The organism is Bacteroides faecis MAJ27 (genome assembly GCF_900106755.1).
Lineage (GTDB): Bacteria > Bacteroidota > Bacteroidia > Bacteroidales > Bacteroidaceae > Bacteroides > Bacteroides faecis.
Map to the genome: position 1 here is coordinate 1 of NZ_FNNN01000008.1, position 57,671 is coordinate 57,671.

Sequence of the window (57,671 nt, forward strand, 5' to 3'; positions counted from 1 at the left end):
CGAACCGAAAGTTAATTAGTCATACTATCAAAGAACTCTTTGGCTGGCAGCGTAAAGCCGCTTAGCCGTTATCTCAAATTTTAACGAACCATTGTTAAAACTAGTTATATTACAACTAATTTGAAGGTGTGTTCTCAGTATTATTCCATTCACTAGTAGAACCTTCATTGTCAGTACCCCATCCATTCTCATCAACACTTGGAGATACTGTAATTTCTTCAGCACCAGATGGCAAAGTCAATGTATAAAGAATACTCTGACCAATTCCCCAACTACCACTTAGAACAACTTCTTTCGTACCAGTAAAGTATGTTTTACTATCCTTAGTCGTAGAGTATGCAACAAGGACCTTAACTGCAGCTACATTAGTGTTAGGCATCAATATCAACGCATTACCGTCTTTGGCTATTACAACAGTTCCTGTTCCTGTAACACTGGTTGGATTTGTAAATACATAAGAATACTCTGCTGCTCCTTTCAAATCACTCCAAGCTCCTGTACTACTAGAATAAGTATAAGTACCTTCATTGGCTACATTTGTCAATTTTATACCCGTTACTGAATATGTAAAACCAGCATCTTTACCCACTAATTTGAAATTAATCTGAGTTAGTATATGTTTAAATATCAAATTTACAGAACCCATGGAAGTTACACCAGTCTTACACTTATCAGCTACAGCTACAGCTAACAAATCTTCTTGTGTTGCCTCTGCTTGAACAGTATAAGAAAAACTAGGATACTTCCCTGTAGCATTCCAACTATCAGATCCAATATTAGCAGTAGTTGGAGAATATGCGAAAAAATGTATCTTTTCATTTAATGGCCAATAATAACCACCAGTCTTAAGTTTCCAAGTAGAATTTTCGTACTTTCCTTCATCATTAATAAATGCTTCTCCAAGGCTTGTTGCATCAGCTATATTCTTATCACCAGTGTTATAAGCATATAATTTATAACCATTATCTTGTAGAGTCTCAGTAACTGCTACTGTAGCCCTCGTGGCTTTTCCTACTACCGAAGTAAAATTAATCTCATTACTTTGTGCCGGATTCTCAAACTCTTCATTCTGTGAGCAGCTAGTAATCGTTGCAACTGCTGCAATTGCCAATAAAACCTTCTTCATAATCGTATTTTTTAAGTTTATAATATTGTTATATTTTGTTTATGCTCAAATTTAATTTACGGGTAAAATCACTTCTTCATCATCTCCCCAGCCATCAACATTTCCATCGAAACCACCATCTCCGCCACCACTAGAATCCGGTTTATCAACCTTCACCTCGTCCTCAACCGGTAACTCTATTTCTTTGAAAGGCTCATCACCGTCATCATCACCACCGCTGCCACCACTTTCCGAATTAGCAATCACCTCCGTTATATCAACTTCCATCTTTTGCACTTTATTATCTGTTTTGACAAATGCCAGCGTCAACTTTATTGCGTTACCTGCCCGGCTTATTACACCTTCCGATGTTCCAAAAACAGTAAAACTACCCGTCACTTCGCCTGCACTTCCTCTAGCTGCAAAATAGATGGGTGAATCACCTGCTTTTCCACATCCCAACCCCAAATCGTAGCAACTTGACATACCCTCTATACTTCCAACGATTGAAGAAACATATTCGAGTCCTTGTACCTTCAATTTAAAAGAATAGGTCTTTACCACTAATTTTGGTTTCCAGTTCAATTGAAGCTCCTCTTCACTGTTTTCTATCTTTAAGTCATCTATCCGCACAACATACAACGGATCAGGTCCCCAGACCAGTTGCTCCGTTCCTGCAATGCCTAACCCATTGCAATGTCCCGTAAAGGCTTCAATCGTCTCATAGGCTTCTTCTCCCCGGATTTGTACCGTTTCAGTATCATAGTTGTAAACCACTACCGAGTAACGTCCCGGCGGCACTTTTACTTTTCCTCCTTTTACTGAAAGGTAGGTATCAATCTTTCTGCCTTCCGCATTCTTCGGATAAAAGATCACCCGAACCCCTTCCGGCAATTTATTGGTAACACCGTTCCAATCCAGCGAAATTTCAACCCCACTTACGGGATAATCATCCAATATATCGCGACGGCTACATCCGGTTAGCATCAGCAGTGAGGACAGAAGCACAAGAAGCATATCTCTTGTATCTCGCATAACGGTCCTACCTCCTTCTCTTTGTTATCAGCCATACCAGAGAAACTTTCGCCTTGGTAGGACCTATAAAATTGTAACGTCCACTATTTGCCCATATTATATCTCCTTCGTATGGAGTATATTTCTTATATTCCGTTGTCAAATATCCGATGCCGAGACTAAACTCAATCGAAAAGTGTCGTGCCAGTTGCCGTGCATATCCGTAAACCACTCCCGCAGCTCCATAATATTTGCCCTGATAGCCATCGCTCTGCAACTGAAAGTCATATATTCCGCCTTCGGCATAAAGCCCGACAAAATGACCAGTCAATCGCTTGTGTTTCCGCCGGTCACCCAGCCAGCAACGTCCTTCCACACCTCCCGAAAGAAGCTGATAGCAGAAATTATGCTTACTGTTCAGCCACCACGGACATTTGTATTCAGTATTCAAAGACCATCTCCTGCCCATCGGAATTTCCACCTCTATATTCGGTGCTAACGCCAAATCATACAGCAGGTTATTCTTCACCGCCAGTATCGTTTCATTTTTTGCCGGTCCCCCTGCCTCCGATATCGTTACCTCATAGACCTGTTTTTTCTTACTTTCTCCCACAGGCTTATCCGGTCGATGATTCGGAAGCGCCTCTTCCTGTTCTGAAACAAACAACCCGGAGGCAGAAGATACCGGCTCAAAACTCTCCCTATCTATTTCCGGAATTTCCCGGACGATTGTGATTACCGATCTCCTTAACTGAGGAAGCACATTGCGAAGCATATACTGGTATGCCATTCCCTTATTGAGTTTACGCAACAATTGCTTTCTCTTCCCAATATCATTCCGATGATAGTCCATCAACATCATTACCTCTTCACGTTCCGGAAAGTCCGAATCTTCTTCCACTACCTTACGAAATTCAGACCAATCTTCTCCTCCTGAGAAAAGTTGAATCTTTTTCATATCAACAGCCGGATAACGTTGTTGTAAGAACTCTCTCACCGAATTGTTTCTCCTGGCAGATAAAACAGTATTATAAACCGAATCACCATCGGGCGAAACAAAAGTAATGACATTGACCGCTGTGATATATCGGATATTCTCTTTATTGCCGAGCAAAGAATCCAACACGTTAATATACTGATTATTATTCTTATAACTAAGATCAACTGTAGTATCCTCTCTATCAAAATATACCACGACTTGTCTGGTCGTATCTTGCGTTACTGTGAAAGACGAAACCATCGCATATCCACTTTTCAATGAGGCAGAAAATGCCATGAAAATAGCTAATATATAGATTCCATACTTCATAGTTGTTCGTTTCTATGAACAAATATAGAAGTTAATATGCAAACAAAATCATACTTATGAAACAAAAAACAGGGCATGAAAGGTTATGTGAAACGATTGGAACGAATTTGCAAGTTTGAAGTTCAATAATCACGAAATTCCTAATAGACTAAGACGCCAACTACTGAAAAAATGCACAGAAAATCGAGGTTCATCGATCATCTGTGCATTTACTACTACTCTTATGAGACAAGCATCACACTAGAGATTTATACTGTAGAGTCCGGTACCGGTACCTCCTCTCCATCGTCTTTACCACCATCTCCGCCGGTAGCGGGCTTTCCACTGCCACCTCCATTCGTATAATCTGTTTCCAGTTCTGTATGGCGAGTGATGCTCATATCGACCAACCCGCTGACGAACAAATCTACCACTTTACGATGAACTCCGCAAAGGTGGCTTACCTTACCACACATCTTGGAAGAACTTACTCTGCCGGAACAAACCGACTTTGCTACATACTTTTCGTTTTTGTCCTTGTCAAAACCGAACACTCCTTTTGTTACTACATACTCTAAAGCCATAATTGTTAAGGTTTAAATGGTTAAAAAAATAAAGGTTATTTGTTTGCCATTCTCTTTGTCTCTGAATGACTCTGCAAAGATATCACAGGGCACAAAGCATCCAGTCCTCTCTTGTCTCCTTTGTGTCCCCTTTCAGTTGCTTTAGAGTGGTTGATATCTACAGATAGTACATTAATCTATAAAAAGTTATACACATTAATCTTTTTTCTTCATAAACGCGTTAATAATAAAAACGTTCGCGGTCATTTAAGCTGATCTTATATCCGCTATATAGAAGGTCTTTCGTGAATACCCTAAATATTCAGAGGTATCATATTGAGGGGTTATACCTGGCGATATAAAGAGAATGCCCATTAGCTCTTCAATGATTTCTTGTATAAAACGGATACGTCATATCGTGTACAATCTAATTACTAAATAAAAAGAAATATCGTGCTGATATAAAAAACAAATGATTGATTAACTCTCTTCCTGGAGCAAATCTTCTATCGTTTGGGTATAGTCTTCTCCCATACTTTTACGATATTCAATAATGAAAGCCGAATATATTTTGGAAAGATTCTCAAAGTCATTCATCTTTTTATAGCATCTGACACTATACATCAACGCTCTCTCATTCAACGGATCTCTATTCAGAATAATGAAACAGATGCGCAACACATAACGATACTCATTATGCTGATAATAAACCGGCAAATCCTTAGGAAGCAATGAAAGAATGGTGTCTTCCGAACGTTGCTTATACTTATCGAACAATGAATGCTCGATATTCTCCAGCAACTTTCCTCTTTCCCATATTGGCAGGAAGTATTCACACGACTGAGGGTGCGTAGCTAAATGTATATGCAAATTGAAATAATCGCAAAAACAAAGAGTATCTTCTATTTCTATTTTAAAAATACCTTTGTCATAGACCAATCTAATACCATCGAGTTCCAATAGTGTCTTACGCAAATTACTGATAGTAACTCCCTTCAGATTTTTGGCTTTATCTTCTTCCTTGTCCGGCCAGAATATCTCATTCAAAGAGGATGAACTTACCCCCTCCCTTTCTTTAATACTATTCAACAGAATATATAGAAAGATATACTTCAGCTTCTTACTGAATAAATGAGTTACATCACGCCCGTCCCGGTTATAAACAGTAAACATACCATATATATAGATCCGGTTGGCTTCTTTTTTATCATTCGTACGAATCTTCGTTTCCAAAGTGAGTAGTGAGTTCATAGGGCCCGTTGCAGAATAACCACCGGACGAAAATGTGACAGGACGACTTTGAACAACTTCCTTTTGAGTCTTCTTCCTCTTACGAAAGCCAAAAATCCAAATACTCAATGCCGCTATACACAGAACTGCAAATAGCAATATCAATTTTGACCATCCAATGCTTTTCTCACCCGAAACATAATATTCCATCTCTGCCTTACTCACAGGAGGTGCAGATAAAGTATAAATGGTAGCTCTTACCTGTTTAGCCTGCTCATTGCATTCTTGCGCTACACAATAGTACTCTTTCAATGTCGGATTATAATATAAAGATACGGTAGAAATAATCGATCCGGAAACAAACGGAATAGAATCTCCCAATGCTTCCATACTGCCATCCTCTATGGATATTCTGTACAACTGCAAACTAGACGTTTTTATGTACTCTGCATAGCGAATCACATAAAGATACTTTCCGTCTTCGGATAAAACCATCTGCTCGGAAGGTACACGCTTCTCTTCCACAGGATGGCTCCAGTACCGTTTTATGGTACGACGTTCCAAATCAATACCATACAAATCATTATAATAATTATGCCCAATGCTCTGGTCGCCGGATTCATTGCCTACCCCTCCATATATATACAAATAGTTACCTTGTGCAGAAGAGGTCATTGAAGAGAAAAAGCGGGGAGTTATATTGTCTCCTTTAAATTGCAAAGTATCCCACCGGTCTACTCCTTCATTGTAGACCAAAAACTTATTACTATATAATCTATTTCCGAATCCTCCAAATACTATATAACGATGATTCTTATTGTCCCAAAAACCATTATGATGATGTAACTGGACTTTAGAATATGCTCTTCCTATAGGCTCCCATTGCAGCGTGGACAAATCCAGAGACGATATGGTGATACTGTCAACAGGCAGGTTGTTTATCTCATAAGCATACATTCGATTTGCCGATTCATTAATAAAATTAGTTCCCAAGAGCATTTTTACCGGCATCCTACTCGCATATGGTCTTCGCAGCATTCGCTTTTTTGCAGTCTGATAGGTAAATAACGAATCGGGACTGATAAATTGTATTTCCTGCTCTTTACAGTTAAACTTTGATCCCACACATTGAGAAACAATGAAAGAGATATCTTTCCTCCAATGATAAGAATCTCCTATTAACCAATAAGGGTTCTCTACCCATCCCAGTATTTTACCGTCACTACTGTGCACCTCATGTCCTTGGCTCTCATTCAAATCAAAAGAATAGTTCTGCCTTTCACCGGATACTTTCAGATTACGGATAGCAAATGCCGGCAAATCCACCAGATGTTCCCTACGTCCGAAAATAAGTACAGGAGACGTTTGATTGGACGGGGTAACAGAATTTGCTCCATATTCTCTCTTGCCGGCAATCATCAACAGACTTTCACCCTTCAGAAGATCAATTCTTAATTTTACAGGCAACCATTGTGAGATAACAGAGTCATTAGGCACAGTGACTGAAATATGATTGACCTTTCCTTCGGTATTAAATTTAAAAACACTATTCTTTTCACTTACATAGGTATATGTCAAACTGTATGCCTCATCACTTATCGGATTGAGCATATGAAACAGATACCCGAAAGTTTCACTCTGAGATATTCTTAGTTCAAACTCTATATCAATAAAATTAGAGAAAACCGGAGTTTGTTTTTTCGAGAAAATAGTATAGGAAGTCCGTTGTTCAATCGGTACTTTATTTCCAAAAAACTGCAGACCTTGAGCGCTTAAATGAGGTGTTGCAATTAGTATAGCTATCAATTCGATAATTAGATATTTATATTTTGCACTATCAATCATACTATTAAGACTTACGTTCACGGTGGTAAAGATACTGCTTAAAATCATAATGCCATCGTTTTGCCACCAGAAATAAATAGTAGGATTAAAAAAAAGGTCCGGTTAATTAACCCGATTTTAATTCTGCAATTAATAATGCTTTATTTAATTTGCATGCAATTAATCTTAAAAGATAAAATACCTCATGAAGACCAACAATCGTATAAAATGGATGATTAGTTTATCCTTCATTTTATTTATCCCAAGTACAAACATTGCTCAAAATGCCGGGCAAGCCCCCCAAACGAACTATGCTCAAATGGTTGATACACGCATAGGAAGCAAAGGAAATGGATTAAGCTGCGGATTTACCTATATTGGTGCCAGCTATCCGTTTGGAATGATGCAATTCACACCTTCTTTCTTTTCACCGCAAAAAGGCATCGTAGTCAATCAGATGTCCGGTTCCGGATGTCCGCATATGGGCAATTTTCCGGTACTGCCCATCAGTGGGAAAGTGACAAAGTCTCCTAAAAATATGGAAGATTTTCCGACCTATAAAGGAATAAGAGAAGCAACAGCCGGATGTTTATCTCTACAAATGAAAGATGATGTTATCTGCGACGTTACTGTTTCAAAACGTAGCGGAATTGCCCGGTTCATATTTCCTGTTGATAAAAAAGAAGGTACCATATTGATTGGTGCAGGAGTCAGTTCCACAACCCTTTCTAACGCCTATATCAAAATAACTTCACCTTCTTCCTGTGAAGGATATGCGGAAGGCGGAGATTTCTGCGGTTATAAAACTGATTACCGGATATTTTTTGCCGCTGAGTTTAATCACAAGGCAAAAGAATATGGAACCTGGAAAGGAAATAGCATCAGAGAAGACAGAAAACAAATCGGAGGAGTCCAGTCCGGTGGATATTTTACCTTTGATACGGAACAGAGTGCTTCGGTTGAATATAAAATCGCCATATCGTACGTTTCGGTTGAGAATGCCAAAGAAAATCTGCGGATGGATAACGAGAACCGTAATTACCAACAAGTACTTTCGGATACACGACACGAGTGGAACAAGCAACTGGGAAAAATAGAAGTTCATTCGGATAATCCTGATAAGCTAACCCAATTCTACACTCACTGGTATCATACACTCATCCATCCCAATATATTCAATGATATAAATGGAGAATATATAGGAGCCGATTTTGCTGTTCATAAGGTGACATTCGGAAGAGAATACTATACTACTTTCAGCGGATGGGATACGTATCGTACCCAATGTCAGCTGTTGGCCATGTTCTATCCTCAAGAAGCCTCCGACATGATGCAATCTGCCATAGATTTTGCCGAGCAAGCCGGAGGCTATGGACGATGGATCGCCGCTAATATAGAAACCGGCGTAATGCATGGCGACCCGATGCCTATCATCATTGCCAATACGTATGCATTTGGCGCACAGAACTTCGATATTCAAACGGCTTATAAGCACATGAAACGTGGCGCCTGTACTCCAGGGACTTACTCACAGAATGTAGAAGTACGTCCCGGACTATCTAATTATATAGAAAAGGGGATAGAGAACGCCTCCTTATGTCTTGAATATGTATCCTCAGACTATGCTATAGGGCAGTTTGCTCTTCAAGCCATGAAAAATAAAAAGGAGGCTTCTTTCTTTATGAAACGCTCATTAAATTGGAAGAATTTATATGATCCGTCCACCAGATGGCTACGCTCACGCCACAATCATGACTTAAACTGGAAACATCCCGATCATGACTGGCGCGAAGCAACCAAAGAAAACTATTTTTGGATGGTACCCCATAACCTGGAAACACTGATTGATACCATCGGAGGTAAAAAAGCTGCATCTAATCGACTGGACAGTCTGTTTGTACGTCTGGATGCCGGCTACGATGATCATTACTTTGCTGCAGGTAATGAGCCTGACTTCCAGGTTCCTTGGATATATAACTGGACAGACCGCCCTTATAAAACATCGGAAACAGTACACCGGATATTAAATGAGATGTACACTTCCAAAGCAGATGGTATGCCGGGAAATGATGATTGCGGTTCAATGGGATCATGGTATGTATTTGCTTCCATCGGGTTGTATCCTATGATTCCCGGAATAGCCGGATTTAGCGTTAGTCTGCCATATTTTAATGACATCACTTTACACTTTCCTAAAGGAAAGCTGAAAATAAAAGGAGGAGATTTTTCCAAATCTTATATCAATGGTATGAAAATAAACGAAGTAAAAAGCAATAAAACATGGATTGACTGGGCAGAAATAGTTAATGGTGGCTTTATTGAATATAAAGCGGATAATAAAGCTAATAAAAAATGGGGACTATAATTAATCACTTGTTATATAAACAATTAACATTTAATGAAAAGTAAAATAGATACATGATAATATCAGTAATTAATAAATTTATCCGATTAATTAACCCCAATTTAATTATCCAATTAAGACTAACTAGTTTATTTTGCTCAAAATAATATTTAGAATATGAAAAAGCACAGTAAATCTCCACCAACTCTTAGAAGTGGTATCTTATAATTATTATATAGATACAATCAGTTGAACCAGTATTAATCTCAATCATAATTTATAAATCTAAGAACCATGAAAAATTTAAAAATCAAAAGTCGTAAGACGAGGCTAGTATTTCCGCTATGCGTTGTGCTACTATCGCTTCTTACTATTTGTTGTAATGATGATCTAAAGGTCGATAAAGAGACTTTTTTTCCTCCTAAAGCAGATAAAGAATCCAGATTTGATATTTTTTATCCTGATAGTGGTGGCTTCGGTACGAAACTGATATTGAAAGGCTACAACTTTGGCACAGATACTAATTATATCAAAGTAACAGTCAACGATAAAAAAGCTAAGGTAATCAGAGCGAACGATAATATTATTTATGCGATAGTTCCTTCAAGAGCAGATACCGGCTATGTTCGCTTATATCTTAAAAAAGGAGAAGAATTCGAAGAATTTACTTCTGAAACAGAATTCAGGTATCTATTCAAAAGTAATGTGAGCACTTTATTTGGTGTACCGGGAAAGGCTGCAGAAGATAATCGCCTAGACGGTCCATATGCAGAAGCTTTATTACGCCGACCATGGCAAATTGTTACTGATAATGATGGTACCATTTATTTTGTAGACGAAGGACGGGGTCAAAGCAAAAATGGTGCGCTCAGAAAAGCTTCCAATGGGAATGTGGAAACACTAGTTTATGATAATAACGGAGTATTCCAGTCACCTAACGGAGTTGTTTTCAGTTTAAATGAGGATACCCTCTTTATACCCAACCGCTGGACAGGTAGTGATGTAAAGACTGATGTAAATATAGTATTCTCTACACGTGATGCTAATTTTGTGAATACCAAAGCATTGGTTACTATCCCTAAAGCTGGAACCAATTCAGTCGCTGTACATCCTAAAACCGGAGAGGTCTTTTTTGACCACAATTCAGAAGGAGCCGTTTATCGTCATACCGGGAATGGTAATTATGAGAAAATGTTAGTTGTCCGTGAAGGTTATAACGATATGGAAATGCGCTTGCTTTTCAATAAGACAGGTGATATTCTTTATATTATAGCCCGTAAAAAGCACTGTATATATAAAGTTGCTTATAATGCGGCAACACATACATTTGGTATTCCGGAGCTATTTGCCGGTGATTACGGAGAATCAGGATATGCTTCCGGTAAAGGAACAGGTGCGCGTTTTAACCAGCCAAGTACTCCTTGCCTGGATCCAGAAGGTAACCTGCTTATTCCCGATAAAATGAATCACTGTATTCGGAAAATAACACCGGAAGGTGAAGTAACCCTATACGCCGGACAACCTCAAACATCAGGTCATACAGACGGACTGCCCGATAAAGCTAAATTCTATGAACCTGAAGCCGTAACATTCTCAGGTAACGCTTTAATCGTTGCGGACAGAGGAAATCATTGTGTCAGAAATGTAGTTATCGAATAACATATAAATCTATAAATTATCCATGAATAACATGAAACGAATATTCATTCTGCTCCTTATCACAACACTATGGGGAGTACAAGATAATATCTCCGCACAGCAATTACGAAAAGAGAATAATACACCAGAAGTGCAGGGAATCATAAAAGATATAACAGGTAATCCAATTATCGGAGCAACAGTTATAGCTAAAAACCAGCCGGGACTCGGTGTTACTTCAGATATGGACGGAAAGTTTAAAATCAAAGTAGGGGAATACGACATATTGGTTATTTCTTATATTGGATATACTACTCAGGAAATTCCTGTTATAAGAATTAAAAATAAAAAGGAAGCAATAGTCACCCTGCAAGAAGATAATCAGACTATCGATGAAGTAGTCGTAACAGCCAGTGGACATCAGCAAAAGAAGACTCTGACAGGAGCTTATACTACAGTAGATATAGCCCAATTAACAGCACCAAGTTCCAATATCACCAACTCTCTGGCGGGAGTAGTACCGGGAATCATCGCAGTACAAAGTTCTGGCGAACCGGGTGAAGATATGTCCGAGTTCTGGATTCGTGGAATCAGCACATTCGGCGCAAATCAGGGAGCATTAGTTTTAGTAGACGGAGTAGAAAGAAGCTTTAATGAAATTCCAATTGAAGATATTGAAAGCTTTTCTGTACTGAAAGATGCTTCTGCGACAGCCATCTACGGGCAACGTGGTGCAAATGGTGTGGTATTGGTAACCACCAAACAGGGAGTTGCCGGAAAAGTAAAAATTAATGCAAAAGTATTAGCAGGATTAGACGCCAGAGGCCCGATGCCCGAATATGCTAATGCTTTTACTTATGCCAGCTTGGCAAATGAAGCCCGTATAGGCAGATACGAATCTCCTCGCTATACTCGTGAAGAGTTAGATATTATACAGAATAATCTCGATCCGGATTTATTCCCAAATGTAAATTGGCGTGATCTGATGCTGAAAAAAGTATCTCCCAAATACATAGCAAACATTAACCTAAGTGGAGGTGGAACAAATGTAACATACTATGTTTCATTAGGATATAACAGTCAGGCAGGTATTTATAAGAGTAAGAGTGTCGAAAATAAATACAATACCAACACAACTTACGAACGATTCAATTATCGTGCCAACGTAAATATGAATGTCACTAAAACAACACTTGTTAAAGTGGGAATCGGCGGCTACCTAATTAATCGCACTCAACCGGGTAGCAGCACAAATGATATCTGGGGATCTTTCTCCAGATTGACTCCACTGAGTATTCCCCGTAAATACTCGACCGGTGAAGAACCATCCGTAGATGGAGTGAAAACACCAGAATATTATATGACCAAAACAGGCTATAAGACTATCTGGCAGAATAAAATGGAAACTAATATCAGACTGGAACAAGACTTGGATTTCATTACTCAAGGATTGAAATTTGTAGGAACATTTGCATTTGATACATATAATGAGAATGAAATTAAACGAATTAAAACTCCTGAATTATGGGAAGCAGAAAAATATCGTGATCCGGACGGAAATCTTATTTTAAAACGAGTGCAGACAGCACAGTTAATGGGACAGGAATCGACTACGAAAGGAGATAAACGATATTATACGGAAGCCTCTCTCAGCTATTCCAGGCTATTTAATCAAAAGCACCGTTTTGGCGCATTTGCTATGGTCTATTTACAAGAAAAATCTGATACTAATTTAGGCACAGACATTATCGAATCTATTCCGAAGCGGAATCTGGCGTATTCAGGCCGATTCACTTACGCATACAAAGATCGTTATCTTGTAGAAACGAACTGGGGATACACCGGTTCGGAAAACTTTGAAAAAGGGAAGCAATTTGGCTTCTTTCCAGCTTTCTCTGCCGGTTGGGTTATTTCTGAGGAACCGTTTATGAAGAAGATTGCTCCATGGGTAGAAATGCTTAAAATCCGGGCTTCTTATGGTGAGGTAGGAAATGATATTATCGGTGGACGTCGTTTTCCATACATTGGATTGGTAAATTCGCATCCGGATGGTGACTACTCATTTGGTGAATTTGGAACAAACAAAATACAAGGTTACAGAAATGGTACTATTGGCACTCCTAATCTGACTTGGGAGGTTGCTAAAAAATATAACTTGGGATTTGACTTAAGTTTATTCCACGGTAAATTCACAGGAGTCGCTGATATTTTCCTGGATAAACGAGATGATATTTTTATGACGCGCAGTCATATGCCTGAAACAACAGGACTGGCAGATAAAGCTCCAATGGCTAATGTAGGTAAAATGAAGAGTTACGGATTCGACTGGAATGCAGCATATTCCGATCAAATTGGACAAGTAAAATTCACTATTCGTGCAAATATGACTTATCAGAACACTGAAATTCTGGATAAAGATGAGGCAGCCAACGAATTATGGTACAAAATGGAAAAAGGATTCCGAATGAATCAGACACGTGGCTTAATAGCTATGGGGTTATTCAAAGATGAGGAAGATGTTCGCAGTAGTCCAAGACAAGACTTCGGCGGGAAAGAAGTACTCCCCGGAGATATCAAATATAAAGACGTAAACGGTGATGGAGTGGTCAACAATGATGATATCGTTCCAATAGGCTATAGAACTGTTCCGGGAGTCCAGTATGGCATGGGATTAAGTACAAGCTGGAAGAATTTTGAATTCAATATCCTGTTCCAAGGTTCAGGAAAATGTGACTTCTTCATCGGTGGAAATGGGCCACACGCATTCCGAAATGGACAAACCGGTAATATTCTGCAGACTATGGTGGATGACAACCGATGGATCCCAAGTGAAATCTCCGGAGATATTTCTACCGAAAATCCGAATGCTAACTGGCCGCGTTTAACCTGGGGGAATAATGACAACAACAATCAGAAATCAACTTTCTGGTTAAGGGACGGACGCTATATTCGCCTTAAAAACATTGAACTACGCTATAATGTTCCTACAACTTTTACTCGTAAGTTCTTTGTTAGCAATATGCAAATCGGATTTATTGGCGAAAATCTACATACTTGGAGCCCATTCAAACTATGGGATCCTGAGAATGCAACAACTGATGAAAAAAATAGTGGAGTTCGAAGTGGAAATGCTTATCCTATAAACAGGACCTACTCTTGCTATATTAAATTAAGTTTCTAAATAAAATACCATATGAAAAAGATAATATTATTCATTACTATTTTCTGCGCTTCATTATCCTTTCACTCATGTGCAGATTTCCTGGACGTAGATAAATATTTCTATGATATGCTATCGGTAGATTCCGCTTTCTCCAAACGAGTATATGTAGAAGGATGGTTATCCAATACATACGACTATTTAAAACAAGACAATCTAACAGAGTTCGGTTCCAAATTGATGTGGGCTAGTGATGATTTAGTCCACCCGGACGGAAAAGCTCTGCAGAACTGTAATTATAGTGCCAGTAATTTCCCTATTTACGAAAACCATTTAAATAGAACCTATGAATGTATTCGTAAATCCTCTACATTTATTGACAAAGTAGTAGAGTGTCCGGAACTTACTTATGAGGACATTTCGGATATGCAGGGACAAGCCCGTTTTTTACGAGCATTTGCCTATTGGAGTTTAATAAGAACTTTCGGTCCTGTGCCTTTAATTCCTGAACATGGATTAGATGTTAGTCTTTCATATGAAGAATTATCTCTGCCCCGCGCTAAATTTGATGAAATCATCGATTTCATCGACAATGATCTAAAGCTCGCTGCTCGTGTTATGCCAAGAACACGTACCATTAATAATTTAGGACGCCCTACCAAAGGTGCTGCTCTAGCATTAAGAGCTAGAATATTATTATATGCGGCCAGTCCTATGAATAATGGAAATACTGATTTCTTTAATATTAAAAACCTGGACGGAACACAACTATATAATCAAGAATATGATGAATCAAAATGGGCACGGGCCGCTGCTGCCGCAGAAGATGTGATTAATCTACAGCAATACAGCTTATATACAGTAGAGCCCCAAAATAATGTGCCTGAATATGAACGCCCTCCCTATCATGAAACTTATTCTAATGAAGAATTTCCTAATGGATGGAGCAATATAGATCCTTATGCTTCCTATAAAGAAATGTTTGATGGAACAATTCGTGGCTCTAAAAATCCTGAATTAATATTCACTAAAACCAAAGCAACAGGAAATTGTGGAATCGAAGATTTCTTTAATAAGAAAAGTATGCCCAGAACTGCCCATGGAGATAACAAAGTCGCTATTACTCAAAAAATGATCGATACTTATTATATGAACAATGGACAAACTATAGAAGAGGCAGAGACAACAGGATATTATGTAAGAGAAGGATTCACAGAAACAGCTAATGACCCGCAAACCATGAATGGAGCTCCCTTCATGGGAGTAGGTGTATCACTGATGTATGCAAAACGTGAAGCACGTTTCTACGCTTGTGTTGGTTTTAATGGTGCTACATGGGAATGTGAAAGTTCCTCGCTGTCTAGCGAGAAAAATTTCCAGTGTTGGTATTACAGAGATGAAGTAAATGGTAAACAAGGATTTACAGAGAACTGTCCACTGACCGGTATAGGATTTAAAAAGTACTACAACAAAGAAGACTCTTATTCTGAGGGTGGATATCGAACAAATAAAACAGAGCCGACTATACGGTATGCAGAAGTTTTACTCATTTATGCAGAGGCTCTCAATGAGTTAACTAGTGGAAACACATATACTATGCAAACGTTCAATGACCAAGAAGTGGAAATCAAACGTGATCCCATCAAAATGAGGGAAGCGATGAAGCCCATAAGAATGCGTGCCGGCTTACCTGATTTTGATGATAATACTTACAATACTTATAGAAATTTTAAAGAAGTATTAAAAAGAGAACGTCACATAGAATTATTTGCAGAAAATTGTTTCCGCTATTTTGATTTAAGAAGATGGAAAGATGCAGAAGAAGAGGAAAATCAGGCATTAATGGGATGTAACATCAATATTACAAAGGACGACGAGTCAAGGCAGGGATTCTATATTACAACTGCAGTGACTGCTATTCCCAAAGTCTTTTTGAAGAAAATGTACCTTTGGCCTTTTCCGACTGCTGAATTAAAACGTAACGTCAATCTGACACAAAACCCAGAATGGTAATTAAAACAAAGAAGAATATGAAAAGAATAATAAACATAATATCCATTACTTTAGGAATATTCATCTTCACAGCTTGTCAAGATGAACTAAACAACGAACTGTTCCACAAATTTTCCTATTTGGTAGAAAATGGATGGCAAACCTGTGAAGTGGAGATTAAAGATGGAAATATTACCGAATTATTAATTGACTTCGGTATTAACGGAACTTCTGAGAATGATAAAGATATAACTCTTAAGATTACTAATGACCCAGATACCTTAGCCGATTATAACTTCGACAAATTTAAAAATCAAATAAGTTCCTATTATATAGAACTTCCAACCAATTGTTATAGCTTCGACCAGGAAGTATATACCATTCCTAAAGGAAAATACAAAACGACAGCCAAAATTCAGATAGAATTGGATAAGATTCAAAATATCTACAACGACTATGTATTACCCTTGAAAATAGAATCTTCCACCGGAGAATCGGTTGGACCAAGCAAATATAGCAAATTATTAGCTTACATTTTACCTACGAACAGGTTTTCCGGAACATTCTCAGGGTCTGGTAAGATTACAATTGACGGAACAAGTCAGAGTACTTCTGTTGGCAGTGCCAAATTATATGCCTCATCAATTAATACGTGCTATATGTATGCCGGTAATACCAATCAGGACACAGATCCTAATTATAAAGATTATGCTATTAATCTTAGCTTTGATGAAAAAGAACATATAACTCTAACTGCCAGAAATGTTGAATTAGAGCTAGAACCAATTACTAATACTCTTACAAGAAAGTATGTATTACACGATACTGATACCCGATATTATGTACAGACCAGTGTTTTGTATTTAAAATATAAATACAAAGATTTGACAGAAGGAGAACGACGCACAATCGTGTATGAAGGCACACATACTCAAATAAAAAATGTATTAATAAGTGACTATCCTAATGTTAAAGTAGAAGAAGAGTAACTGGAACAATAACTATACAATATATAAAACCTTTTAGATGAAAAAACAACTAAAACTAACATTGCTAAGCTGCTTGTTGTCTATCCCGGCAATCACTCAGGCAGGTCCTAAAGACGATATCTATCGAAAAGGATGGATTGATTTCAATAAAAATGGCAAGATGGACATATATGAAGACCCATCTGCCCCGATAGAGGAGCGCGTCAAAGACCTGTTAAGTCAAATGAACATGGATGAAAAGACTTGTCAAATGGCGACTCTCTACGGTTCCGGTCGTGTTCTAGCCGACGCATTACCGACTGAAAAATGGAAGTCGGAAATATGGAAAGACGGTATAGGAAACATTGACGAAGAGCATAACGGACTGGGGAAATTCGGCTCTGAGTATGCATTTCCTTATGCTAAACACGTTAAAGCTATACACGATATCCAACGCTGGTTTGTTGAAGAAACACGATTAGGAATTCCGGTAGACTTTACCAATGAGGGAATTCGTGGGGTTTGTCATGAGAAGGCTACTTTTTTCCCTGCCCAATGCGGGCAGGGAAGTACCTGGAACAAAGAGCTGATTGCCCGGATTGGTGAAGTAGAAGCTAAAGAAGCTGTTGCTTTGGGATATACAAATATCTACTCTCCTATTCTGGACATAGCACAGGACCCTCGTTGGGGACGTGCGGTAGAATGCTATGGCGAAGATCCATACCTAGTAGGACAGTTAGGAAAGCAGATGATTCAAAGTTTGCAGAAACACAAGCTGGTAGCCACTCCGAAGCATTTTGCCGTATATAGCATTCCAGTAGGCGGACGTGACGGAGGTACGCGTACAGACCCGCACGTAGCTCCGCGTGAAATGCGTACTCTCTACCTCGAGCCCTTCCGCGTTGCATTTCAGGAAGCGGGAGCATTGGGAGTTATGAGCTCATACAATGATTATGACGGTGAACCTATTACCGGAAGCTATCGGTTCCTCACCCAGATTTTACGTCAGGAATGGGGATTTAAAGGATACGTTGTATCAGACAGCGATGCTGTCGAATTCATCTCAAGCAAACACAAAGTTGCTGATAATAATGAAGAAGCAGTAGTACAATCGGTCAATGCAGGCCTAAATGTACGCACTAACTTCAGCTCTCCGGCAGGCTTTATAAAGCCGTTACGAAGTGCCATTGCCAAAGGCAAGGTATCACAAGCTACTATCGACCAACGCGTAAGTGAGATTTTGTATGTCAAATTTTGGTTAGGTTTATTTGATAATCCTTACCGTGGTGACGGAAAATTAGCGGATAAAATAGTGCACTGCAAAGAACATCAGGCAGTAGCATTGGAGGCCGCCCGTCAGTCAATTGTTCTTTTGAAGAATCAAGATAACCTATTGCCCCTTCAAAAGACATTGAAGTCTGTAGCTGTAATAGGTCCGAACGCAGATGAGCAAAAAGAACTCATCTGCCGTTACGGTCCTTCCAATGCCCCAATAAAGACTGTGTACAAAGGTATTAAAGAAGCCCTGCCGGGAGCTAAGGTGGTATATAAAAAGGGATGTGAAATAGTGGATCCACATTTTCCTGAAAGTGAAGTTCTACCTTTTGATATAACGCCCAAAGAGCAGCAGATAATGGATGAAGCAATTGAAGCTGCAAAATCTGCCGAAGTTGTAATTATGGTATTAGGAGGTAGTGAAGTTACTGTACGTGAAGAGCGTTCACGCACAAGTCTTGACTTACCGGGCAGACAGGAAGAATTACTGAAAGCTGTATGCAAGCTGGGGAAACCCACCATTCTGGTAATGATTGACGGTCGTGCTTCCAGCATTAATTATGCAAAAAAATATGTACCTGCTATTCTCCATGCATGGTTCCCGGGAGAGTTTTGCGGACAGGCAGTTGCAGAAACAATCTTTGGAGATAATAATCCCGGGGGTAAGTTAGCAGTCACTTTTCCAAAGTCTGTAGGACAAATACCTTTTGCCTTTCCATTCAAACCAGGGTCTGACAGCGGCTGCGGCACTTCAGTTACCGGCGCTCTTTTCCCTTTTGGACATGGATTGAGCTACACGACATTCGAATACAATAATCTGAAAATATCTCCTGAACAACAAGGAGTACTAGGGGAAGTGAAAGTGAGCTGTACGGTTAAAAATACAGGTAAAAGACCCGGTGATGAAGTAGTACAACTTTATCTCAGAGATGAAATCAGTAGCGTCACAACATACGTAAAAATACTACGCGGCTTTGAACGAATTACCTTACAACCGAACGAAGAAAAAAAAGTGACCTTTACACTGAGCCCACAAGACCTTGCCATCTGGGACAAAAATATGAAATTTCAAGTAGAACCGGGTACATTCAAAGTAATGATCGGAGCTTCTTCAAAGGATATCAGGCTTGAAGGTAAGTTCATAATCAATAAATAGGTATTAATATAGAAATAAAGGAATTATCAAGAATGAAAAAAAGAACCATTTTATTAGCCTTACTATTTGCTACAACAGGACTCAGTCCGCTGCAAGCACAAAAGAAGTACAAAGCTTATATAGTCTCGAACTCGCATTTGGATACTCAGTGGAACTGGGATGTACAGACAACCATTGACGAATACCTCAAGCATACGCTGGTCAGAAACTTCTATCTGTTTCAGCATTATCCCAATTATGTATTTAACTTTGAAGGTGGAGTAAAATATAACTGGATAAAAGAGTATTACCCGCTTGAGTATGAACTGGTGAAAAAATATATCAAAGAAGGTCGTTGGCATATCTCAGGCAGCTCGTGGGATGCCAATGATACTAACGTACCTTCACCCGAATCTTTCTTCCGCAATATTCTGTTGGGACAACAATTCTATAAACAAGAGTTTGGAGTTAAATCTACAGATATCTTCTTGCCGGACTGTTTTGGATTCAGTTATACATTGCCCACTATTGCAGCACATTGTGGCTTAATTGGTTTCTCAACGCAAAAATTACAATGGAGACACCATAATATGCACGGAAAATCCAAGATGCCATTCAATATCGGTCTATGGCAAGGGGTAGACGGCTCACGCATCATGGCAGCTTTAAATGGCAAAAACTATGTTCACGAATGGAATGGTGGAGATATCAGCCAAGATAACGACCTAAAAAATACGGCAAAAAATGGAGCCAATAACACTGCATACCGTTACTATGGTGCAGGAGACCGAGGTGGTTCTGCTAATATAAATTCGGTTGTTTCCATAGAAAAAGGTGTTAAAGGCAGTGGAGAAGTTGAAATTATCAGTGCTACTTCCGATCAGTTATACAAAGACTATCTGCCATTCGATAATCATCCTGAACTTCCTGTATACGATGGCGAGTTACTGATGGACATCCATGCTACCGGCTGTTATACTTCGCAGGCAGCCATGAAATTATATAATCGTCGGAACGAACAATTAGGCGATGCAGCCGAACGAATTTCAGTAATGGCTGATTATATTGACGGAGCAAGCTATCCGGCAAATACGCTGACAGATGCGTGGCGTCGGTTTATCTGGCATCAATTCCACGATGACCTCACAGGGACGAGTCTTCCTCAGGCCTATACCTATTCCTGGAATGATGAACTGATCTCTCAAACGCAGTTTAATGATATCATCCGTACCGGAGTCGGTTCTCTCGCTTCTTGCTTGGATACAAGAGTAAAAGGAACTGCACTCATCGTTTATAATGCAATGGCCGCCCAACGGAAAGAACTAGCAGAAGCCTATATAAATATCTCAAAGGAGCCTGCTGGAGTGCAAGTATTTGACGCTAACGATAAAGAAATTCCGGCACAATTACTTAATTGGGAAAACGGGAAAGCACACATTGCCTTTAGTGCTTCTGTAGCTCCATTAAGCTGCTCCGTATATGATGTCCGTTTTGGAAAAAACAATAAGAGTTCCTTCTTGAAAGCAACTCAGAATTCTTTGGAAAATAGCATCTATAAACTGACTTTAGATACTAATGGCGATATTGTTTCTATTATTGACAAGCGTAGTAATAAGGAACTGGTAGAACAGGGCAAGGCATTCCGTCTGGTTTTACTCCTAGGCAATGAATCGAAAGAATGGCCTGCATGGGAGATTCAAAAAAAGACTATAGATAAGCCCGGAACTCCAATCTCAGAAAATGTTCGTATCAGTATCGAAGAACAAGGTCCCTGTTATGCAGCTCTTCGCATTGAACGCACCTATAAATCTTCTAAATTCATACAATACATCCGCATGAGTGAAGGGGCAAACGATGAACGAATCGATATCATTAATGAAATAGACTGGTCAACAAAAGACGCCGTATTAAAAGCAGAGTTTCCAATGAATGTAAAAAATCGGGAAGCTGTTTATGATCTGGGTATCGGAACTGTAAAGCGTAAGAACAATACAGATACTGCTTATGAAGTATATGCACAACAATGGGCAGACATTACGTCTTCCGATAAAAGTTACGGAATCTCAATCCTGAATGATTGTAAGTATGGATGGGATAAACCCAATGATAACACTTTGCGACTGACACTACTCCATGCTCCCAGTACCAAAGACAGATATAAATATCAGGAACAGCAAGACTTCGGACATCACACCTTCACTTATTCAATCGTGGGCCATCAGGACGGAGCATTACAAGCCGGAATCAGCCATTTGGCCGAATCCCTGAATAGTCAGCTGGCTGTATTCAACACGCCCAAACATAAAGGTGCATTAGGACGTGAATATTCTTTCGTAAAAGTAAATACCCCGCAAGTGGCTATTCGTTCCTTAAAAAAAGCGGAAGAAAGTGATTTATACATCATCCGTTTATACGAGATGCAAGGTAAATCTGCACAAAATGTAGAAATTACATTCCCTGCTCCCATAGAATCGGGCTATGAGGCCAATGGCATCGAAGAGAAAATAGGCGAAGCTACTATACAGGACAATAAATTATGTTTCGACATGGCATCTTATCAACCAAGAACCTTCGCTATCCGATTGAAAAAAGGAAAAGTAAAAGCAGATCCAATAAAGAACATACCACTTCAATTACCATTTAACAGTAAGGCTTTCACTCCTGAAAACTTTGGCTATACTGTTTCTTTCGATAAAAAAGGAAATAGTTTCGCAGCTGAACTAATTGGTGATAAAGTTACTTGTGATGATATCACTTTCAGCATAGCTAACTATGAAAATAAAAATGTTATCAAATGTAAGGGAGATACAATCCAACTACCCAAGGAAGCAGCGGGCAAGAAACTATATATCCTCGCAACTTCTACAGACAAGGATCGCAAAGCAAAATTCATTGTTAATAGTAAATCACACGAATTTGAAATACCTTATTACTCCGGCTTCTATGGACAGTGGGGGCATAAGGGTGTCAGTGACGGTTATATTCGCAATGCTTCGCTTGCATACATCGGTTCTCATCGTCATACAAAAAAAGGGAATGACACGTATATCTACACATATATGTATAAATTCGGCATCGAACTTCCCAAAGAAGCACATACACTGGTACTTCCTAAAGACGAGAATATTGCTGTATTCGCTATCACTTTATCCGACAACTACATCGACAATATTAGTGCGGCTAATGAAATGCGGACATTGCCATTAGAAGTCTCTAAATAATAGGATAACAACACTATAAAACTTCAACATTAAAAAGAGCTTTTCCCGAAATAGATTGGGGAAAAAGCTCTTTTTAACCCTAAACATTACAATCATGAAAATCAAGTTATTATCTACGCTCATCATTTGTTTATTGCCTCCCATTATAGCATCCGCTTACGATGGTAGGCATGGTTGGTTTATACAAAAAGCACCTCAACAACTAATTTTATGTAACGGTGAAGGACTCAGTAGGGCAGAAAGTATGCTTTTAGAGTCATTATCCGGCTTATGTGGACAAGCAGTAAACGAAGACTCTTTTGATGAAATGGTCTGGATAGAAATAGATAACAGTTCCTATCGTGAAATTTTAAGAAGCTCACAGGAAAACCTAAATATCACCAAAACAACCCGAATGGATGTATGGGATCTCTTAGAGCATCTCAAGAAAAAAAAGATCATAGAAGGCTATATACTCTATAAAAACGACAACTCAATAGGAGAAAATTACTCACGAAGAGAAGGAATCAATTATTCAGCTAATGTAGCAACGGTATATGCCAGCCTCCTGAAAGGTATACTGGTAGAGGAATCTTTAGAGAAACGAATCAAACAATCCGGATTAAAGAAACTAAAAGATGCACGTAACGAATCACCGGAAACGTGTTTCGAACGCTGCAAAAACCAACTTAATAGAGGGGCAGCACTTAGCATTGATCCCAAAGTTAGCAACTGCAGAGATATTGCTATAGCTCAGAAACTTATGCTATATTATGGAACAGGGCATTTTTCGGAGCAAATACTGGAATGGGTTACTCCACTTTCACCTATATTGGGTTGGAATTATGGAAATGAAGACGAATATACAGGAGCTATCACAAGATGGGGACACTACAATACGGCTTCAAACTGGTGTCGTAACCTTCCTATCATTATGGCAGCTTCCGATAAAATGCCCCCATTACCTATACATGAAGTAAAAAAAGAAGATATAGATTTCAATGATAATTCTGCATTCCATTCTTTCGTTATCAGTGACGGTGACAATATGCAATGGACAATGGGAGAATTTCTTGATAGTCCACTATACTATGGCAATAAAGACGAAAATCGCTCTCCGGTTTCATGGACTCTCTGCCCAATTAACCTATCAGTAGTAAGCACTTCCACCTGGAATCGTTTTGTTACTATGAAAAAAGACAACTCAAGTGTGATTGAATATGGAGGAGGATATCAATATCCCGATGAATTTGCAAAAAACCGTCCTAACCGGGAGGAACTTCTCATTGAATTTGCACGACGTATGAACTGGCATTTCAAAAAATTAAATATTAAGATATTCGGGTTTATCTGCAAAGATGTATTTAGTAAAGAGGCCCGGCAAGCCTATGAAATCTATGCCCGCGAGATAGAAGGATTAACGGGAATGGTGGCTATTCAATACAGTCCATATAATATGGGAGGAGACATTATATGGGTGAAGAACAATAAAAATATTGAGATTCCAATAGTGACCGCCAAATTTTCTATTTGGTCCGGATTATTCGATAATCCATTGTGTGGTGGTCCAGACTATATCGCAGCTCTCATTAACCGGGATGCGGCAAAAGCGGCCAAATTAAAAGAAAAAAAGAATCCATTGTCTTGGACAATCATACATGCCTGGTCGGATTTCAGTAAAACAGCACATTCTACTGATTTGCCCATAAAAGGTTATAATGCAAGCAAAATCTCAGATCAACTATTATCACCGCAAGTGAAAAACATCTCTCTGCATGAACTATTATGGCGGATAAGGGAACGGCATTATGAGCATTCTACAATACACTAAATATGAATTCGCTTATGAAATTCACAACCTTATCCTTATTGATAATTATTGCCTCTGCCATAAGTGCACAGCAATCATCTCCAAATGCAGAAGATATTTTTCAGAGATATTTTCAACAGGCAAAAATCTTCTCCTCTGCTTATCCGCAAGAGAAAGTGCATCTTCATTTTGATAATACCAGTTATTATGCAGGAGATACTATCTGGTTCAAAGCATATGTAACTCAAGGGACAGAAAATCGACCGACTACTCTTAGTCAACCACTTTATGTGGAGTTACTTGATCAGTTAGGACATATTATCGACAAACAAATCATAAAAACACAAAAAGGAGAGGGACAAGGACAATTCATTTTAGAAAAATCCGGTTTATCCGGCTATTATGAGATCCGGGCATTTACAAAATGGATGCTGGCTTTCGGAGACGAATACTATTTTTCACGTACATTTCCTGTCTACCGTCCCCGAATAGGCATTAATGATGAAGAACGTTTCATAGCTACATATGATATGAGCCCGTCTATGAAACAACGACCAAAAAGTAACGTTAAAAAATTGTCAGTACGTTTCTTCCCTGAAGGAGGGCAGCTAATAGAGGGTGTCACTTCTATAGTAGCTTTCAAAGCTGAAAGTAAAAAAGAGGGAGCAGTTAATGTATCCGGCATACTACGTACTAAAAAAGGTGAAAAGCTAACAGAATTTAGGACAGTCCATGATGGCATGGGATGCTTGTCTTACACTCCACAAACGGGCATAGAAGTAGAAGCAGAAGTGGAATACAACGGCGAGAAATACAAATACTCGTTGCCTAAGGCCCTGCCACAAGGTTATGTATTAAACGTAACCAATCGTGAGAAAACTTTTGATATCCGGATACTATGCAATGGAATTACGGATTCTGATACTTTAGCTCTATTTATATCTCATCAAAATATACCTCTGGTCTGGCATGCTCTCACTTTCGAAAAGAAACAGGCTGAACTTATTCGTATTCCAACAGATAAACTGCCTGCCGGAATTATTCAATTTTCGTTAATGAACCGGAAGGCCAATGTATTAGCAGAACGATATTGCTACATTATGCCTAACAGTTTCCTACAATTAACAGCCCAGACTAATAATTCATATTATTATCCCTTCACTCCTATCCATTGCAAAATAGAAGCGAAAGATTCAAATGGACAACCAATAGAAACTAATCTTTCCGTTTCTGTCCGGAGCACCTTACAATCTGATTACCTAGAATATGATAACACCATATTTACTGATTTACTTTTAACTTCCGAATTAAAAGGTTATATACATCAACCTGGTTATTATTTTGCTGAAAATAGCAGGCAACGGAAACAAGAACTAGATATACTAATGCTAGTACACGGATGGAAAAAGTATAATTTGGAAGATATGATCAGTAATCCACCCATACAGCCGCGTTATCTCCCAGAAGACAAGCTTACTATACACGGACAGCTGAAATCATATATACTCAAGAAAAATAAAGAGAATCTTGAAGTCTCCATTCTATCCAAAAAAGAAGGTATATTCATGGCAGGAAAATCAATCTCCGATTCTCTGGGACGTTTCCAAATACCTGTAGAAGACTTTGAAGGAATTATACCTACTAACATACAAACACGTAAACTCAACAGCGATCGAAAGCAACTCTGCTCAGTCTTACTATTTCGAAATTTCTCTCCAAAACTTCGCAAATACAGTTTTTATGAGATACATCCAGATTGGAAAGACATCAATGAGTTAAGAAAAACCACAAAACATAAAGATTCAGTCTATATGGATTCCATTCGTAAAACTAATCCATATTTTTTAGCAGAAGTAACAATCAAAGCACGTTATCCTCAAAAGCGTACATTATTATTTGAACAAAGTATAGATGCCTATTACGATGTTCAAGCAATGATAGACCAGATGCGAGATGAAGGTAAAGAAATATTCACTTTATATGATTTCCTCAATAAAGTAAACCCCGAAATACGGCTTCAAGAAGGAAAACAGATAATATATCGTGGAAAGTCACTCCCATTAGCAGTCGATGGCAAAATTATGAGAAATCATCAGCGCTTTCTCATTGAAGAAGACATTGACGCTATTAAAACATTAGTAATCAGTAGCGGAAGCGGAGCTAAAGACGAAATAGGAAAATTAGACTTTGAGGAAGCCCTTACACCAATCAAAGAAGATTTTGAAGAATTAGAGGAAGAGATGGAGATTACAAAAGCAAGCGAGAAAAAAGCAACTGATAAACAGTATGGTAAAAGCCTAACAGAAGAACCTACAGCTATTGCTTATATCGTCTCTGCTGACGGCTGGAATGCAAACAGAGACTTTCGTTCGGCTCGTGGAATCCGTACAACCCGTATACAAGGCTATACTCGTCCATTAGAATTTTACTCACCAGCCTATACGGACGGAGCTTTACCTAAAAACAATGATCATCGCCGCACTTTATATTGGAACCCAAATGTACAAACCGACAAAAATGGATGTGTTGTAATAGAATGCTATAATGCAGATAAAACCACACCTATCACTATCAGTATAGAAACTATTTATGATGGAAAACCAGGATCTATATTGAAACATTCAATTGAACAGTCAACCCATTGATCATAATAAAAGCAAATAAGTTTGTTTAGATGTGCAGTTTACTTTTTTTTCATCAGAAAAGTAAACTGCACATCTCTCTTTCAAGAGCATTGTGTGCGATAACAGTGAAAATCCGTGAAAGAAATCAAAAGAGACCCAAATACAAGAAACTTAATTTGGAAGAAATGGCAAGAAGGCTTACATTTGTCATGTGATTTTTTTCATAGTATTAGATTTAAGGTTAACAAAGGTTGGAGCAAGGCGTTGCTCCTTTTTTTATGCCCCAACCTCATCCCTGTTCCTATTTCGGCTTACCACAAATATAAACTTTGCATTGATAAGGAGCCAGCTTTACAATCATACCATCCGCAGCATTTTCCGTAGAACGGCTATCGAGACTATATACCTGTTCCAAAGATAAACCTTCCACCGTTTTCGCGTTCAGTTCTATATTTTGCGGAGTATCCATCCGGTTGAAACAAGCGACAGCTTTACGACCATCAGCCAACGGTTTCACCCAAATATCATAATAATCCGCACGAATGCTGCGTTCTGCCTGCTTACCGAGCACATCCTGATTGATAGCAATCAAATCCTTGTCCAACAAAACCTGTAAAGTGCTATCATCCATGTTCCGTACATCATTTCCACAAAGCAAAGGAGAAGCCATCATACACCATAAGGCAAAATGAGACTTATATTGCTCCTGAGTACATCCTTTCGATTCCGAGCCGATGCTCATGCTCTTCCCGCCAATACCGACAACCAGCATATCCGGATCATTCCACCCGGAAGGTCCGGCATATTCATTCAAAGGAGCGTTGATTTCCAGAATATTCAGAATACCGCGCAGTCCACCCATCCGATTGGCCTCACGGTCCCATACATCTCCTATATCTCCCGAAACCCGCCACAAATGTCCTCCTACTTGCTTTGCCCATTTCCAAGGTTCACGCTGTCCCCACTCGCAAACAGAGAACACAATAGAACGACCGGTAGCACGCAAAGCCTTACCCATCTTAGCATATCGCTCCATAGCCTCCACCCTGCCGGCAGGAGCATTGCAATAATCATACTTCAACAAATCGACTCCCCAGGAAGCAAAATCTTTCGCATCCATTTCTTCGTACCCATAACTGCCACAAACACCGCCACAGGTTTTATCGGCTGCGTCAGAATAGATCCCGAGTTTAAAGCCCCGTTCATGCAGATAGTCAGCAACATATTTTATTCCACGAGGAAACTTCGCTTTATCAATCTGTATATGTCCGTCAGCCCCTCGCTCCGGCAGCTGCCAGAAGTCATCGATATTAATATAGGAATAACCCAGATCACGCATTCCGTTTGCCACCAGTGCATCCGCAGTCTGCAATACCAGTTCTTCCGTGAGATGTTGCCCGAAAGTATTCCAGCTGTTCCACCCCATAGGAGGAGTCAGCAGCAAATCGTCACCGATATGAATCTCGAGCTTTTGCGTACAGGTTCCCTGCGAATTCTTAGCTTTGAGAGTGACTATATATTCACCTTCCGAAGCGACTGTTCCTGTGATAATTCCTGTTTTCGAATCCAGTTTCAAGCCTTTCGGCAACTTCTCAGCACTCCATTCCATCGGTCGCTGGCCGGTAGTAGGAATATAAAACATGAAAGGAGTTGCCGTATAATTGGCTATCACCCGGGGAGGATGAATGCTCGGTGCTCCTTCAAAAAAAATTTGATTGATGTTTGTTTGAGGTTTATCTCCGGCAAACAAAGATACGTTTACTACAAAAAAAGAAAGAATAGATAAGATGAAGAAAGAATGTGTTTTGCTCATGGGGGTATTATTTTTAATTAGGCTGCTAATATAATGAAAAAACAAACAATATCCAGACAATTAAATCAGTAATTGATACATTCCTCCGGCCAATACCCGTACAACTCCTTTCATTTCAAGTTCAAAAAGAATAGCATTCATTTTATGAACGGGAATGTCAGTTTCCACCACCAGCGTGTTAATCTGCAGATTTCCGCGTTGTGCCAGAATATCAACGATCCGTTGTTCTTCTCCGGACAAATCGGGAAACAGGTCACGCTGTACATTGGCTGTTTTTTCCACGCAGGAAGCAGCACTCCAGCCCATTGCCTGCACAAAGTCTTCGGCAGATAAAAGCAGAGAAGCTTTATTGTCGCGGATCAGTTGATTGCATCCCTTGGAATATTCGTCAGTAGCGCGACCGGGAAAAGCGAAACAGTCACGGTGATAACTCTCCGCAAGTTCGGCAGTAATCAGGGAACCGCCTTTTGCGGCAGATTCTATCACAATCGTAGCGTCGCACATACCTGCTACAATGCGGTTTCGGCTAACAAAATTATGCTTGTCCGGTGTTGTGCCGACAAGAAATTCAGTCAGCAGACCACCTCTGTCGAGCATATCAACAGCCGTTTTACGATGGAGAGAGGGATAGATACGGTCTAATCCATGAGCCAATACGCCTACCGTAGCCAGTCCATTATTCAAAGCGCTCCGGTGGGCATTGATATCAATGCCATAGGCAAGGCCGCTGACCACTAACACATCAGGACATAACGCTTTCAAGTCACGAAGGAAAGTAGCGCAAAGTTGCGTTCCATAATCGGTAGCGTGGCGGGTACCCACCATATTTAGAATATGGAGAGCATTCAAATCCGCATTTCCCTTGAAGAAAAGCACGACAGGAGCATCCTCACACTCCCGCAAGCGGGAAGGATAAGCTTCATCATAATAAGTCAGGCATTGAATGCGGTTCTTCTGCAGAAATCCGAGTTCCTGCTCTGCACGGGCAATGAGTGACGGACAATCCAGTGCGGCAGATATCCGTTCGTTAACTCCGGGAATACGTTCGGAAAGCTCTTTCCGGTAGCGGAAGACATCAGTGGCACTTTTCATGCCCTCTACCAGACGCTTCGCTCCAATGTGCCCGATACCGGGCACCATGGTCAGAGCGATGCTATAAATCTGTTCTTCTTCGTTATCGGTCATTTCAGGTATGGAGCAAAGACGTTGTCGAATAATTCGCTGCTACTCAAACGTCCGTTTACCACACATACCGTTTCAACAGTGGATTTCACTACTACTTTTTGATCACTTTTGCGGAAGATATCCTGATAGAATACATACTTGATACCCTCTTTTTTCATATATAGCTTGGAGACAAATTCATCTCCACTCTTCAACGGAGTCTTGAAAGCCATATTGATGCGCGCCACTACCGGATCGACTCCCTGCTCATGAAGCGCTGCAAAGCTAATACCTACCGAGATCAGAAACTCATGGCGGGTATGCTCCAGATAATGTTGATAATTGGCATTGTTGACAATACCTTGCAGGTCGCATTCATAATCGCGTACCTTCATCTCCAGCTCGTAAATGTACTGACTCATCTGTTTATCCTCTTTTCTGTTCTACATCAAGTCCTTTGAACTTCTTCAGTTCTTCGGTAGATACCAATTTATATAATTTGTCGCTGGGACGTATCTTGTCTGATTTCATCGAGAAGCGCTGTCCCTTCTTGACTGTTTCTACCGGTTTCAGATCGACGCGGGCTTCGTCCAGCGTCATGAAGACTGCACCGGTGGTTGGTCCCGTAATCAGCAATTTATCGCCTACACTGACTTCGGACGCCTCCACCAGAAATTCGGAAACGCCGATATTGGAGAAGTATTTGATACCTTTACCCACATAGATTTTACGCTCCGTAGCTGCCGAACCGTAATTCCGTGTCCATTCGCCAAGCCGTTGTCCGAGGTAATAGCCATCCCAGAATCCACGGTTGAAAACAGCTTTCAGACGTTCGTCCCAAGCTGCGATTTTTTCGTCTGTAAAGGTATCGTCCAAATAAGACTGAATCGCCTCTTTATAACATTCTACCACTGTACGCACATACTCAGGGCCACGGGCACGACCTTCGATTTTGAATACACGCACACCTGCATCCATCATCTTATTCATAAAATGAATAGTCTTCAGGTCTTTCGGCGACATGATATATTCGTTGTCGATATCCAGTTCCACATCTGTCTCCTTATCACGAACGGTATAAGAACGACGGCATACTTGCATACAAGCCCCCCGGTTGGCGGAGTGATTCATTTCATGCAAAGAGAGGTAGCACTTTCCGGAGACTGCCATACACAGAGCACCGTGACAGAACATCTCAATACGAATCTGTTCACCACTCGGTCCACAGATATTTTCTTCCCGGATCTGACGATAAATCTCTGCAACCTGCTCCAGATTCAGTTCGCGTGCAAGCACCACAACATCGGCAAACTGGGCATAAAATTTCAAGGCTTCCGCATTCGATATATTAAGCTGAGTAGACAAATGCACTTCCTGCCCGATCCGGTGGGCATAATTCATCACTGCCACGTCAGCAGCAATCACTGCAGATATTCCGGCTGCTTTGGCCGCATCGACAATAGTACGCATCAAAGGAATATCCTTATCATAGATAATCGTATTGACTGTCAGATAGCTTTTCATCCCGTGTTCGTCGCACGTCCGGGCTATCTCACGCAAATCATCAACGGTAAACGTATTGGCAGAACGGGCACGCATGTTAAGGTTTTCTATACCAAAATAGATAGAATCGGCTCCAGCCTGAATGGCTGCCGCAAGAGATTCGCGCGAACCGACAGGCGCCATTATTTCAAAGTCTTTTATATTCATTTTACTGTTCGATAATCATTAAAATGTGATAGGAGTATGCAAAGGTACGAATTAATCCGCATCCGTGAAACTTACCTCAACAAATAGTTCTTTCAGTTTTTATCCGTACCTTTGCACGGCAAAAAAGAAGTATCAATTATGAAGATAAACCATATAGACCTGGGAGAACATCCTATACTACTCGCCCCCATGGAGGACGTGACAGACCCGGCTTTCCGCCTGATGTGCAAAAAGTTCGGTGCCGACATGGTATATACTGAATTTGTATCGAGTGATGCATTGATACGTGCCGTCAACAAGACCGCGCAGAAGTTGAGCATCAGTGACGAAGAGCGTCCTGTTGCCATTCAGATTTATGGGAAGGATACGGAAACAATGGTGGAAGCCGCCAAAATAGTGGAACAGGCACAGCCTGATATTCTCGATATCAACTTCGGTTGCCCGGTGAAAAGAGTAGCGGGAAAAGGTGCCGGAGCAGGAATGTTACAGAATATTCCGAAGATGCTGGAGATTACCCGTGCGGTAGTAGATGCCGTGAAAATACCGGTAACTGTAAAAACTCGTCTGGGATGGGATGCCAATAATAAAATCATTGTAGATTTGGCAGAACAATTGCAGGATTGCGGTATTGCCGCATTGACTATCCACGGTAGGACCCGTGCGCAAATGTACACCGGAGAAGCAGACTGGACACTGATAGGGGAAGTAAAAAACAATCCCCGCATGCATATTCCTATCATCGGCAACGGAGATGTGACTACGCCTCAACGCTGTAAGGAGTGTTTCGACCGTTATGGAGTAGACGCTGTCATGATCGGTCGTGCAAGCTTCGGACGCCCCTGGATATTCAAGGAAGTGAAGCATTATCTGGAAACAGGAGAAGCGCTTCCCCCACTCAGTTTTGAATGGTGCATGGAGGTATTACGACAGGAGGTAGTAGACAGTGTGAATCTGCTTGACGAACGCAGAGGTATTCTGCATGTACGCCGTCATCTGGCTGCCAGTCCGTTGTTCAAAGGCATTCCTAATTTTCGTAATACCCGTATCGCTATGCTTCGGGCGGAAACAAAGGAAGAATTGTTCCGGATATTTGATGAGATAACTGCCAATCTAGCATCTGTAGATCGATGATATACCAGATTGGTTTACTTAAACATCGGCTGCGCAAACCACTTCTTGAACATCCACGTTGCTACAACATATAAAACGAACGCTGAGAAGAAGCCTACAATAGCGTCAATAACATAATGCGCCTGAATATACACGGTAGCACCACAAAGTAGCATATAGAAAGGAATCAGGCAGGCAAAGAGCTTTTTGCTGCCACGCCACGCCATAATCATCAAGATAGTGGAAATGCCGACATGAGAACTGGGGAATGCCGCAGTAGGTCGTTCGCCTACCTGCTGCGAGCCCTCTACCAGATTATAGAAGAACCCATGCTGATAGCCGGGACCGGGCAATAGTTCCTGATGATGATTGAAATAATCGCCAATAGCCGGGAAGATACCTTTCGACACATTATCGAACCCGATAGCCGGAAAATAGAATTGCGGTCCCGCCACCGGAACAAAGATATAAATGAGATAATAAATAAAGAAAGAAGTTACCAGTACAAATGACATCTTCTCAAACCATTCAAACTTATAGATAAAGTAGAATAACGTCACAATCAGCATCATCGGATAATAGAAGAAATATCCCAAATTGAATGCTTCGCTGACTATCAGATGCGGAAATGTGTGGCAGAACCAGATAGCAGGCTGCCCATTGAAGATAAATTGTTCGGCAACAGCAAATACATGATCAAGATTGGGGAAGAACCGGTTAAACTCAAACGTATCGGGATACCAGTACGAAAGCAGGCTCATCTGAATGACAACCCGCACAAATGCCGAGAACTTACAAGGTGCCAGCCGATAAAGATACATCAACAGGAAAGTCATTGCAGCAATCATCGCCCTATCCAGCAACATGTGCCATGGATGATCCATTCGCTGAAACAGGAACAGTATCAAGATGGAGGTCAACAGATTATAAATCAATGTAATCTTCTCCACAGCAAACAACCCCTTCCGGGTTTCCACTCGCTTAAATAAGTCTAAAGCCATCCTTCGTTTTTATACCAGGCAATCGTTTCACGAACTCCCTTCTCCAGATCATATTCGGGAGCATACCCTAACTCTGTCATTGCAGGGGTTATATCACATTGCCAGTTACGTTGTTTCATTATTTTATACTTGTCAGAATTCAGCGTACTGCTCTTCCCGGAACGCGTAGCAATAAATTCAGCGAGCAAAGATATAACTTTTAGCACAATTAATGGACATTTCATATGAATAACAAACGGATTGCCCAGTTCTTTTTGTATTAAGTCCGAAAATGTGCGGCTTTTATATACGTTTCCATCCGACAGGAAATACGCTTTTCTCGCTACTCTTTTCTCTATTCCAAGGAAGATGGCCTGCACAATATCCTTTACATAAATAAAAGTCAGATCCTGTCTCCGGAAACCCACCGAGAAGTCCACATGCTGACGGATGGACTTTGCCATCAGGAAATAATCCATTTCACGGGGACCGTAAACTCCTGTAGGACGATAAATGACATAAGGGAAACCGGGAATGCTCTGTATATAAAGTTCGGCTTTGAGTTTACTAAATCCATAAGCCGTATTAGGCATCGGAGAATCATCTGCCGAAATGGGCGAGTAATCTTTTTCATGCACCGGTCCGAATACGCTCAATGTGCTGATATAGATAAACTGCTTCGGAACCATATTGAGTGCCTTCAACGTATCAACAAAATATTTAGTCTGAAGATAATTTACATAATCAAATGTTTTCTTGTCCGAACACTTGGTGACTCCCGCACAATGAATAATGTAATCAAATTTGTTATACGTCCCTTTATGCCCGGAGAGTTGGGCACGCAATTCGTTGGGATGAGCAAAGTCCAGTTCCAGAAAATGAATCTTCCGGTTCTTCAAATACTGCTTGCTGCTGCTAGAACGGATTCCCGCCCACACACCAAACTTTCGTTTCAGTGCCTCTTCGACAATAAAACTTCCAATGAATCCACTTGCACCTGTAATTAGAATACTCTCCATTAATATAGTCCTAATATATAAGAAAAGAATGACGCTACAAAGATACAATAAATATAAAACAAAAGCCATTTTGCTTTTCTCAATTATTATTTGTTTATTTGCAACGCAATTTATTTACTATTCAACACTTTAAAGCACGTGGAAGACAAAGCAGATTTCGACTATCTTTTTAAAGAGTACTACCCCCAACTTTATTATTATGCATTCCATCTGATCAATAATATGGAGGCTAGTAAAGATATCGCAAGTGATGCTTTCGAATTTATTTGGACTAACTATGCCAAGATTGATAAAACCACAGCCAAATCTTATCTCTATGTTTACGTCCGTAACAAATGCATCGATTACTTGCGTCATCAGAACGTACACGAACAATATGTTCAATTATATATAAAACTGACCGAATCATACACAGAAACAGAATACAAAGAATATGACGAAAGGATGATGCGCATCCACAAAGCTATTTCAACGCTTACTGCCCACACCCGGCATATCCTTGAAGAATGTTATGTACGAAGAAAAAAATATCAGGAAGTGGCTGATGAACTGAATATAAGCGTAAGCGCTGTCCGAAAACACATTGTAAAAGCACTCTCTGTACTCCGTAAAGAGTTTGCTAAAAAAGAATAAAGAGGGTATCTAACTATCTTAAACAAACGTATTAAAATAAGTAATAGAAATAAAAACAACCAAGAACTGAAAAGTTATTTATGGATAAGGACAAAGGTTACAACGATATAAATGATTCCATCAAAAAAGCATTAGATATCATGGAATCCCCCTCAGAGCTCAATGAGAAAGAAACGTCCGGCGCTCTTGAAGATGATGAATGCCTGCAAACATGCCGTGACATCATGGATATGAATGTAGCGTTACAACAACAGCAAACTCCCGGATCGATAGACGTAGAAGCTGAATTAGTTCGTTTCAAAGCGAAACACACTAAGCGAAAACCTTTTGCCGGACTGAAACTCGCCATCAGTCTGGTCTCAGCGGCGGCTATCCTCACAGGTCTTGTATTCATCATATCCAATACTCTGGATATATTCCCGACTCCTGACCCAATCACCGTCTTTACAGCAGATAATACTCCCCAAGAAATTACCCTGCAAGCTGAAGACGGAGAGAAAATGATATTAGGTGAATCACAAAAAGATCCGAAAGTAGCTGCCAAAACCAAAGAATATCTGGATTACAGCCGTACTAAAAAGACAGTAGCCAATGTCCCTAATGCACAAAATACGATTCAAACTCATACACTGACCATCCCCAGAGGGCAGAACTTTAAAGTGATCCTTTGTGACGGAACAGAAGTATGGCTCAATGCAAATACCCGATTAATTTATCCCACGGCATTTGTAGAAAAAGAACGTACCGTATATCTGGAAGGTGAAGCATACTTCAAAGTAACCCCTAATAAACAGCAACCATTTATTGTAAAGACTCCAAGTATACAAACACGTGTACTAGGTACAGAATTCAATATACGCAGCTACAACCCGGAAGACTCTCACGTAGTACTTATCAATGGAAAGGTAGAAGTCAGTAACACCCAAGGGGGCGCCTACACTGCCATTACTCCGGGAGAAGATGCACATCTGCAAGCTGACGGCAATTTTATCCTGACGGAAGTAGATTTGGACTCTTACATTTACTGGAAAGACGGCTACTTCTACTTTGACGATGTCACTCTTCGGGAAATTATGCAAAATCTCGGACGCTGGTACAATGTAAGTATAGAATTCCGCAATAAAGAAGCTATGAACTACAAAATGCACTTTGTAGCTGATCGCCGGCTTGGGCTTGAACACACCATTCAATTACTTAATCGGATGAAAAAAGTAACCGTAACTTTAAACGGCAATACTCTTACTATCGATTAGTATTTTCATACAAAAAGTATACAAAAGCACAAAGAAAACAACAAAATATTATCTTTTAAAGAAAATAATTCGCAAAAGGGGTGTCTTAAATTTCCTTTCATACGCACTATTAATATAAAACAAGTTCAAAATAGTGTTATTTAAAATCAAACGTATGAAAAGAAACTGGTATTTATTTATCGTGTGCCTCCTATGCGTATGCTTACTGCCACGACCGGCAGAAGCTCAGACACAAAACGAAAAGAAAATCACGTTGGAATTCAACAATGAACGCTTGCCTTCTGTGTTGAAACGTCTGGAGAAAGTATCAGGATACAAAATCCTGTTTACGTATGATGATGTCAAGAAATTCACAGTCTCGGGGTCCGTAAAAGACAAGAGCATAAAGCAAGCACTAGACATCATACTCATCGACAAGCCATTAGAATACCATATAGATGGCCAGTTTATCACAATCACTCCTACCGGCCCATCCAAACAGGCTAAAATATTCGATGTTAACGGAGTAGTCATATCCGGAGATGACGGGCAACCGCTCATCGGAGCCACCGTACAGATTAAAGGCAGCAAATCCGGAGTACTGACAGACCTGAATGGTAAATTCTTTATCGAGAAAGTAGCCAGCAACTCTATTTTACAGTTCTCTTATATTGGCATGCATCCACAGGAGCTAACTGCCACTCCAACGATGAGTGTTACACTAAATACCGATGTGCAAACGCTGTCGGAAGTCGTAGTCACAGGTATGCAGAAAATGGATAAACGATTGTTTACCGGTGCTACTGCACAGCTATCCGCTGAAGAAGTAAAACTCGACGGTATGCCCGAAATCAGTCGTGCGCTGGAAGGACGTGCCGCCGGTGTATCAGTTCAAAATGTATCGGGAACATTTGGTACTGCTCCTAAAATCCGGGTTCGTGGTGCTACCTCTATATATGGTAGTTCCAAACCTCTGTGGGTGGTGGATGGAGTTATTATGGAAGACGCAATTGAAGTCGGTGCAGACGATCTCTCTTCGGGAGACGCAGAAACATTGATCAGTTCTGCTATTGCCGGTCTGAATGCGGACGACATTGAAAGCTTTCAGATATTGAAAGATGGCTCTGCAACTTCTATTTATGGAGCACGTGCTATGGCAGGTGTAATTGTCGTTACCACCAAAAAAGGAAAAGCCGGTATTAACAAGATTAGTTATACAGGTGAATTTACCACTCGTATGATCCCCACCTATAACGAATTCAACATTATGAATTCACAGGAGCAAATGGGAGTTTATAAAGAAATGGAACAAAAAGGATGGTTAAATTACAGTGACATCTATCGCGCTGCCAATAGTGGTGTATATGGTCGTATGTATAAGCTTATCAATACTTTCGACCCTGTCACCGGACAATATGCCATATCCAGTACTGAAGAAATGAACGCTTATCTACGCGAAGCAGAAATGAGAAATACCGATTGGTTTGATGCTTTATTCTCTAATAATATTTCACAGAACCACTCGGTCAGCATTACTTCCGGAACTGAAAAGTCTTCTTTCTATGCATCATTGAGTGCAATGCTCGATCCGGGATGGTACAAACAAAGTGAAGTGAAACGCTATACAGCAAATGTAAACACAACTTATAACGTACTCAAAAATCTATCCGTCAACCTGATTTCAAGCGCATCCTACCGTAAGCAAAAAGCACCCGGAACCATTAGCTCTACCGTCAACGCCGCAAATGGAGAAGTCAGTCGCAGTTTTGATATCAACCCATATTCTTATGCCATCAACACTTCTCGAGCAATGGACCCGAACGCTTATTATACTTCCAATTATGCTCCATTCAATATTTTACATGAACTAGACAATAACTACATTGAACTGAATGTAGTAGATGTGAAATTTCAGGGAGAGATAAAATGGAAAGCCCTTCCCGAACTGGAGTTTAGCGCATTAGGATCATTAAAATATCAGGCCAGTTCTCAAGAGCACAATATCCTGGATAACTCTAATCAGGCAACAGCATATCGCACAGGTATGGATGACGCAACCATTCGTAACAACAATGGGCTGCTTTACAGCGATCCGGATGATATTTACTCATTACCTATCAGCATTCTGCCACGAGGAGGCATCTATCAACGTAAAGATTACAAAATGTTAGGATTGGATTTCCGTGCGACCGCTTCATGGAATCATCTATTTGCCGAGAAGCATATCACCAATGCTTTCGGAGGAATGGAAGTCAATGATCTCCGCCGTTCATACACCATGTTCAATGGTTGGGGGATGCAATACTCAATGGGTGAAACTCCATCCTATGTATATCAGTTTTTCAAGAAAGGATTGGAAGCAGACGATAAATATTATGCGCTGGAACACAGTTTGGCACGCAGTGTGGCCACATTTGCCAACGTGACCTATTCGTACGACGGGCGTTATACCATGAACGGGACATTCCGTTATGAAGGAACCAACCGCATGGGCAGAAGTCACTCTGCACGTTGGCTCCCCACCTGGAACCTGTCAGGAGCATGGAATGCTCATGAAGAAAACTTTTTCAAAAAGCTGGAACCAACTCTTTCACACCTCACTCTGAAAGTTTCTTATTCACTGACAGCCGACCGCGGTCCCGCCAATGTAACAAACTCACAGGCTATTTTCAGAGCTTATTCTCCCTACCGCCCTTTTACAGATATCCAAGAACCGGGAATCTTTATGGCAGACAGTGAGAACAGCGAACTGACCTATGAAAAGAAACATGAATTGAATATCGGTGGGGATATTGGTTTCCTTGATAACCGGATCAATCTGGCACTCGATTGGTATAAACGTAACAATTATGACCTCATCGGAGCGGCAATCACCCCGGGAGTTGGCGGAGGAGGAACTTATACGTATGCTAATGTAGCTTCAATGGAAAGTCACGGTATCGAGTTCACTCTTTCTACACAGAATATAAAGAAAAAGAACTTCAGCTGGAGCACAGACTTTATCTTCTCACATACCAAAAATAAAGTTACCGACCTTAAATCACTGGCAAATGTGATGGATTTAATTTCCGGTAACGGATTTGCCCGTGAAGGCTATCCGGTTCGTGGTTTGTTCTCTATCCCATTTGTAGGCCTGGACAAGAATGGTCTTCCCCTATTCGATATCAATGGTAAAATTACAAGCACAGAGATTGAATTCCAGGCACGTGACAATATCGATTATCTGAAATATGAAGGACCGACAGACCCGACTATCACCGGTAGTCTTGGAAACGTCTTCACATATAAAGGCTTCAAGCTAAATGTTTTCCTTACTTATTCATTCGGCAATGTAGTCCGTCTGGACCCGGTATTCAAAGCCAGCTACTCCGACCTGACAGCTATGCCGCGTGAATTTAAGAACCGATGGACACTACCCGGCGATGAAAGCCAAACAGATATTCCGGCAATAATCAGCTATCCGCAGTATAGCCATAATCTGAATCTGTCTTATGCCTACAATGCTTATAATTACTCAACGGCCCGCATCGCGAAGGGAGACTTCATCCGAATGAAAGAAATATCACTCGCCTATGAGTTTCCACGCACTTGGTTGAACCCGTTAAAGATATCCAACTTATCACTCAAATTACAAGCTACTAACCTCTTCCTGCTTTATGCAGATAAGAAATTGAACGGACAAGACCCGGAGTTCTTTAACACCGGAGGCGTAGCCTCTCCGGTACCCCGTCAGTTTACTTTGACATTGAGATTAGGATTATAAATTAACTAATAAGTTTATAAATAAAATTAGATATGAGAAAAAATATAATACATATAGGACTGATATTGCTACTAGCTCCATGCTATACAGCTTGCAGCAGTTTTCTGGATGAACTTCCGGACAACCGGACAGAGTTGGATACCGAACAAAGTATCGCCAATATCCTGGTATCTGCCTATCCGCAAAGTACAAATTGCGAAATAGGGGAATTATACAGCGATAACACAGACGAGAATAGTCGTGCATATGGTTACTGGCAAAAGGTAGAAGAGGACTTGTACAACTGGAAAGATACCTACGAAGAAGGACAAGATACTCCACAAGCCTTATGGGATGCCTGCTATGCGGCAATCGCCTCATCCAACCATGCACTGCAAGGAATCAAGAACCTGGGAAATCCGACATCGTTAAATCCCCAGAAAGGGGAAGCTCTGGTATGCCGTGCCTATGCTCATTTTATGCTGGCAACTACATTTTGCCAAGCATATAACAGTAATACAGCCGAACAGGAATTAGGCATTCCCTACATGGAAACACTTCAGACTACTGTAGCCCCCCATTACGAACGTGGTACGCTCGCCAGTGTATATCGAAAAATTGCAGCTGATCTAGAAGAAGGCATCCCTCTAATTAACGATGATGCCTATTCTATTCCCAAATATCATTTCAACAAGAAAGCGGCATATGCTTTTGCCGCACGTTTCTACCTCTATTATATGCAACCGGATTTCTCTAATTGCAAAAAAGTAGTAGAATACGCTAATCTTGTATTAGGAGCAAATGCCGATGAAGTACTGCGGGACTGGAAATATCTCGGGACCCTCAGCCCCAATGGAGACGTCCAGCCTAATGCTTATATCGATGCAAGTGAGCCCGCCAACCTACTCCTTCTCAGTACCAGCTCTACGCTTGGCGGAGTAATAGATGCCGGTTACGGACTCTGCATGCGCTACTCACACAATGCTGTAACCGGGCTGGAAGATTGTTATTCAACCGGACTATGGGGTGCCTACACCAGATTCCGCCAACAACCATTTGAACCTTCGCGATCACCTAAAATCTCTTTCCGCCGGATCACTCTAATGGCAAAAATAGCCGTATCAGGCGGTGGGTTTTATCCTTACGCCATGGTTCCTGCATTCACTACTGATGAAACTCTGATCACTCGTGCAGAAGCATACACCTATCTGAAACAATATGATAAAGCTGCCGCCGACATCACTTCCTGGCAGAAGTCCTTTACTACCCATACGCAAACGATAACTCCGGAAATGGTTGACCAGTTTTACGGAAGTATGAAATACTATAATCTTAATGAAGGAGTTATCACTCCTAAAAAGACCTTGTCTCCGGACTTTACGCTTGAACCCGGCAGACAGACTAACTTCATTCATTGTATCCTGCATCTGCGCAGAATCACCACACTGGGAGAAGGCCTACGCTGGCAAGATATAAGACGATACGGCATTACTGTACAACGCCGTTACTTTGAAAACGAAGAATTAATGGACATTACTGATACCATGGACAAAAACGACTTGCGCAGGGTCGTCCAGATTCCGGCAAATGTAATAGCAGCAGGTATAGAAGCAAATCCAAGATAAAAAGAGAAAGGAGAAAAGAATATGAAACAATACATCTTATTATACGCATTATTCATCGCCACAGCAATCTGCTTGGGCGCATGTAACAATGATGAGGATATCGATACTGCAAACAGCATCTTCCCGATGGAAGAAACTACCGGCAATGCATTCGATCATTGGTTATTCAGAAATTACATGAATACCTACAACGTCACCTTCAAATACCGTATGGAAGATATCGAAAGCGATCAATCCAAGAATTTGATCCCTGCCGATTATAATAAGTCGGTGGTATTAGCCAAAATTGTAAAGCATGTCTGGATGGAAGCATATGATGAGCTGTGCGGCATTAACTTCCTGCGGGTTTACATTCCCAAAACGATACATCTGATAGGTTCTCCGGCTTACGATAAAAGCGGGACAATGGTACTTGGAACAGCAGAAGGGGGAATGAAAATTACCCTTTACAATGTAAATAGCCTGAATGTGGAAAACATTAATATAGAACAATTAAACAAATTCTATTTCAAAACAATGCATCATGAGTTCGCTCATATTCTGCATCAGACAAAAAATTACGATCCTGCCTTCGACCGCATCACCGAAAATGCATATATCGGAAGCAACTGGTATGTGTATACCGATCCGGAAACCGGAAAACAAAGTTCACGCACCGACCAGCAAGCCTGGCAAGCAGGTTTTGTCAGCCCCTATGCAATGAGCGAGGCCCGAGAAGATTTTGTTGAAAACATCGCTATATATGTCACCCACGATGAGTATTATTGGAAATCCATGTTAGCTGCCGCAGGAGAAAGCGGTGAAGCAATAATCAACAAAAAATTCAATATTGTCTATAATTATATGAGAGATACCTGGGGAATAGATTTAGATGATCTGCGTTCTGTCGTACTACGGCGTCAGGATGAAATTTATTCTTTAGATCTGAACACTATCGATATTGAAGACGACATCAACTCTACCAACAACTAAAAAGACACTGATTATGAAGCAAAAAATATTAACCTACTTTATATTGGTTACAGCCTGCATCGGTCTTCATTCCTGTTTATTTCAACAGGATGATTATTTCGATAAGTCCTCTGCCGAACGTGCCGCTGCAGATGTTATTAAATGTAGCGAACTATTAAAAAGCTCTCCAAACGGTTGGCTGCTGGAATATTATATTGGCTCCGGCTATGCTATGGGAGGTATCACTCTCCTTTGTAAGTTTGATGACAAAAAAGTGACGATGGCTTCTACACTAAGTACCCCTAATGTACCATCAGGAGTTTTTATAGAATCTCTCTATCAGGTGGTTTCCGAACAATCCACCATGCTCACATTTGACAGCTATAATGAGCTGATTCATGCTTTTGCAGCTCCGGCAGGCAGTGGAAACGATGCAAATGCCAACATGGGGGGAGACTATGAGTTTATTATCATGGATGCTTCGGATAACCAGATCACTCTACTAGGAAAGAAATATGGTAATACAATGACCATGACACGAATGCCGGTAACAACTAAATGGAAAGAGTATATCAGGGGAGTGAATGAAATAGAAGAGAATGCTTATTTATATCAATTCGATATAATGGCAGGAGGAGAAAAAATCGGTTATTTAAAACGTGATAACTATACGCTGTCATTTAGTGGAAAAACAGAGACCTCTTCCACAACGATCCCCTTTGTCTTTACTCCCAACGGACTTCACTTCCGCGAACCTGTTATTATCAATGGCAAAAAAATGCAATATTTTGCCTGGGACAATGCGTTCATGACATTCACTTGTACGGATGAAAGTGCTCAAGGAGTAAAATTAGTATCCCTTTATCCGGAAGGTTATCTTTATTATCATGATCTTCTTGGTAGTTACAAGTTCAAATGTAAAGCATTGACACAGCCGGAAAGTGGTAAAGAGCAGACGTTCGAAAGTAAAGAGTTCGACATCACCATTTCACAAAATGTAGAGAACAAAAGCTTTAACTTATCAGGTCTCAATGTACCTATCAGCATCACCTATGACCGTTCCAGTGGCAAGATGATTATACCGGTTCAGGCATTAGGCTCAATAAACGGCTATTACGGTGCATTGTCATTTGGCAACGGCATGTCGTACATTCCTTATTTCATGAGTACGGAAACAGGCTATTACTTCTCTGTGGTAAGCAAGACAGAAAGCACTTCTCCACTAACAATAAGTTTCAAAGACGAAGGAACTTTTAGCCAGTTGACCGGAGCGGAACCTACTGCACTTGTATTCCAAGGTTATACTTCACCCGCATATAGCCAAAGTACTCTTGGCGGATGGGTAGGCTGGTATGACGACTATACAATTGAAAAGCAATAATAACCTGAATGCTGAACATTTTAAAAAGTATCAAGAATGAAAAAGTTACTAAATATATTCATACTGACGTTATGTATGTTGATTGCAGGATGCGACAATGATGACTCAAGCGTATCCGTATTGAAGGTCATCCAATCAGACGTAACGTTCAAAGCCGCTGGTGGAACAGGTTCTATCCGCATAGAAGCAACCGGTGACGTGACGGCAGTTGCAGACGCAGACTGGTGTACAATAAAAGAAACAAGCCATGAGATGGTTACATTTGACGTAAAGGAGAATTACGACTTTCCGGGACGATCTGCACAAATTATCATTCGTAATGAAGCAAATACACAGAGAGTAACCGTTACACAGCAAGGCGCCATCATCATTTATAACGAAAATGATTTGCAACAGGCTACAGGAAACGAAAAGAGTTCGTTGATTATTGCGCTGAAAGGTTCATTTCCATTTAAAATAAACATTCCCGAAGATGCCAAAGAATGGTTATCTTACGAATTAGTAGATGAGGGTATCCAATTTAACTTCGAGAAAAACACCACCAATACTGTACGCGGAACATCTGTAGAAATTACAAATGGGGTACGTACTGCCGTATATGTGCTTATGCAATATGATGCCGAAAACTTACTGGGAAGCTGGGTAGCTAGTTTCAATCGTATCTGGCAAAAAGATTCGGCTACAGGTAAAGGTCCGGCCAGTATAAAAGAAAGCGAAGAGAATGGAACTTATGTTATTTCTCTTCCTAATTCCAGCCTCTTCCCGATGACTCTGGAAGCAACCTATACCGACCATGGTTTCAAGATTGCATCCGGACAATACCAAGGAGAAACAAAGGTAGAAAATGAAGACGGTACAATGACAACTACGTTATATATTTATTCGGGAATAGCCTCCGGTTATTATAGTTATTGGTTTCCTGAGCAAAGCGTCAACCTTGCTCCGACTATGATAAACGGAGAAATTGTATTGACTTTACAAGATAATGGAAGTGCCGAAGGAGATACTATTGCCGACTTACTGCTAGGATTCTTCCTGGAAAAAGACAATATATCACAAAATACTTTTGTGCCATCCCTTACCATGGACATTTACAATCTTAAATTATTCAGATAATTAGTTCATATTACCCAGATACATTAAAATATCAATTATATGAAAACAATATTCTATTGGGTTATTCTTAGTATCATATGCGGTTTCACACTTACTATCGCATCATGCTCAGACGATGATGACGTAACTTCGTTATCAGCCCCAGGAGATATCAAATACAGCGATATATCCAGCAACTCATTTAAAGTAACATGGACAGCTGATCCCAATGCTACAAGTTACATTGTAAAAATCAAAGACGAATGGAGAGAATTGACAGACAAAACTCAGACCGTATCCGAACCCAGCGCTACTTTCACCGGATTGGAATCAGAAAATAAATATTGGGTAGCAGTCTGTTCAACAACAGCAAATGCTTCCTCAGCCTCTCCTTTCAGCAAATGGATAGCCGTCAAAATGCCGGAAGGTTCTGTTGCCAGAACTTTTGCCTCCGGTGAGGGAACCGAACAATATCCATTTATCATCAAAACTGCAGGACAGTTAAAACTGATGGCTTATCTAGTTAACAAAACCAATGAAATTAAAAACACTCAGGCAATACTTGCTACAGATCAGGATGAGATTGAAATAGAAATGGACCCAACTATTGACTATACAAAAGCTTATTATGAACTGGGAAACGATATCGATATGAGTGGAGTAAACGACTGGACTCCGATAGGTACAGGACTTGACAACGAAAACATTGCTATGCCCGAAAAGAATATGTTCAGTGGTAGTTTTGATGGAAAAAACCATACTATACACAACTTTACCATCAATTACTCCAGCAATAATACAAGTGCCATGTGTGGTTTGTTCGGTTTGTCCAAATCCGGTTGCACCATCTCTAACTTAAACGTAGAAGGGGATATCACAGCTGTGCATACAGGAACCCAAGAAACAGCCAATTATTTAGTTATAGGAGGCATATTGGCTTACGGTTATCAGGCAGTCATTACTAATTGTACCTTTAAAGGTAGTATCCGTGCTTCATTCACCACCGATACAGACGGCACATCCATCGTTGGAGGGATATGCGGTACGATACTAGGTACAATCAATCAATGTACGGTGAATATTCCGGCTTCGTCGGAATTTATAGTCAACGGGGCCACTCCTCAAGTAGGTGCCATTGCCGGATATGGAAACAGCGGTTATATTACGTATTGTAAGGCAGTAGTTGACGGTTCGATCCTGGCAGAATCTAAACCAATTGATGACTCACGTGAATATGGAAGTGCAAGAGCACATGCCGGAGGTATATGTGGTGCTTCAAGCGGCTCAAGCATAGGTGCCTGCGATGTCACAATCAACGGAAGTATACATGCCAAAAGTAAAAAGTCATCCGAAGAAGGCTCCATCAGTACATCGGCTGCTGTGGGAGGAGTTTCCGGTAGTTATGCAGCCGATATGTTCGGCAATTGCAACATTCTCATTAAAGGAAGCTTAAAAGCAGAAGCCGACAATTCGGTAGATGTCGGCGGGGCCATTGGTTCACAAGTCAGAGCAGGCTACGGATGCAGTGCATTACATGTAACTATTTTGGGTGAAATAGCAGGAACATGTAGCAGCAGCGGATCTAGTTCGGATGCAACGTATGTAGGAGGTGTATATGGTACGGGGAGTTTCCAAATGGGAGGAATCTCAGACTCTGACGTAACTCTCAAAGGTAAAATTACGGCAGAACATCCCCAAATAGCGATGGCAGGTGGCATTGCAGGCAGTACATCCACCTTAACCCGTTGCTGGACAAACATTGACACGAATGCCCTCTTATCAGTAAAAGGAGGTACAGCAGGAGCTTCTTGTGGAGGTATAACGGCAAATTTACTGAGCGGAGGTATTTATGGCTGCTACACAGTCTGCAGAGGAACAATGCAGGCAACATCCGAAACGGCAAGTGGAAGAAACAGCATAAATATAGGTGGTATTGCCGGAGCTGCCAGTGGTACTATGAGGGCACGTAAAATACTAACCGGATGCTACTCTCTCATTGAAGGCAGTCTGACCGGTAATGGAGAAACAGTATTTGCCGGAGGCATTGTTGGTATGAGTAATGCCTATACAAACATGAACTCCACGTACTGGTGGAGTGCTTCCGATGCAATAAAAGGACATTCCGGCGTAATAGGAGAATCGGATGTATTTAAGATGCAGGATTCCAGTCAAGCCAGCCTTGAGGAAGCAGCCCAAGAAATGAATATCGCATTAAAAGACTCCGGATACGGATACTTCTTCTACCGCGAAAAAGACAAGTGTCTGAACATTACGACAACACTACCATAATCATCTCTCTTTTAAGTTACCCCTGCCACCCTTGACCTCCTTTATAGAGATAAAGTATCAAGGGTGGTTTATTTTTTCTCGCCTCAAAGTTTCTACAAGGAAAATAATCTTATATCTTTGTATCAACATATTTTAAATGACTACATTATGGCGAAAAAGAAAGAAAAGAAAGAGAAAAAGGCCGGCAAAAGAATGAATAAGAAAGAGCTGGCAGCGTTATTGATTAACTTTTTCCATGCCAAACCAAGCGAGACGCTTAGTATGAAATACATTTTCTCGGAATTGCATCTCACTACTCATCCGCAGAAAATGCTATGCGTTGATATATTACATGACCTTTTAGATGACGACTATATTTCTGAAATTGAAAAAGGAAAGTTCCGGCTGAACAATCACGGAACGGAAATGACGGGTACTTTCCAGCGCAAGAGCAATGGGAAGAACTCCTTCATTCCCGAAGGTGGAGGCGAGCCGATCTTTGTTGCCGAACGAAATTCGGCACATGCGATGAACAATGACAAAGTAAAAATCACCTTCTATGCCAAAAGAAAAAATAAAGACGCAGAAGGAGAAGTAATAGAAATACTGGAACGTGCCAATGATACATTTGTCGGTACTCTGGAAGTAGCCAAATCATACGCCTTCTTAGTCACAGAGAACCGTACGCTTGCCAACGACATCTTCATCCCGAAAGAAAAGCTGAAAGGCGGAAAAACCGGAGACAAGGCAATCGTAAAAGTGACCGAATGGCCGGATAAGGCAAAGAATCCTATCGGACAAGTGATCGATATTCTGGGTAAAGCAGGAGATAATACGACAGAGATGCACGCTATCCTTGCCGAATTCGGCTTGCCCTATGTATACCCGAAAGCGGTAGAGACTGCCGCCGATAAAATTCCTGCAGAAATTACTCCGGAAGAAATAGCCAGACGCGAAGACTTCCGTAAGGTAACGACTTTCACCATTGACCCGAAAGATGCCAAAGATTTTGATGACGCACTTTCTATCCGCCCCATAAAAGACGGTTTGTGGGAAGTGGGTGTACACATCGCCGACGTGACACATTACGTAAAAGAAGGAGGCATCATCGACAAGGAAGCAGAGAAGCGGGCGACTTCCGTTTATCTGGTAGACCGGACCATCCCCATGCTTCCCGAACGGCTATGTAACTTCATCTGTTCCTTGCGTCCGAATGAAGAAAAACTGGCATTCTCCGTCATCTTCGACATCACGGAGAAAGGAGAAGTCAGAGATTCACGTATCGTACACACTGTCATCAACTCCGACCGCCGTTTCACCTACGAAGAAGCGCAACAGATTATCGAAACCAAAGCCGGTGACTTCAAGGAAGAAGTACTGATGCTGGATACGATAGCCAAAGCACTGCGTGAGAAACGTTTTGCAGCAGGAGCCATCAACTTCGACCGCTATGAAGTGAAGTTTGAAATTGACGAGAAGGGAAAACCTATCAGCGTTTACTTTAAAGAGTCCAAAGACGCCAATAAGCTGGTAGAAGAATTCATGCTGCTCGCTAACAGGACGGTGGCGGAAAAGGTGGGACGCGTACCTAAGAATAAGAAACCGAAAGTACTTCCTTACCGTATCCACGATCTGCCCGATCCGGAGAAACTGGAGAACTTGTCACAGTTCATCGCCCGCTTCGGCTACAAAGTGCGTACAAGCGGAACAAAAACAGACATATCAAAGTCTATCAACCATTTGCTGGATGATATTCACGGAAAGAAGGAAGAGAATCTCATTGAAACCGTATCCATCCGTGCCATGCAGAAAGCGCGTTATTCTACGCACAACATCGGACACTACGGACTGGCATTCGATTATTATACCCACTTTACTTCACCGATCCGTCGTTTTCCGGATATGATGGTACATCGTCTGGTAACGAAGTACATGGACGGAGGGCGAAGCGTATCCGAAACAAAATATGAGGATCTCTGCGACCACAGTTCGAACATGGAGCAAATTGCCGCCAATGCCGAACGTGCTTCCATCAAATACAAACAGGTAGAATTCATGAGCGAGCGACTCGGACAGATTTATGACGGAGTAATCTCGGGTGTGACGGAATGGGGGCTTTACGTTGAACTCAATGAAAACAAATGCGAAGGTATGGTTCCGATCCGTGACCTGGATGACGACTATTATGAATTTGACGAAAAGAACTATTGTCTCCGCGGACGCCGCAAAAACAAGATATACAGTTTAGGAGATGCTATCACGATCCGTGTGGCACGTGCCAATCTGGAAAAGAAGCAGTTAGACTTTGCGCTTATTGAGAAATAGAAGTAAATGCAATAAGTATATACTTAAAACTGATTGATAGTATTACTCATCTTATGCCACCCTATTGGCACGGTTGTGCCACCGCATTGGCACAACTGTGCCATGCCTTTGGCACAACCGTGCCAGTAGGGTGGCACAAACAAAGAACTGATTCTCTCCCTATCATCCCATTATAGTGCTATAAATCAGGGAGACACACTTAACTTTAGAAAACCGACATTGAAAATGAAAACAATCGTTATCGAAGACAAGCAACGAATCGAATCCATTATTCTTCAGGCGGATGCCTGCTTTGTAGGCATGGTAGACTTAGAAGGCAATCCATACGTAGTTCCCATGAACTTCGGCTATGAAAACGATATCCTTTACCTCCATTCCGGTCCCGAAGGCGGGAAAATAGAAATGCTGCAACGCAATAACAACGTGTGTATCACGTTCAGCCTCGGCCATAAACTCGTTTATCAGCATAAACAAGTAGCCTGCAGCTATAGCATGCGCTCTGAAAGTGCCATGTGTCGTGGCAAAGTAGAATTCATAGAGGATATGGAAGAGAAACGCCGTGCACTGGACATTATCATGCGCCATTACACGAAGGATCAGTTCGGCTACTCCGATCCTGCCGTACGGAATGTCAAAGTATGGAAAGTACCTGTAGACCAGATGACAGGAAAAGTTTTCGGTCTGCGGGCAGATGAAAAACCATAAGAAGAAATGGTAGCGTAAAGAACAGCCATGAGCAGTGATAATGGTTTGTGAAGCAAACATGACCGAGCATCTCTATAAATTTTTATCCGCAGATTATGCCGCTCCCTATATTAGGAAGATAGTATAACCTGCGGATAAAATATTATTCCTTGTTTACAATACCTTGTATCTCCTTCAGAGTAAGATTTCCGGTAATGATAATTACTGTAAATTCATTCTTCTCACCAGTCATCAGAACAAATTCTTTCTTCTTGTTTTTATCCTGCTTCAGATAAATCGTAGTCTTTTCTCCTTTATCTTTGATACGCATCAGTTCTTCATAACCGTTCTTAGAATTAATAAATGCGAACTCTTTCTTCATCTTGTCAATGATAGCAGGCTTGTCACAACTCAGAATTCGTATGTTATCCAGTTTTGAAGCTATACTGCCAATATTCACGCCTTCCGTCTGCATATCGGGCATCAGGCTGAGCATCGCTTTGGAGATATAAACTGAAGTAACTTCTTCCATGTCTGCAAACTTATCAAAGCGACTGTCCTGCGCATACATAAATAGTGAGCACAAAGAAAATAACAGGGTAATAATATACGTACGTTTCATTGTTTTGTATTATTTATTCGGTTTAATTGTTCATAAACATTCTCTCTGATCTTGCCAGTGGCTTCCTGTACCGTTTCCACTTCCTCCATCCCTTTGTTCAACCGTGAAGACAACATAACCAACGCCTTTTGTGCCTGCATATAGGCTTCTTCGGGAGTAGCGCACGTATCCTTCGGAGCAGAAGGCTTGTACAGATACATTCCTACTGAAAACAAAAGAAGCAGACTGGCAGCTATGCTTCCTAACCATTGCAGGCGGATGATACGTGTACGCTTTTTTACTTTCAACGCTCGCTTCTCACTCATATCCCACGCATCTATCATGTCATTCAGCCTTTCTTCCAGCCCGACAGGAATTTCGGGTTCAGGACAGGCAGCCAACTGCAGGAAAAGTTCCTTCTCGGCAAGCAAATCTTCAGAAACTTCCTCTTCCATAAAGAAACGTTTGAGTTCCTTTTCTTCAGCCTCACTAGTTACACCCTCGTAATACCGTGTCAGCAAATCTTCTATATCATCTGGTTTCATACTCAACTATTGCGTTAAATTGTTCACGTATCTTTTTGCGGGCCCGACTCAACAATACTCGTATATTGACAGCATTCAGTCCCGTGGCTTGTTCTATTTCTTCGAAGGAACAGTCATTCACATCCCGCAGTATCATCACATGCTTTTGCTGCCGGGGGAGCTGACTGATAAGACGCTGTACCTGATTTACTTCATCCCGCCATTCCATTTCGCTGATAATATTGAAGTCTGCCGAGATATTCAGTTCTTCGGGGGCACGTCCGTCCTCATCCAGCTGGTTACGACGCAGTGCATCGTAGCACAAATTCTTGATAAGAGTAACGCTGTAAGCTTCGGCATTCAGGACACCGTTCAGTTGACCGCGCTTATTCCACAATTTCAGATATGCTTCCTGCACCATATCCTCAGCATCCTGGGCGTTCCCCATTAGCTGAAAAGCTACCCGAAAGAGCTTCCGGTGGCAGGGCAGAAATTGTTGTTTAAAATCAGTGACGTCCATTCTTCTTTCCAGTTTCCATACTTACCAGTTTATCAATATCATCTTTGACAAATTTACCATTTATCTGTATCAATGTACAACTATCGTTTCCGGAGCAGACAACTAATAATTCGCGAATAGCATCCTTCCTGATTTTCATCAGTATGTGCACCTTCTCTCCTCCATCGTTGATGCGCATCAGTTCTTCATAGCCTTTCCGGTTCAGCTTGCTTACTTTACTGCTGAAACGCTTTTTCACGCTTGCCGAACAATCTCCCAAGTCCATGACTTTCATCGATTTCACTTTTCTTATGATTTCACTTCCCTCTTCATGTTTGCAGAACATCTTTCCGAGAGACATCATAAAAGGAGATACTTTCACATAGTCGACATTCTGTTCGCATTCAAACTCATCGAAAAGACTGTCTATGCTTTGCCCATATCCAATATGGCAAACTAAAAGCAGCAATAGGGTAAATAAAAACTTTCTCATTGTTCCTTCTTTATTATTTAAATTAAAGTCGTTATTGAAGCGCTTCAATTAAATAGACGGGAACAACGAGAAAGTTGTTACAACAAAAATAAAAAAATCTTTTTATTACAGAGGATACTCCTCGAAAGCGTACAGGATAGTAGATAAATAGCGTTCGCCTGTATCGGGCAGCAATACTACAATCATCTTCCCCTCATTCTCCGGACGCTTCGCCACCTGAGTAGCGGCATATACGGCGGCTCCCGAAGATATTCCGACCAGTAAGCCTTCTTTCTTTGCCAGTTCGCGGCTGGTACGAATGGCATCGTCATTCTGTATCTGGATAATTTCATCTACTACAGAAGCCTTGTACGTCTTCGGGACGAATCCGGCTCCGATACCCTGAATCTTATGAGGACCGGGCTTCCCACCGGACAGTACCGGAGAGTCTGCAGGCTCAACGGCTACAATCTTCACACTGGGATCACGCATCTTCAATGCTTCACCCACACCACTAACGGTCCCGCCTGTACCTACACCGGCTACGAAGATATCGACTTTCCCCTCGGTATCTCTCCATATTTCCAGTCCGGTAGTGCGTAGATGCATAGCGGGGTTAGCGGGATTCTCAAATTGTTGCAGGATGACAGATCCGGAGGTGGCAGCTTTCAATTCCTCAGCTTTGGCAATCGCCCCCTTCATGCCGTCGGCACCGGGAGTAAGAACCAGTTCCGCTCCCAGAGCTTTCAAAAGGTTACGACGCTCCACACTCATGGTATCGGGCATAGTCAAGATCAGCTTATACCCTTTTACGGCTGCAACAAATGCCAATCCCACTCCGGTATTTCCACTTGTCGGCTCGATAATGGTAGATCCCGGCTGCAATACTCCTTTGGTTTCCGCATCCTCTACCATAGCCAGGGCGATACGGTCTTTCACGCTTCCCGCAGGGTTGAATGATTCAATCTTCACTATCAGGCGAGCTTTCAGATCATTACTCTTATTATAATTACTTAGTTCCAGCAACGGAGTGTTACCTACTAAATCCGTCAATTTCTTTGCAATCTTTTCCATATATATCTGCTTTTAAATTCCTTTGTTTTAAGATATTACAAAGATAAGGGAGATTCTGTTCAGAGAAAATACCACATATGTGGTAATTTCGTACCACACATGTCTGACTCTCTGCCAAGATATCAGGATAAGAAATCGGATCTCATAGGGCTGAATGTATCAATCAGCACACCTGCTTCCAAGCAGACGCATCCATGAGGCTGGTCGGGTTCCACATAATAGCCATCGCCTGTGGAGAGAATTTCTTTCCGGTCGCCAATGGTCAGTTCGAACTTGCCGCTTGCCACATAAGTAGCCTGACTATGATAATGTTGGTGCATAGCGCCAACGGCACCTTTCTCAAACTCCACCTTCACCATCATCAACTGTCCGTCATATCCCATCATCTGGCGGCGGATGCCCGGAGCCGGATTTTCCCATTCCAGTTCTTTCTCAAACTGGAAAGCTTCGCTACGTGTTCTCATGTTCCAATCTATTATTGTTTATTACTGAGAAGCAAAGATAGCTTTTGTCTCTTTAATTACAAGCTTTGCCCGTTCACTATTTACCAGATAGATTTCACCGAGAATACTTCGAGGTTCTTGACTTCGATACGATTTCCCCAGAAATGGAAACCTTCTTTATTGTTCCTGTCCGGACGGCGTTCCATAGAATAAGAATACAGTCCGCCGTCTATAAAGACTTCGATTGTGGTACGGTCTATGTAAATATCGGCAGTCAGTTCCATGCTGGTCGGGTCTTGCGGAGAGTAGAAATGGCCGTTCAGCGTATTGGAGTTCATGTCGTAGCCAATCATTCGCTGTCCGAACAAGTTAAAGCCCGCATCGGTGGCGTGAGACAGCTTGATAGTTGTCTTGATGCGAAGACAATCGGCATCATAAAATTCTTTCAGGTTGCGGTTTGCCTCGTCCGAAGTCAGAGATTTCCATGAATGGACAGGAGTGAATAAAGATTCGGTTTCTCTTACCGGCACACTGACAAGGCGGATACCGTCTTTAGTGGTACGTAAAGTCAATTCCGTGGGAAGCATCATCATTCCATTGAAAGGCATTCCCGGATGAGAAACTCTTCCCCAGCCTATCTGAATGCGTCTGCCGTCGCTTGCCGGAATATTGTTATAGGTTTGGGCTGCATAGATGCTTCCGGTGGTATAGCAGTATTTTCCTGCTTCGGGCGTAAATACTTTACCGTCGAAAGAACCCAGCATATAAGTACCGGTGGCACCGTACATCACCCACTTCGTGTGGTTCTTGTCACCATCAACCGGCAATTCGAACAACTCGGGGCATTCCCAGAAACCTGTAACATGACTTTCATATTTCCAGTCTTTAAGATTGGCAGATGTATAAATAGAGTGTCCGTCACGTTCGTTCAGCACCATCACCCAATGTTTGGAAGGAGCATACCAGAACACTTTAGGGTCACGTGTATCCTGAGAGTTCCATTTCTCCTTGGAGTTAATTACCGGATTCTTATCGTACTTCGTGAATGTACGTCCTTTGTCCAGACTGTATGCTATTCCCTGCACTTGTCTGTCACTGCTGGCAGCCGTGAAGGCAGCAACCATGGCGGGAGTCTTGCCTTTATTGAATCCTGCGGTATTATCATAGTCGATTACTGCCGAACCGGAGAACATTGTTCCCAAATGGTCGGGATACAAAGCGTCCGGCAATTCGGTCCAATGTATCAGGTCCTTGCTGACTGCATGGCCCCAGTGCATGTTCTCCCAGTCTCTTTCGAAAGGATTATGCTGGTAGAACAAGTGATACTCACCTTCATAATAAATCAGTCCATTAGGGTCATTGATCCAACCTCTCCGGGTAGTAAAGTGGAACTGCGGACGATTCTTTTCCTTATACAGACTATCCTGTCCTGCGATTTCATCCGACTGGTATATCTGGCTGAGTCCTTTTTCATTGCCCTCGTAGGTTATCTTGATTGTTTTTCCTTTGAAGGCCGATACATCTTTGAATACCCAATACTCGGCTTTATCCGGCGCCAGACGAATAACGACGGACAAATCCGGCTTGCCGTTTACTTCAAAAATCATTTTCGCCCTATTTTCGGCATGAGAAACAGGGAAGTTCAGATACTTCTTCGTTACTTTAAAAGATACATCTCCTGCCATTGCCAGCAGATGAGAAGAAACAAGAATAAAAAGAGTCAGTGTGATTCTGCTGTTTAATGTCTTCATAGCAATAATCATTTATTATTAGTAGTTAGTAGTTTATAAAATCGGAGTAAATGTAGGCAATCCCTCCTATTCTGAATATAATAAATGATTCATAGCCTATGAAAAATGTAACATGTACCGGATATTTTCCTTCTATGACCTGCTCTTTGCATAACCGGAGGCATCTTATTTAAACCTCTTCACATAATTAACGATCAGATAGCAGGCAGGGCCGAGTACCTGTCCGTGGTCGAATCCCTGAAGCTCGTACAGGGTGACTTTCTGATTGCCTATATTCTTCAGTACGGATGCCAGCAGTGCATTCTCTTCGTACCGGTCTGCCATTTCCAGATTCTTGTCTCCCGTTATCAGCACAACCGGAGCCGTATCTTTACGGGCTTTATTTACCGGTGCAAATTCATCAATAATCGGGATTCCATTCGGCAGTCCGCGCTCTTTACGGATTGTAAAATGAGTGACTGTCTGCCCGCTCACCGGAAGATAAGCGGCTACACTGTCCGCATCTGCTCCGTATGCAGCCATATATTTCTTATCCATTGCCAGAATCAGCGTAAGATAACCTCCCGCCGAATGACCGGAAACAAAGATACGGTCCTTGCGGCCTCCGTACTTCTCGATATTCTTAAATGTCCACGCCACAGCTTCGGCAGCATCTTCTATATAAGCCGGATTCTTAGCTCTCGGACTCAGACGATAATTGACCGCTACTACCGCGAAGCCCTGATCTGTCAATTCTTTGGGCACAAACTTGCTTCCGCCTTCCATACCACCACCGTGAAACCATACGATGGTTGAAAAATCCTTCTTATTTTCGGGATAATAGATGTCCAGTTTGCAACGTTCCAGACGGTAAGCATCCGTTTCGGAACCAGATACATAAGCAATGTCCTTGTCGGTACGATAAGTATTCTGCGCCTGAACAAAGCAAGCACAAAGTAAGAAGAGAAGGAGAAAACAATTCTTTTTCATGGTTTTATTTATTTCAGTGTTTCAGTATTCTTTTCCAATAGGTGATATCCGGCAAATGCACTGCACCAGATGTTCCTTTATGGAATGCAATATTACGAATTTTTGATAAGAATAGAAAAAGAAATACTCACTTCAAACGGAAACAGATCTCGCCCCAAATATACGTAACTGATTCTCAATACATTAACAACGGTAATTTGAGGCATTAATATCCGTCGTCTCAGGTATTAATGTTTGTCGCTTCAGATATTAATACCTGTCATGTCAGACGTTAACAGCTGACAACATCAAGTATTAACGCCTGACAACCCGTCTATTGCAGATGAAAAACGCAGGTTCAAAGATACTTTATTCTTATATTTGCAATATTTCCACATAGCTTTTTAGTGGTAAAGAATCTCTTGAGAGTCTTATATAAATGTAACCATGATAAAAA

General features: G+C 41.1%; 39 protein-coding genes. 20 read left to right on the forward strand and 19 right to left on the reverse strand.

Features of this window, described 5'->3' with window-relative positions:
• Positions 1-115 precede the first annotated feature (115 nt).
• The 5 genes from BLW31_RS08790 to BLW31_RS08810 all read right to left on the reverse strand — a co-directional run bounded on the left by BLW31_RS08790 (position 116) and on the right by BLW31_RS08810 (position 7,093).
• Positions 116-1,126, reverse strand: a complete 1,011-nt coding sequence (locus BLW31_RS08790; RefSeq protein WP_010535840.1) for a fimbrillin family protein — start codon at positions 1,124-1,126, stop codon at positions 116-118.
• A 51-nt stretch (positions 1,127-1,177) separates the two neighbouring features.
• Positions 1,178-2,140: a DUF5119 domain-containing protein gene (locus BLW31_RS08795; protein ID WP_010535841.1), complete on the reverse strand. Its 963-nt coding sequence runs from the start codon at positions 2,138-2,140 to the stop codon at positions 1,178-1,180.
• 7 nt (positions 2,141-2,147) lie between these two features.
• On the reverse strand, positions 2,148-3,428 hold the full coding sequence (locus tag BLW31_RS08800) for a DUF3575 domain-containing protein (RefSeq protein ID WP_010535842.1): 1,281 nt from the start codon (positions 3,426-3,428) through the stop codon (positions 2,148-2,150).
• Between the two features lie 248 nt (positions 3,429-3,676).
• Positions 3,677-3,991, reverse strand: coding sequence for an HU family DNA-binding protein (locus tag BLW31_RS08805; protein WP_010535843.1), 315 nt, complete (start codon positions 3,989-3,991; stop codon positions 3,677-3,679).
• Between the two features lie 459 nt (positions 3,992-4,450).
• Positions 4,451-7,093 (reverse strand): Kelch repeat-containing protein, encoded by a 2,643-nt coding sequence (locus BLW31_RS08810; RefSeq protein WP_010535844.1) that lies wholly within the window; start codon positions 7,091-7,093, stop codon positions 4,451-4,453.
• 136 nt (positions 7,094-7,229) lie between these two features.
• On the opposite strand from BLW31_RS08810, the gene BLW31_RS08815 reads away from it, so the two are divergent.
• The 9 genes from BLW31_RS08815 to BLW31_RS08855 all read left to right on the forward strand — a co-directional run bounded on the left by BLW31_RS08815 (position 7,230) and on the right by BLW31_RS08855 (position 27,191).
• Positions 7,230-9,389: a GH92 family glycosyl hydrolase gene (locus BLW31_RS08815; protein ID WP_010535845.1), complete on the forward strand. Its 2,160-nt coding sequence runs from the start codon at positions 7,230-7,232 to the stop codon at positions 9,387-9,389.
• A 273-nt stretch (positions 9,390-9,662) separates the two neighbouring features.
• Positions 9,663-11,027: an IPT/TIG domain-containing protein gene (locus BLW31_RS08820; RefSeq protein WP_010535846.1), complete on the forward strand. Its 1,365-nt coding sequence runs from the start codon at positions 9,663-9,665 to the stop codon at positions 11,025-11,027.
• A 22-nt stretch (positions 11,028-11,049) separates the two neighbouring features.
• Positions 11,050-14,187: a SusC/RagA family TonB-linked outer membrane protein gene (locus BLW31_RS08825; RefSeq protein ID WP_029425135.1), complete on the forward strand. Its 3,138-nt coding sequence runs from the start codon at positions 11,050-11,052 to the stop codon at positions 14,185-14,187.
• 12 nt (positions 14,188-14,199) lie between these two features.
• Entirely contained in the window at positions 14,200-16,179 is a 1,980-nt protein-coding gene (locus BLW31_RS08830; RefSeq protein ID WP_010535848.1) for a RagB/SusD family nutrient uptake outer membrane protein, read from the forward strand.
• A 17-nt stretch (positions 16,180-16,196) separates the two neighbouring features.
• Entirely contained in the window at positions 16,197-17,147 is a 951-nt protein-coding gene (locus BLW31_RS08835) for a BT_3987 domain-containing protein (protein WP_032836616.1), read from the forward strand.
• Between the two features lie 37 nt (positions 17,148-17,184).
• Positions 17,185-19,557, forward strand: a complete 2,373-nt coding sequence (locus BLW31_RS08840; protein ID WP_029425137.1) for a glycoside hydrolase family 3 N-terminal domain-containing protein — start codon at positions 17,185-17,187, stop codon at positions 19,555-19,557.
• A gap of 32 nt (positions 19,558-19,589) precedes the next feature.
• Positions 19,590-22,757, forward strand: coding sequence for an alpha-mannosidase (locus tag BLW31_RS08845; protein ID WP_010535851.1), 3,168 nt, complete (start codon positions 19,590-19,592; stop codon positions 22,755-22,757).
• A gap of 94 nt (positions 22,758-22,851) precedes the next feature.
• Positions 22,852-24,567, forward strand: a complete 1,716-nt coding sequence (locus BLW31_RS08850) for a GxGYxYP domain-containing protein (RefSeq protein ID WP_081477576.1) — start codon at positions 22,852-22,854, stop codon at positions 24,565-24,567.
• A 14-nt stretch (positions 24,568-24,581) separates the two neighbouring features.
• Positions 24,582-27,191: a hypothetical protein gene (locus tag BLW31_RS08855; protein ID WP_010535853.1), complete on the forward strand. Its 2,610-nt coding sequence runs from the start codon at positions 24,582-24,584 to the stop codon at positions 27,189-27,191.
• 280 nt (positions 27,192-27,471) lie between these two features.
• On the opposite strand, the gene BLW31_RS08865 is transcribed toward BLW31_RS08855, so the two are convergent.
• From BLW31_RS08865 to BLW31_RS08880, 4 genes are read right to left on the reverse strand one after another with little or no spacing between them, the layout of a single operon-like run.
• Positions 27,472-28,983 carry a putative Ig domain-containing protein gene (locus tag BLW31_RS08865; protein WP_010535854.1) on the reverse strand — a complete coding sequence of 504 codons (1,512 nt, stop codon included), beginning with the start codon at positions 28,981-28,983 and terminating at the stop codon, positions 27,472-27,474.
• Positions 28,984-29,043: 60 nt separating this feature from the next.
• Positions 29,044-30,168, reverse strand: coding sequence for a DNA-processing protein DprA (gene dprA, locus BLW31_RS08870; protein ID WP_010535855.1), 1,125 nt, complete (start codon positions 30,166-30,168; stop codon positions 29,044-29,046).
• Complete coding sequence (locus BLW31_RS08875; protein ID WP_010535856.1) at positions 30,165-30,569, reverse strand: acyl-CoA thioesterase; 405 nt, start codon at positions 30,567-30,569, stop codon at positions 30,165-30,167. The genes dprA and BLW31_RS08875 overlap by 4 nt, the downstream gene beginning before the upstream one ends.
• Before the next feature lie 4 nt (positions 30,570-30,573).
• Complete coding sequence (locus BLW31_RS08880) at positions 30,574-31,857, reverse strand: peptidase U32 family protein (RefSeq protein WP_029425139.1); 1,284 nt, start codon at positions 31,855-31,857, stop codon at positions 30,574-30,576.
• Positions 31,858-31,995: 138 nt separating this feature from the next.
• On the opposite strand from BLW31_RS08880, the gene dusB reads away from it, so the two are divergent.
• On the forward strand, positions 31,996-32,988 hold the full coding sequence (gene dusB / locus BLW31_RS08885; RefSeq protein ID WP_010535858.1) for a tRNA dihydrouridine synthase DusB: 993 nt from the start codon (positions 31,996-31,998) through the stop codon (positions 32,986-32,988).
• 14 nt (positions 32,989-33,002) lie between these two features.
• Here the strand turns inward: dusB and BLW31_RS08890 are convergent, their stop codons facing one another.
• On the reverse strand, positions 33,003-33,968 hold the full coding sequence (locus tag BLW31_RS08890; RefSeq protein ID WP_010535859.1) for a phosphatase PAP2 family protein: 966 nt from the start codon (positions 33,966-33,968) through the stop codon (positions 33,003-33,005).
• Positions 33,959-34,966: an NAD-dependent epimerase/dehydratase family protein gene (locus tag BLW31_RS08895; RefSeq protein ID WP_010535860.1), complete on the reverse strand. Its 1,008-nt coding sequence runs from the start codon at positions 34,964-34,966 to the stop codon at positions 33,959-33,961. Before BLW31_RS08895 ends, BLW31_RS08890 begins: the two co-directional genes overlap by 10 nt.
• A gap of 138 nt (positions 34,967-35,104) precedes the next feature.
• On the opposite strand from BLW31_RS08895, the gene BLW31_RS08900 reads away from it, so the two are divergent.
• From BLW31_RS08900 to BLW31_RS08945, 10 genes are all read left to right on the forward strand, one after another.
• Positions 35,105-35,599: an RNA polymerase sigma-70 factor gene (locus tag BLW31_RS08900; protein ID WP_010535861.1), complete on the forward strand. Its 495-nt coding sequence runs from the start codon at positions 35,105-35,107 to the stop codon at positions 35,597-35,599.
• 80 nt (positions 35,600-35,679) lie between these two features.
• A complete protein-coding gene (locus BLW31_RS08905; RefSeq protein ID WP_010535862.1) occupies positions 35,680-36,852 on the forward strand; it encodes a FecR family protein in 1,173 nt (390 codons plus the stop codon).
• 154 nt (positions 36,853-37,006) lie between these two features.
• The gene (locus BLW31_RS08910) at positions 37,007-40,594 is read left to right on the forward strand and encodes a SusC/RagA family TonB-linked outer membrane protein (RefSeq protein ID WP_029425140.1); all 3,588 of its coding nucleotides are present in this window, start codon (positions 37,007-37,009) and stop codon (positions 40,592-40,594) included.
• Between the two features lie 32 nt (positions 40,595-40,626).
• On the forward strand, positions 40,627-42,198 hold the full coding sequence (locus tag BLW31_RS08915; protein WP_010535864.1) for a RagB/SusD family nutrient uptake outer membrane protein: 1,572 nt from the start codon (positions 40,627-40,629) through the stop codon (positions 42,196-42,198).
• A 21-nt stretch (positions 42,199-42,219) separates the two neighbouring features.
• The gene (locus BLW31_RS08920) at positions 42,220-43,170 is read left to right on the forward strand and encodes a zinc-binding metallopeptidase (protein WP_010535865.1); all 951 of its coding nucleotides are present in this window, start codon (positions 42,220-42,222) and stop codon (positions 43,168-43,170) included.
• Between the two features lie 13 nt (positions 43,171-43,183).
• A complete protein-coding gene (locus BLW31_RS08925; protein WP_010535866.1) occupies positions 43,184-44,530 on the forward strand; it encodes a DUF4302 domain-containing protein in 1,347 nt (448 codons plus the stop codon).
• Between the two features lie 36 nt (positions 44,531-44,566).
• Positions 44,567-45,646: a BACON domain-containing protein gene (locus BLW31_RS08930; protein ID WP_032836601.1), complete on the forward strand. Its 1,080-nt coding sequence runs from the start codon at positions 44,567-44,569 to the stop codon at positions 45,644-45,646.
• A gap of 39 nt (positions 45,647-45,685) precedes the next feature.
• Entirely contained in the window at positions 45,686-47,914 is a 2,229-nt protein-coding gene (locus BLW31_RS08935; RefSeq protein ID WP_010535868.1) for a fibronectin type III domain-containing protein, read from the forward strand.
• A 147-nt stretch (positions 47,915-48,061) separates the two neighbouring features.
• The gene (gene rnr / locus BLW31_RS08940; RefSeq protein ID WP_010535869.1) at positions 48,062-50,218 is read left to right on the forward strand and encodes a ribonuclease R; all 2,157 of its coding nucleotides are present in this window, start codon (positions 48,062-48,064) and stop codon (positions 50,216-50,218) included.
• 225 nt (positions 50,219-50,443) lie between these two features.
• Entirely contained in the window at positions 50,444-50,923 is a 480-nt protein-coding gene (locus BLW31_RS08945) for a pyridoxamine 5'-phosphate oxidase family protein (protein ID WP_010535870.1), read from the forward strand.
• 142 nt (positions 50,924-51,065) lie between these two features.
• Here the strand turns inward: BLW31_RS08945 and BLW31_RS08950 are convergent, their stop codons facing one another.
• The 8 genes from BLW31_RS08950 to BLW31_RS08985 form a co-directional block, all read right to left on the reverse strand.
• A complete protein-coding gene (locus BLW31_RS08950) occupies positions 51,066-51,524 on the reverse strand; it encodes a DUF4252 domain-containing protein (protein WP_010535871.1) in 459 nt (152 codons plus the stop codon).
• Positions 51,521-52,048 (reverse strand): PG0215 family putative anti-sigma factor, encoded by a 528-nt coding sequence (locus BLW31_RS08955; RefSeq protein ID WP_010535872.1) that lies wholly within the window; start codon positions 52,046-52,048, stop codon positions 51,521-51,523. Before BLW31_RS08955 ends, BLW31_RS08950 begins: the two co-directional genes overlap by 4 nt.
• Complete coding sequence (locus BLW31_RS08960) at positions 52,035-52,547, reverse strand: GFO_1088 family ECF-type sigma factor (RefSeq protein WP_010535873.1); 513 nt, start codon at positions 52,545-52,547, stop codon at positions 52,035-52,037. The genes BLW31_RS08955 and BLW31_RS08960 overlap by 14 nt, the downstream gene beginning before the upstream one ends.
• Positions 52,534-53,019: a DUF4252 domain-containing protein gene (locus BLW31_RS08965; RefSeq protein WP_010535874.1), complete on the reverse strand. Its 486-nt coding sequence runs from the start codon at positions 53,017-53,019 to the stop codon at positions 52,534-52,536. The genes BLW31_RS08960 and BLW31_RS08965 overlap by 14 nt, the downstream gene beginning before the upstream one ends.
• Positions 53,020-53,124: 105 nt before the next feature.
• Positions 53,125-54,072 carry a cysteine synthase A gene (gene cysK, locus BLW31_RS08970; RefSeq protein ID WP_010535875.1) on the reverse strand — a complete coding sequence of 316 codons (948 nt, stop codon included), beginning with the start codon at positions 54,070-54,072 and terminating at the stop codon, positions 53,125-53,127.
• Positions 54,073-54,194: 122 nt separating this feature from the next.
• Positions 54,195-54,536 (reverse strand): cupin domain-containing protein, encoded by a 342-nt coding sequence (locus tag BLW31_RS08975; RefSeq protein ID WP_010535876.1) that lies wholly within the window; start codon positions 54,534-54,536, stop codon positions 54,195-54,197.
• Positions 54,537-54,616: 80 nt separating this feature from the next.
• The gene (locus BLW31_RS08980; RefSeq protein WP_029425141.1) at positions 54,617-56,266 is read right to left on the reverse strand and encodes a glycoside hydrolase family 32 protein; all 1,650 of its coding nucleotides are present in this window, start codon (positions 56,264-56,266) and stop codon (positions 54,617-54,619) included.
• A gap of 165 nt (positions 56,267-56,431) precedes the next feature.
• Positions 56,432-57,235, reverse strand: coding sequence for an alpha/beta hydrolase (locus BLW31_RS08985; RefSeq protein WP_010535878.1), 804 nt, complete (start codon positions 57,233-57,235; stop codon positions 56,432-56,434).
• Positions 57,236-57,671: the final 436 nt, after the last annotated feature.

Excerpts from the sequence above, each read along its gene's own strand:
- BLW31_RS08895 (WP_010535860.1), bottom strand. The coding sequence starts at position 34,966 with ATGGAGAGTATTCTAATTACAGGTGCAAGTGGATTCATTGGAAGTTTT.
- BLW31_RS08905 (WP_010535862.1), top strand. The coding sequence starts at position 35,680 with ATGGATAAGGACAAAGGTTACAACGATATAAATGATTCCATCAAAAAA.
- BLW31_RS08915 (WP_010535864.1), top strand. The coding sequence starts at position 40,627 with ATGAGAAAAAATATAATACATATAGGACTGATATTGCTACTAGCTCCA.
- BLW31_RS08945 (WP_010535870.1), top strand. The coding sequence starts at position 50,444 with ATGAAAACAATCGTTATCGAAGACAAGCAACGAATCGAATCCATTATT.
- BLW31_RS08960 (WP_010535873.1), bottom strand. The coding sequence starts at position 52,547 with ATGGACGTCACTGATTTTAAACAACAATTTCTGCCCTGCCACCGGAAG.
- BLW31_RS08920 (WP_010535865.1), top strand. The coding sequence starts at position 42,220 with ATGAAACAATACATCTTATTATACGCATTATTCATCGCCACAGCAATC.
- BLW31_RS08875 (WP_010535856.1), bottom strand. The coding sequence starts at position 30,569 with ATGAGTCAGTACATTTACGAGCTGGAGATGAAGGTACGCGATTATGAA.
- BLW31_RS08795 (WP_010535841.1), bottom strand. The coding sequence starts at position 2,140 with ATGCGAGATACAAGAGATATGCTTCTTGTGCTTCTGTCCTCACTGCTG.
- dprA (WP_010535855.1), bottom strand. The coding sequence starts at position 30,168 with ATGACCGATAACGAAGAAGAACAGATTTATAGCATCGCTCTGACCATG.
- BLW31_RS08925 (WP_010535866.1), top strand. The coding sequence starts at position 43,184 with ATGAAGCAAAAAATATTAACCTACTTTATATTGGTTACAGCCTGCATC.
- dusB (WP_010535858.1), top strand. The coding sequence starts at position 31,996 with ATGAAGATAAACCATATAGACCTGGGAGAACATCCTATACTACTCGCC.
- BLW31_RS08890 (WP_010535859.1), bottom strand. The coding sequence starts at position 33,968 with ATGGCTTTAGACTTATTTAAGCGAGTGGAAACCCGGAAGGGGTTGTTT.
- BLW31_RS08965 (WP_010535874.1), bottom strand. The coding sequence starts at position 53,019 with ATGAGAAAGTTTTTATTTACCCTATTGCTGCTTTTAGTTTGCCATATT.
- BLW31_RS08810 (WP_010535844.1), bottom strand. The coding sequence starts at position 7,093 with ATGATTTTAAGCAGTATCTTTACCACCGTGAACGTAAGTCTTAATAGT.
- BLW31_RS08830 (WP_010535848.1), top strand. The coding sequence starts at position 14,200 with ATGAAAAAGATAATATTATTCATTACTATTTTCTGCGCTTCATTATCC.
- BLW31_RS08805 (WP_010535843.1), bottom strand. The coding sequence starts at position 3,991 with ATGGCTTTAGAGTATGTAGTAACAAAAGGAGTGTTCGGTTTTGACAAG.
- BLW31_RS08950 (WP_010535871.1), bottom strand. The coding sequence starts at position 51,524 with ATGAAACGTACGTATATTATTACCCTGTTATTTTCTTTGTGCTCACTA.
- BLW31_RS08855 (WP_010535853.1), top strand. The coding sequence starts at position 24,582 with ATGAAATTCACAACCTTATCCTTATTGATAATTATTGCCTCTGCCATA.
- BLW31_RS08815 (WP_010535845.1), top strand. The coding sequence starts at position 7,230 with ATGAAGACCAACAATCGTATAAAATGGATGATTAGTTTATCCTTCATT.
- BLW31_RS08935 (WP_010535868.1), top strand. The coding sequence starts at position 45,686 with ATGAAAACAATATTCTATTGGGTTATTCTTAGTATCATATGCGGTTTC.
- BLW31_RS08800 (WP_010535842.1), bottom strand. The coding sequence starts at position 3,428 with ATGAAGTATGGAATCTATATATTAGCTATTTTCATGGCATTTTCTGCC.
- rnr (WP_010535869.1), top strand. The coding sequence starts at position 48,062 with ATGGCGAAAAAGAAAGAAAAGAAAGAGAAAAAGGCCGGCAAAAGAATG.
- BLW31_RS08825 (WP_029425135.1), top strand. The coding sequence starts at position 11,050 with ATGAATAACATGAAACGAATATTCATTCTGCTCCTTATCACAACACTA.
- cysK (WP_010535875.1), bottom strand. The coding sequence starts at position 54,072 with ATGGAAAAGATTGCAAAGAAATTGACGGATTTAGTAGGTAACACTCCG.
- BLW31_RS08985 (WP_010535878.1), bottom strand. The coding sequence starts at position 57,235 with ATGAAAAAGAATTGTTTTCTCCTTCTCTTCTTACTTTGTGCTTGCTTT.
- BLW31_RS08835 (WP_032836616.1), top strand. The coding sequence starts at position 16,197 with ATGAAAAGAATAATAAACATAATATCCATTACTTTAGGAATATTCATC.
- BLW31_RS08880 (WP_029425139.1), bottom strand. The coding sequence starts at position 31,857 with ATGAATATAAAAGACTTTGAAATAATGGCGCCTGTCGGTTCGCGCGAA.
- BLW31_RS08975 (WP_010535876.1), bottom strand. The coding sequence starts at position 54,536 with ATGAGAACACGTAGCGAAGCTTTCCAGTTTGAGAAAGAACTGGAATGG.
- BLW31_RS08955 (WP_010535872.1), bottom strand. The coding sequence starts at position 52,048 with ATGAAACCAGATGATATAGAAGATTTGCTGACACGGTATTACGAGGGT.
- BLW31_RS08845 (WP_010535851.1), top strand. The coding sequence starts at position 19,590 with ATGAAAAAAAGAACCATTTTATTAGCCTTACTATTTGCTACAACAGGA.
- BLW31_RS08840 (WP_029425137.1), top strand. The coding sequence starts at position 17,185 with ATGAAAAAACAACTAAAACTAACATTGCTAAGCTGCTTGTTGTCTATC.
- BLW31_RS08910 (WP_029425140.1), top strand. The coding sequence starts at position 37,007 with ATGAAAAGAAACTGGTATTTATTTATCGTGTGCCTCCTATGCGTATGC.
- BLW31_RS08980 (WP_029425141.1), bottom strand. The coding sequence starts at position 56,266 with ATGAAGACATTAAACAGCAGAATCACACTGACTCTTTTTATTCTTGTT.
- BLW31_RS08930 (WP_032836601.1), top strand. The coding sequence starts at position 44,567 with ATGAAAAAGTTACTAAATATATTCATACTGACGTTATGTATGTTGATT.
- BLW31_RS08865 (WP_010535854.1), bottom strand. The coding sequence starts at position 28,983 with ATGAGCAAAACACATTCTTTCTTCATCTTATCTATTCTTTCTTTTTTT.
- BLW31_RS08790 (WP_010535840.1), bottom strand. The coding sequence starts at position 1,126 with ATGAAGAAGGTTTTATTGGCAATTGCAGCAGTTGCAACGATTACTAGC.
- BLW31_RS08850 (WP_081477576.1), top strand. The coding sequence starts at position 22,852 with ATGAAAATCAAGTTATTATCTACGCTCATCATTTGTTTATTGCCTCCC.
- BLW31_RS08820 (WP_010535846.1), top strand. The coding sequence starts at position 9,663 with ATGAAAAATTTAAAAATCAAAAGTCGTAAGACGAGGCTAGTATTTCCG.